General features: G+C 66.7%; 47 protein-coding genes and 1 pseudogene (1 of these 48 running past the window's edge). 34 read left to right on the forward strand and 14 right to left on the reverse strand.

The window, feature by feature from the left end; all coding sequences use genetic code 11:
- Window positions 1–15: 15 nt before the first annotated feature.
- On the forward strand, window positions 16–3,411 hold the full coding sequence (locus AC1DKQ_RS12400; protein ID WP_476919133.1) for a pyruvate carboxylase: 3,396 nt from the start codon (window positions 16–18) through the stop codon (window positions 3,409–3,411).
- Between the two features lie 115 nt (window positions 3,412–3,526).
- Here the strand turns inward: AC1DKQ_RS12400 and AC1DKQ_RS12405 are convergent, their stop codons facing one another.
- On the reverse strand, window positions 3,527–5,350 hold the full coding sequence (locus AC1DKQ_RS12405; RefSeq protein WP_476919134.1) for an AMP-dependent synthetase/ligase: 1,824 nt from the start codon (window positions 5,348–5,350) through the stop codon (window positions 3,527–3,529).
- Between the two features lie 222 nt (window positions 5,351–5,572).
- On the opposite strand from AC1DKQ_RS12405, the gene AC1DKQ_RS12410 reads away from it, so the two are divergent.
- Window positions 5,573–6,664 (forward strand): ROK family glucokinase, encoded by a 1,092-nt coding sequence (locus AC1DKQ_RS12410; protein ID WP_476919135.1) that lies wholly within the window; start codon window positions 5,573–5,575, stop codon window positions 6,662–6,664.
- A gap of 92 nt (window positions 6,665–6,756) precedes the next feature.
- Here the strand turns inward: AC1DKQ_RS12410 and AC1DKQ_RS12415 are convergent, their stop codons facing one another.
- From AC1DKQ_RS12415 to AC1DKQ_RS12425, 3 genes are read right to left on the reverse strand one after another with little or no spacing between them, the layout of a single operon-like run.
- Window positions 6,757–7,458 (reverse strand): hypothetical protein, encoded by a 702-nt coding sequence (locus tag AC1DKQ_RS12415; RefSeq protein WP_476919136.1) that lies wholly within the window; start codon window positions 7,456–7,458, stop codon window positions 6,757–6,759.
- The gene (locus AC1DKQ_RS12420; protein WP_476919137.1) at window positions 7,451–8,254 is read right to left on the reverse strand and encodes an alpha/beta hydrolase; all 804 of its coding nucleotides are present in this window, start codon (window positions 8,252–8,254) and stop codon (window positions 7,451–7,453) included. Before AC1DKQ_RS12420 ends, AC1DKQ_RS12415 begins: the two co-directional genes overlap by 8 nt.
- The gene (locus tag AC1DKQ_RS12425) at window positions 8,251–9,066 is read right to left on the reverse strand and encodes an alpha/beta hydrolase (RefSeq protein ID WP_476919138.1); all 816 of its coding nucleotides are present in this window, start codon (window positions 9,064–9,066) and stop codon (window positions 8,251–8,253) included. The genes AC1DKQ_RS12420 and AC1DKQ_RS12425 overlap by 4 nt, the downstream gene beginning before the upstream one ends.
- Window positions 9,067–9,179: 113 nt before the next feature.
- Here AC1DKQ_RS12425 and AC1DKQ_RS12430 point away from each other — a divergent pair, with 113 nt between their 5' ends.
- Complete coding sequence (locus tag AC1DKQ_RS12430) at window positions 9,180–10,067, forward strand: lysophospholipid acyltransferase family protein (protein WP_476919139.1); 888 nt, start codon at window positions 9,180–9,182, stop codon at window positions 10,065–10,067.
- 88 nt (window positions 10,068–10,155) lie between these two features.
- The gene (locus AC1DKQ_RS12435) at window positions 10,156–11,547 is read left to right on the forward strand and encodes a class II 3-deoxy-7-phosphoheptulonate synthase (RefSeq protein WP_476919140.1); all 1,392 of its coding nucleotides are present in this window, start codon (window positions 10,156–10,158) and stop codon (window positions 11,545–11,547) included.
- A gap of 122 nt (window positions 11,548–11,669) precedes the next feature.
- Here AC1DKQ_RS12435 and AC1DKQ_RS12440 read toward each other — a convergent pair whose 3' ends face one another.
- Complete coding sequence (locus tag AC1DKQ_RS12440) at window positions 11,670–13,838, reverse strand: Stk1 family PASTA domain-containing Ser/Thr kinase (protein WP_476919141.1); 2,169 nt, start codon at window positions 13,836–13,838, stop codon at window positions 11,670–11,672.
- A 103-nt stretch (window positions 13,839–13,941) separates the two neighbouring features.
- Window positions 13,942–15,354, reverse strand: coding sequence for a LysM peptidoglycan-binding domain-containing protein (locus AC1DKQ_RS12445; RefSeq protein ID WP_476919142.1), 1,413 nt, complete (start codon window positions 15,352–15,354; stop codon window positions 13,942–13,944).
- Window positions 15,355–15,661: 307 nt separating this feature from the next.
- On the opposite strand from AC1DKQ_RS12445, the gene AC1DKQ_RS12450 reads away from it, so the two are divergent.
- The gene (locus tag AC1DKQ_RS12450) at window positions 15,662–16,015 is read left to right on the forward strand and encodes an Rv2175c family DNA-binding protein (RefSeq protein ID WP_026538795.1); all 354 of its coding nucleotides are present in this window, start codon (window positions 15,662–15,664) and stop codon (window positions 16,013–16,015) included.
- Between the two features lie 125 nt (window positions 16,016–16,140).
- On the opposite strand, the gene AC1DKQ_RS12455 is transcribed toward AC1DKQ_RS12450, so the two are convergent.
- Together AC1DKQ_RS12455 and AC1DKQ_RS12460 are read right to left on the reverse strand one after the other, a co-directional pair.
- Complete coding sequence (locus tag AC1DKQ_RS12455; RefSeq protein WP_476884890.1) at window positions 16,141–17,235, reverse strand: polyprenyl synthetase family protein; 1,095 nt, start codon at window positions 17,233–17,235, stop codon at window positions 16,141–16,143.
- Entirely contained in the window at window positions 17,232–17,759 is a 528-nt protein-coding gene (locus AC1DKQ_RS12460) for a hypothetical protein (protein WP_476884889.1), read from the reverse strand. Before AC1DKQ_RS12460 ends, AC1DKQ_RS12455 begins: the two co-directional genes overlap by 4 nt.
- 115 nt (window positions 17,760–17,874) lie before the next feature.
- Between AC1DKQ_RS12460 and dinB the strand changes: the two genes are divergently transcribed.
- The 23 genes and pseudogenes from dinB (at window position 17,875) to dnaE (ending at window position 46,172) form a co-directional block, all read left to right on the forward strand.
- Entirely contained in the window at window positions 17,875–19,131 is a 1,257-nt protein-coding gene (gene dinB / locus AC1DKQ_RS12465) for a DNA polymerase IV (protein WP_476919143.1), read from the forward strand.
- Window positions 19,132–19,435: 304 nt separating this feature from the next.
- Window positions 19,436–19,801: a DUF3040 domain-containing protein gene (locus tag AC1DKQ_RS12470; protein ID WP_476884887.1), complete on the forward strand. Its 366-nt coding sequence runs from the start codon at window positions 19,436–19,438 to the stop codon at window positions 19,799–19,801.
- Between the two features lie 401 nt (window positions 19,802–20,202).
- Entirely contained in the window at window positions 20,203–20,631 is a 429-nt protein-coding gene (gene mraZ, locus AC1DKQ_RS12475) for a division/cell wall cluster transcriptional repressor MraZ (protein WP_476884886.1), read from the forward strand.
- A 194-nt stretch (window positions 20,632–20,825) separates the two neighbouring features.
- On the forward strand, window positions 20,826–21,824 hold the full coding sequence (gene rsmH / locus AC1DKQ_RS12480; protein ID WP_476919144.1) for a 16S rRNA (cytosine(1402)-N(4))-methyltransferase RsmH: 999 nt from the start codon (window positions 20,826–20,828) through the stop codon (window positions 21,822–21,824).
- On the forward strand, window positions 21,821–22,501 hold the full coding sequence (gene ftsL / locus AC1DKQ_RS12485) for a cell division protein FtsL (protein WP_476884884.1): 681 nt from the start codon (window positions 21,821–21,823) through the stop codon (window positions 22,499–22,501). Before rsmH ends, ftsL begins: the two co-directional genes overlap by 4 nt.
- Before the next feature lie 41 nt (window positions 22,502–22,542).
- The gene (locus AC1DKQ_RS12490) at window positions 22,543–24,345 is read left to right on the forward strand and encodes a peptidoglycan D,D-transpeptidase FtsI family protein (protein WP_476884883.1); all 1,803 of its coding nucleotides are present in this window, start codon (window positions 22,543–22,545) and stop codon (window positions 24,343–24,345) included.
- Window positions 24,346–24,493: 148 nt separating this feature from the next.
- A complete protein-coding gene (locus tag AC1DKQ_RS12495) occupies window positions 24,494–26,167 on the forward strand; it encodes a UDP-N-acetylmuramoyl-L-alanyl-D-glutamate--2,6-diaminopimelate ligase (RefSeq protein WP_476919145.1) in 1,674 nt (557 codons plus the stop codon).
- Window positions 26,168–26,173: 6 nt separating this feature from the next.
- Entirely contained in the window at window positions 26,174–27,769 is a 1,596-nt protein-coding gene (locus AC1DKQ_RS12500; protein WP_476919146.1) for a UDP-N-acetylmuramoyl-tripeptide--D-alanyl-D-alanine ligase, read from the forward strand.
- Window positions 27,766–28,875, forward strand: a complete 1,110-nt coding sequence (mraY, locus tag AC1DKQ_RS12505) for a phospho-N-acetylmuramoyl-pentapeptide-transferase (RefSeq protein ID WP_476884880.1) — start codon at window positions 27,766–27,768, stop codon at window positions 28,873–28,875. The genes AC1DKQ_RS12500 and mraY overlap by 4 nt, the downstream gene beginning before the upstream one ends.
- Window positions 28,857–30,458, forward strand: a complete 1,602-nt coding sequence (gene murD / locus AC1DKQ_RS12510) for a UDP-N-acetylmuramoyl-L-alanine--D-glutamate ligase (RefSeq protein ID WP_476919147.1) — start codon at window positions 28,857–28,859, stop codon at window positions 30,456–30,458. The genes mraY and murD overlap by 19 nt, the downstream gene beginning before the upstream one ends.
- A gap of 2 nt (window positions 30,459–30,460) precedes the next feature.
- Window positions 30,461–31,819: pseudogene (gene ftsW / locus AC1DKQ_RS12515) on the forward strand (putative lipid II flippase FtsW); the annotation flags it as partial.
- Window positions 31,820–32,120: 301 nt separating this feature from the next.
- Complete coding sequence (murG, locus tag AC1DKQ_RS12520; protein WP_476884878.1) at window positions 32,121–33,275, forward strand: undecaprenyldiphospho-muramoylpentapeptide beta-N-acetylglucosaminyltransferase; 1,155 nt, start codon at window positions 32,121–32,123, stop codon at window positions 33,273–33,275.
- A 4-nt stretch (window positions 33,276–33,279) separates the two neighbouring features.
- Window positions 33,280–34,680: a UDP-N-acetylmuramate--L-alanine ligase gene (murC, locus tag AC1DKQ_RS12525; protein ID WP_476919148.1), complete on the forward strand. Its 1,401-nt coding sequence runs from the start codon at window positions 33,280–33,282 to the stop codon at window positions 34,678–34,680.
- Window positions 34,673–35,575, forward strand: coding sequence for a cell division protein FtsQ/DivIB (locus tag AC1DKQ_RS12530; protein ID WP_476919149.1), 903 nt, complete (start codon window positions 34,673–34,675; stop codon window positions 35,573–35,575). Before murC ends, AC1DKQ_RS12530 begins: the two co-directional genes overlap by 8 nt.
- A 231-nt stretch (window positions 35,576–35,806) precedes the next feature.
- Window positions 35,807–37,024 carry a cell division protein FtsZ gene (gene ftsZ, locus AC1DKQ_RS12535; protein ID WP_277526893.1) on the forward strand — a complete coding sequence of 406 codons (1,218 nt, stop codon included), beginning with the start codon at window positions 35,807–35,809 and terminating at the stop codon, window positions 37,022–37,024.
- A gap of 114 nt (window positions 37,025–37,138) precedes the next feature.
- Complete coding sequence (locus AC1DKQ_RS12540) at window positions 37,139–37,918, forward strand: purine nucleoside phosphorylase YfiH/LACC1 family protein (protein WP_476919150.1); 780 nt, start codon at window positions 37,139–37,141, stop codon at window positions 37,916–37,918.
- Window positions 37,911–38,705 (forward strand): YggS family pyridoxal phosphate-dependent enzyme, encoded by a 795-nt coding sequence (locus tag AC1DKQ_RS12545; protein WP_476919151.1) that lies wholly within the window; start codon window positions 37,911–37,913, stop codon window positions 38,703–38,705. Before AC1DKQ_RS12540 ends, AC1DKQ_RS12545 begins: the two co-directional genes overlap by 8 nt.
- 87 nt (window positions 38,706–38,792) lie before the next feature.
- Window positions 38,793–39,323: a cell division protein SepF gene (locus AC1DKQ_RS12550; protein ID WP_476884873.1), complete on the forward strand. Its 531-nt coding sequence runs from the start codon at window positions 38,793–38,795 to the stop codon at window positions 39,321–39,323.
- 136 nt (window positions 39,324–39,459) lie between these two features.
- Window positions 39,460–39,768, forward strand: coding sequence for a YggT family protein (locus tag AC1DKQ_RS12555; RefSeq protein WP_476884872.1), 309 nt, complete (start codon window positions 39,460–39,462; stop codon window positions 39,766–39,768).
- A 162-nt stretch (window positions 39,769–39,930) separates the two neighbouring features.
- Window positions 39,931–40,629 carry a DivIVA domain-containing protein gene (locus AC1DKQ_RS12560; RefSeq protein ID WP_476919152.1) on the forward strand — a complete coding sequence of 233 codons (699 nt, stop codon included), beginning with the start codon at window positions 39,931–39,933 and terminating at the stop codon, window positions 40,627–40,629.
- Between the two features lie 179 nt (window positions 40,630–40,808).
- Window positions 40,809–41,387, forward strand: coding sequence for a signal peptidase II (gene lspA, locus AC1DKQ_RS12565; RefSeq protein ID WP_476919153.1), 579 nt, complete (start codon window positions 40,809–40,811; stop codon window positions 41,385–41,387).
- On the forward strand, window positions 41,380–42,468 hold the full coding sequence (locus AC1DKQ_RS12570) for an RluA family pseudouridine synthase (protein ID WP_476919154.1): 1,089 nt from the start codon (window positions 41,380–41,382) through the stop codon (window positions 42,466–42,468). The genes lspA and AC1DKQ_RS12570 overlap by 8 nt, the downstream gene beginning before the upstream one ends.
- 146 nt (window positions 42,469–42,614) lie before the next feature.
- Complete coding sequence (dnaE, locus tag AC1DKQ_RS12575; RefSeq protein ID WP_476884868.1) at window positions 42,615–46,172, forward strand: DNA polymerase III subunit alpha; 3,558 nt, start codon at window positions 42,615–42,617, stop codon at window positions 46,170–46,172.
- A 37-nt stretch (window positions 46,173–46,209) separates the two neighbouring features.
- On the opposite strand, the gene AC1DKQ_RS12580 is transcribed toward dnaE, so the two are convergent.
- Entirely contained in the window at window positions 46,210–46,668 is a 459-nt protein-coding gene (locus AC1DKQ_RS12580; RefSeq protein WP_476884945.1) for a flavin reductase family protein, read from the reverse strand.
- 197 nt (window positions 46,669–46,865) lie between these two features.
- On the opposite strand from AC1DKQ_RS12580, the gene AC1DKQ_RS12585 reads away from it, so the two are divergent.
- The 3 genes from AC1DKQ_RS12585 to nrdR all read left to right on the forward strand — a co-directional run bounded on the left by AC1DKQ_RS12585 (window position 46,866) and on the right by nrdR (window position 49,546).
- A complete protein-coding gene (locus AC1DKQ_RS12585) occupies window positions 46,866–47,429 on the forward strand; it encodes a hypothetical protein (protein ID WP_476884867.1) in 564 nt (187 codons plus the stop codon).
- Between the two features lie 76 nt (window positions 47,430–47,505).
- On the forward strand, window positions 47,506–48,864 hold the full coding sequence (hisD, locus tag AC1DKQ_RS12590) for a histidinol dehydrogenase (protein ID WP_476919179.1): 1,359 nt from the start codon (window positions 47,506–47,508) through the stop codon (window positions 48,862–48,864).
- Between the two features lie 178 nt (window positions 48,865–49,042).
- Window positions 49,043–49,546 carry a transcriptional regulator NrdR gene (gene nrdR, locus AC1DKQ_RS12595; RefSeq protein WP_277526903.1) on the forward strand — a complete coding sequence of 168 codons (504 nt, stop codon included), beginning with the start codon at window positions 49,043–49,045 and terminating at the stop codon, window positions 49,544–49,546.
- Between the two features lie 196 nt (window positions 49,547–49,742).
- On the opposite strand, the gene ppgK is transcribed toward nrdR, so the two are convergent.
- Together ppgK and map are read right to left on the reverse strand one after the other, a co-directional pair.
- Entirely contained in the window at window positions 49,743–50,546 is an 804-nt protein-coding gene (ppgK, locus tag AC1DKQ_RS12600; protein ID WP_277526904.1) for a polyphosphate--glucose phosphotransferase, read from the reverse strand.
- 97 nt (window positions 50,547–50,643) lie between these two features.
- Window positions 50,644–51,522 carry a type I methionyl aminopeptidase gene (gene map, locus AC1DKQ_RS12605; protein ID WP_476884865.1) on the reverse strand — a complete coding sequence of 293 codons (879 nt, stop codon included), beginning with the start codon at window positions 51,520–51,522 and terminating at the stop codon, window positions 50,644–50,646.
- A gap of 143 nt (window positions 51,523–51,665) precedes the next feature.
- Here map and AC1DKQ_RS12610 point away from each other — a divergent pair, with 143 nt between their 5' ends.
- A complete protein-coding gene (locus AC1DKQ_RS12610; RefSeq protein ID WP_476884864.1) occupies window positions 51,666–51,830 on the forward strand; it encodes an SPOR domain-containing protein in 165 nt (54 codons plus the stop codon).
- 142 nt (window positions 51,831–51,972) lie between these two features.
- The gene (locus AC1DKQ_RS12615; RefSeq protein WP_476919155.1) at window positions 51,973–54,021 is read left to right on the forward strand and encodes an alkaline phosphatase family protein; all 2,049 of its coding nucleotides are present in this window, start codon (window positions 51,973–51,975) and stop codon (window positions 54,019–54,021) included.
- A 57-nt stretch (window positions 54,022–54,078) separates the two neighbouring features.
- Here the strand turns inward: AC1DKQ_RS12615 and AC1DKQ_RS12620 are convergent, their stop codons facing one another.
- The 3 genes from AC1DKQ_RS12620 to panB all read right to left on the reverse strand — a co-directional run bounded on the left by AC1DKQ_RS12620 (window position 54,079) and on the right by panB (window position 56,409).
- A complete protein-coding gene (locus AC1DKQ_RS12620; protein ID WP_476919156.1) occupies window positions 54,079–54,837 on the reverse strand; it encodes an MBL fold metallo-hydrolase in 759 nt (252 codons plus the stop codon).
- Between the two features lie 30 nt (window positions 54,838–54,867).
- Entirely contained in the window at window positions 54,868–55,257 is a 390-nt protein-coding gene (locus AC1DKQ_RS12625) for a PLDc N-terminal domain-containing protein (protein WP_476919157.1), read from the reverse strand.
- A gap of 213 nt (window positions 55,258–55,470) precedes the next feature.
- The gene (gene panB / locus AC1DKQ_RS12630) at window positions 55,471–56,409 is read right to left on the reverse strand and encodes a 3-methyl-2-oxobutanoate hydroxymethyltransferase (RefSeq protein ID WP_476919158.1); all 939 of its coding nucleotides are present in this window, start codon (window positions 56,407–56,409) and stop codon (window positions 55,471–55,473) included.
- Between the two features lie 262 nt (window positions 56,410–56,671).
- Between panB and glnA the strand changes: the two genes are divergently transcribed.
- Window positions 56,672–57,671: the 5' portion of a type I glutamate--ammonia ligase gene (gene glnA, locus AC1DKQ_RS12635; protein WP_277526911.1), read on the forward strand. Its footprint extends 341 nt past the window's final position; the window shows 1,000 of its 1,341 coding nt (coding positions 1–1,000); the start codon lies at window positions 56,672–56,674; its stop codon lies off the right edge, out of view.

A 57,671-nucleotide genomic window follows, 5' to 3' on the forward strand; every position in this document is an offset into this window, starting at 1 on the left:
TGAAGCAGGAGAAGCATGTTTTCAAAGATTCTGGTGGCCAACCGCGGCGAAATCGCGATTCGCGCTTTCCGCGCGAGCTACGAGCTGGGTGCCAAGACTGTCGCTGTGTTTCCCCACGAGGACCGCAACTCTATTCACCGCCAGAAGGCCGATGAGGCGTATCTGATCGGCGAGGAGGGACACCCCGTCCGGGCGTACCTCGACGTAGACGAGGTGGTGCGCGTAGCCAAGGAGTCCGGGGCGGACGCCATCTACCCCGGCTACGGCTTCCTTTCCGAGAACCCTCGCCTGGCGCGCGCCGCGAAGGAGGCCGGCATTACGTTCGTCGGCCCGCCGGCTGCGGTCCTGGAGCTGGCAGGCAACAAGGTTGCCGCGCTCGAGGCCGCCCGCAAGGCCGGTGTCCCGGTGCTCAAGTCCAGCCAGCCGTCGAAGGACCTCGACGAGCTGATAGCGGCCGCGGATGAGATCGGCTTCCCGATCTTCGCCAAGGCCGTCGCCGGCGGCGGTGGCCGCGGCATGCGCCGCGTGGACACCCGCGAAGCACTCCCGGAGGCCCTGCAGGCTGCCATGCGCGAAGCCGACGCTGCGTTCGGGGATCCCACCATGTTCCTGGAGCAGGCCGTCTTGCGCCCGCGCCACATCGAAGTCCAGATCCTGGCCGACGCCGAGGGCAACGTCATGCACCTCTTCGAGCGGGACTGTTCCATCCAGCGCCGCCACCAGAAAGTCATCGAGATCGCGCCCGCACCGAATCTCGATGAGGGCATCCGGCAGGCGCTGTACCGCGACGCCGTCAAATTCGCGAAGGCGCTGAACTACGTCAACGCCGGCACGGTTGAATTCCTTGTCGACACGGTGGGGGAGCGCGCCGGCCAGCACGTGTTCATCGAAATGAACCCGCGCATCCAGGTCGAGCACACCGTTACCGAGGAAGTCACGGACGTCGACCTCGTCCAGGCGCAGCTGCGTATCGCCGCCGGTGAGACCCTCGCGGACCTGGGCTTGTCGCAGGAGAGCGTCCAGCTCAAGGGCGCTGCCCTGCAGTGCCGTATCACCACGGAGGACCCGGCGAACGGCTTCCGGCCCGACGTCGGCAAGATCACCGGTTACCGCTCGGCCGGCGGCGCCGGTGTCCGGCTCGACGGCGGCACCGTCTACTCGGGCGCGGAGATCAGCCCGCACTTCGACTCCATGCTGGTCAAACTGACCTGCCGCGGCCGGGACTATCCGGCGGCCGTCGCGCGGGCCCGCCGCGCCCTCGCCGAGTTCCGCATCCGCGGCGTGTCCACCAACATCTCCTTCCTGCAGGCCGTCCTGGACGATGCCGACTTCGTGGCCGGGAATGTAGCCACCTCATTCATTGACGAACGGCCCCAGCTGCTGAAGGCGCGGGTCTCTGCGGACCGCGGCACCAAGTTGCTGACCTGGCTTGCCGAGGTCACTGTCAACAAGCCCAACGGCGAACTCAAGGTCCACACGGACCCGGCGGACAAGCTTCCGGCCCTTGATGACAAAGAGGCCCGGCCGGGATCCCGCCAGCGGCTCCTGGAGCTCGGTCCGGAAGGCTTTGCACGGGCCCTGCGCGCCCAGAATGCCGTGGCCGTCACGGACACCACCTTCCGCGACGCGCACCAGTCCCTGCTCGCCACCCGTGTGCGCACCCGCGACCTCGTGGCGGCCGGGCCGGCCGAGTCCAAGCTGCTCCCGGAGCTGCTGTCGGTTGAGGCCTGGGGCGGGGCCACCTACGACGTCGCCCTGCGCTTCCTCGGCGAAGACCCGTGGGACCGGCTTGCCGCCCTGCGCAAGGCAATGCCGAACCTGTGCCTGCAGATGCTGCTCCGCGGCCGCAACACCGTCGGCTACACGCCGTACCCGGAAGAGGTCACGGTGGCGTTCGTCAACGAGGCCGCCGCTACGGGCATCGACATCTTCCGCATCTTCGATGCCCTCAACGACGTCAACCAGATGGCCCCGGCCATCCGGGCCGTCCGCGAGACAGGTACCGCCGTCGCCGAGGTCGCACTTTGCTACACCGCGGACATGCTGGATCCGGAGGAAACCCTCTACACCCTGGACTACTACTTGGAGCTGGCGCAGAAGATCGTCGACGCCGGGGCGCATATCCTCGCGATCAAGGACATGGCCGGGCTGCTGCGTCCGGCTGCCGCGGCACGCCTCGTCTCGGCGCTGCGGGAGCGGTTTGACCTCCCGGTCCACCTGCACACCCACGACACCGCTGGCGGCCAGCTGGCCACGCTCCTCGCGGCCGTGGACGCCGGCGTGGACGCCGTGGACGTGGCTTCGGCCTCGCTGGCCGGCACCACCAGTCAGCCCTCGGCCTCCGCCCTCGTCGCCGCGCTGGCCCACACGCCGCGCGACACCGGCCTCAGCCTCGCGAACGTCTGCGCCCTTGAGCCCTACTGGGAAGCCGTCCGCCGGGTCTACGCGCCGTTCGAGTCCGGACTGCCGGGGCCCACGGGCCGGGTCTACCAGCACGAGATTCCGGGCGGGCAGCTGTCCAACCTGCGCCAGCAGGCGATAGCACTGGGCCTGGGCGAGCGTTTTGAAGCGATCGAGGACATGTACACCGCGGCGGACCGGATCCTCGGCCGCCTGGTGAAGGTGACGCCGTCGTCCAAGGTGGTGGGCGACCTCGCCCTGCACCTGGTGGGCCTCAACGCCGATCCCGCGGACTTCAACGAGAACCCGGACAAGTACGACGTCCCGGATTCCGTGATCGGCTTCCTCTCCGGCGAACTGGGCGACCCGCCCGGCGGCTGGCCCGAGCCCTTCCGGACCAAGGCGCTGCAAGGCCGCAAGGTCAAAGTCCGCGACGTCGAGCTCAGCCCCGAGGACAGCGCCGCGCTCAACGGCGACTCCAAGACCCGCCGGAGCACGCTCAACCGCCTGCTCTTCGCCGGTCCCACCAAGGACTACCTGAAGAGCGTTGAGTCCTACGGCAACCTCTCGGTGCTGGACACCCGCGACTACCTCTTCGGGCTGCAGCGCGGCGTGGAGCACGAGATCGAGCTCGAGAAGGGCGTCCACCTGATCGCTTCGCTCGAAGCCGTCTCCGAGCCGGACGAGAAGGGCATGCGCACAGTCATGTGCACGCTCAACGGCCAGTCCCGGCCCGTGGTGGTCCGCGACCGTTCAGTGGTGAGCAACGTCAAGGCCGCCGAACGCGCCGACGCCTCCCAGCCGGGCCAGGTGGCTTCGCCGTTCGCCGGTGCCGTCACGCTGACGGTCAAGGCCGGCGATACGGTCAAGGCCGGCGACACGGTGGCCACGATTGAGGCCATGAAGATGGAAGCGTCGATCACGACGCCGGTGGCCGGCACCGTGGCGCGCCTCGCCGTCGGTGCGATCGAGCAGGTCCAGGGCGGGGACCTGTTGCTCGTCATCGAATAGCAAAGCGCAACAACCCGTAACACCAACAAAAGCAACGCGGGGTCAGATACGGCCCATCACAGGGCACTGGATGGGCGGTATCTGACCCCGCGTTGGGGTGGTGCGGGGGATTGTCCTATGCCAGGGTGGCGCGCCTGGCGTTGTACATTTCCTCGATCACGGTCTCGAAGTCCTTGAGCACCTGCGCCCGCTTGACCTTCATGGAGGGGGTCAGGTGGCCGGAGGCCTCGGTGAAGTCGGCCGGCACGATCCGGAAGGACTTGATTGCCTCGGCCTGGGACACCGACTGGTTGGCGCGGTTGATGAGCTCCTGGACGGCGGCCTTGACTGTCGGATGCTCGGCAGCCTCGGTGAGCGGGGTCGAGGCCGGGAGTCCGTGGCGGCCCAGCCAGCCGGGGAGGGCCTCTTCGTCCAGGGTCACGAGGGCTCCGATGAACGGGCGGTTGTCGCCCACCACCAGCACCTGCGAGACGAGTGCGTCCGCCCGGATCTGGTCTTCCAGCAGGGCCGGGACCACGTTCTTGCCGCCGGCCGTGACGATGATTTCCTTCTTGCGCCCGGTGATGGTCAGGAACCCCGCGTCGTCCAGCTGGCCGATGTCTCCGGTGCGGAACCAGCCGTCGTCGTCGAAGGTCGCGGCGGACAGGTCATCGCGCTTGTAGTAGCCGCGCATGACGCACACGCCCTTGGCGAGGATCTCGCCATCGTCCGCGATCCTGAGCGAGTTGCCGGGAATCGGGGCGCCCACGGTGCCGATCCTGATCAGCTGGGGTGTGTTCACCGTGACGGGGGCCGTGGTTTCAGTCAGTCCGTAGCCTTCCAGGATCTGCATGCCGATGCCTTGGAAGAAGTGGCCCAGCCGTTCACCGAGCGGGCCGCCGCCGGACACGGCATGGGCGACGTGTCCGCCCATGGCGGCCCGGAGCTTGCTGTACACGAGTTTGTCGAACAAGGAGTGCTTGAGCCGGAGGCCGAGGCCCACCTTGCCGGCCTGCCGTGCCCGGGAATAGGCGATGGCGGTGTCCGCGGCGCGGTGGAAGATGGCGCCCTTGCCGCCGTCCTCGGCCTTGGTCAGGGCGGAGTTGTAGACCTTTTCGAAGACACGCGGGACCGCGAGGATGAAGGTCGGCTGGTAGCTCTGCAGGTCCGGCAGCAGGTTCTTGATATCCGGGGTGTGCGCCACCGTGACGCCGGCGGCCACCGCCAGCACGGAGATGAAGCGCGCGAAGACGTGGGCCAGGGGCAGGAACATGATGGTCTTGGCGTGCTCGTGCACCACCGTACCCAGCGAGGTGGCCAGCACATTCTCGGAGAGTTCCACGAAGTTGCCGTGGGTCAGCTCGCAGCCTTTGGGCCGGCCGGTGGTCCCGGAGGTGTAGATGATCGTGGCGACATCGTTCAGGGAGGCCGTGCCACGCCGCGCTTCGAGCTCGGCGTCGCTGATGCCGACTCCGGCCGCACGGACCTCGTCCAGACTGTTGCCCTCGAGCTGCCAGACATGCCGCAGGGCGGTGAGGCCCTCGGAGGTGGCGGCCTGCCGGATGATGTCCTCGTGGTGCTCGGATTCGCCGAACGCGGCCACGGCGCCGGAGTCGCCAAGGTTCCAAGCCACCTGGGAAGGGGAGGAGGTCTCATAGATCGGGACCGAGACGGCCCCCGCGAACCAGATGGCGAAGTCGATCAGGGCCCATTCATACCGGGTGCGTGACATGATGCCCACACGGTCACCGGCGGCCACACCGCTGGCCATCAAGCCCTTGGCGAGGGCCGAGACGTCGGCCAGGAAATCCGTGGCACGGACGTCCTGCCATTGGCCCGCCGCGTCGAGCCGCGAGAACAGCGCAGGGTTGGAGGCCTTGGCCGCCTGGCGTACCACGAGATCGGTGACGTTGGTGTCCGGATCGACATTCACCAGGGGCGGGACAATGATTTCTCGCACGACAGCTCCTTAGGTATCCATAGGCCCGCAGGGGGTACCGCTAAGCCTAGTATGCGGTCCCACTAAGGTGTGTCCTGCGACACCTACTGGCCAGTAACTTTACGGTCAGGCCCGCCGTTCCGCCAGTCGGGGATGCTGCGGAGACGCCGCTGCGTCATCCCGGCGCGTCATGCTGCCGGGCCTTCGCGGCTGCGGCGGCCCCGGCGAATAGAATGAGGCACCATGCAGACACCAACACCCGGCCGGCAGCCCGGCCTGCGCGGCCGGACCGCGGCCTGGCGGAGCAGGACCCTGGGCGGAGCGGCGGCCGCCACCGCAGGGCACGACATCCGCTCACACCTGCGGCTGGGCCGCAAAGGCCTGGCCATCGGCGTCGATATCGGGGGAACAAAGGTTGCCGCCGGGGTGGTCGATGCCGAGGGCCGGATCCTCAGCCAGGCGAAGCGCTCCACGCCGGGCAATGATCCGCGGGCCGTGGAGCAGGTCATCGTCGAACTGGTCAACGAACTCGGTGCTGGGCACCGGATCTGGTCGGTCGGAATCGGTGCCGCCGGCTGGATGGACCTCGACGGCGGCACGGTGCTCTTCAGCCCGCACCTGGCCTGGCGCAATGAACCGCTGCGGGAGAACCTGCAAAGGCTGCTGCGCCGCCCCGTCCTGCTGACCAACGACGCCGACGCCGCCGCTTGGGCGGAATGGCGCTTCGGCGCCGGGCAGGGACAGAACCGTCTGGTCTGCATTACCCTGGGCACCGGGATCGGCGGAGCCATGGTGATGGACGGACGCGTGGAACGCGGCCGCTTCGGAGTGGCGGGGGAGTTCGGCCACCAGATCATCATGCCGGGCGGGCACCGCTGCGAGTGCGGCAACCGCGGCTGCTGGGAACAGTACGCCTCAGGCAACGCGCTCGGCCGAGAGGCCCGGGAACTGGCCGCCGCGAATTCTCCGGTTGCCCAGGAACTGCTCAAGGCCGTGGACGGAGACGTAGGACGCATCACGGGCGTGATTGTGACCGAGCTGGCCAAGGCAGGGGACCAGACCTCCCGCGAACTCCTCGAGGACGTCGGGGAATGGCTGGGCCTTGGCCTGGCCAACCTCGCAGCAGCCCTGGACCCCGGAAAGTTCGTGATTGGCGGCGGCCTGTGCGATGCCGGCGAGTTGCTGGTCGCGCCGGCCCGGAAGGCCTTCGCGCGGAACCTCACCGGCCGCGGGTTCCGGCCGGCAGCGGAGATCGAACTCGCTGCCCTGGGACCCAACGCCGGACTGATCGGCGCCGCCGACCTCTCCCGGGTCAGCAGCCGCATGCACACGTAGCAGCACGATCCTGCGAACCCTGCAAAAACCAGCCCTGAATACCCGCCCTGAAATACCCAGCGGAATAGCCCGTGGACTGATGACCGGGCGGACTAGATGCGGGCCCCGTCGTCGTGCTCGTCCTTCTCGCCCGGCAGCTTCATGATCAGGAAGACCACCGCGGCCGCGAACGCGCCCACCATGCCGAGGATCGCCACCAGCGGGGCCGACCGCCAAAACATTGTCGAGAGCACCAGGGCAATCGGGCCGCCCACCGCGCCAATCCAGGCAAGGACGGTCATCGGATCTGCCCCGGCCAGACTCGGCGGCTCCTCCGGGACGAACGCGCCGTCGTCGTCGTCGGTCTCGTAGTCGCGGGGCCCGGTTGCTGTGTCGGGGATCTCGTTGCTGCCCGCAGCCGGCTGCCCCGGGGCGGGGGCGAGCCGCTCCTTGGCGGAGAGCTCGATCGGCGCCGCGCCGGAGAGGCCCAGCGGGTCAAAATCGCGGAACGTCTTTGCTGTTGGGGAGTTGGCAACAAAGCCGGCGCCGGCGCCGGTGCTGCCGGCGGGGCCGCCAGTTTCCTCGTCCCCGGCAGCCCAGACCCCTTCAAGCCTGGCGACAAGATCGAGCCAGACGGCGTCGTCGTCGGACGGCACGTCCGCAGCGGGAGAGCCCTGGGGCTCTTGGGGCTGGGATTCTTGGGGCGTTGTGGTGCCCGAGTGCTCGGCAGCAGCATCAGAGGCGGGGGGCCCGGCGACAGCGGGATCCTGGTCCGGGGTCTCGGGGTCCGGGAGGTTAGGGTCTGGTTTAGTCATTGGCCGTGTCCTTCCGGCTGGCGCGGGCGGCGCCCGGACCGGCTGCGGATGCAACGGACCGGACAAATTCTGCCGTGCCACGGAAGATCTCGGGCGCGTCGTTGTCCATGGTAGCCACGTGGTAGCTGTTTTCCAGCCGGATCACCTCCAGCGGGGCGTTGGTCAGCCCGTGGCGCAGGGCCACCATGCTGGATTCGGACACCACATGGTCCACTGCGGAACGGTATACCCGGACGGGTGCGGTTACGCGGGGCAGCAGCCGCACGGTGTCCTTGAACATCTTGTTGAGTTCGTGCGCGGCGGCCACCGGCGTGCGCGGGTAGGCGCCCTCATCCATGTCCGGTTTGAGGATGTCATTGGCGATCGCGGGGGTGCTCTTGAGGACAAACTTCAGGATGCCGGCCAGCGGGGCGCGGGGATCGTCGATGACCAGGCCCGGGTTGACCACCACAACCCCCGCCACGGGACGGGTGGCCGCAATCCGCAAGGCCAGGGCACCACCCATGGACAGCCCGGCCATCACCACGACGTCGCATTCTTCCGCAAGCTCCAGGTAGGCAGCATCCAGGGCCGCATGCCAGTCCTGCCAGCGGGTTTTGGCCAGCTCCTGCCAGCTTGTTCCGTGGCCCGGCAGCAGGGGCAGCCGGACGGCGAACCCGGCACCGGCCAGGGACGACGCCCAGTCCCGGACACCGTGCGGGCTGCCCGTGAAGCCGTGGGACACCACCACGCCGGTCCGGAGACCGGTACCCGAGAACGGGCTACTGAACGGCGAGTGGTCCGGGAGGATGCTCATGGGGTCTCCGAGGGGGCGGCGGGCCGCATGGTGGACCCTGTGTGGGTGGCGTGGGCGTGCTGAAGGAAGAAACGGACTGATTCTTCAAAGAGTAGCGGCGCATCGGCGTCCATAGTGGCAACGTGCCCGCTATGCGGCAGCGGGATCACCGTTAGGTCCCGGGATCCGAGCCGCCTGCGCAACAGCGCCAGGGACGACGGCGGAACCACGGCGTCGGTGCCGGACTTGAAGACCAGGGCCGGAGCCTGGACTGACGGCAGCTCCCGCAGGGTCGCGGAGAACAGCCGGCGCAACTGGTGGACGGCGGCCAGCGGCGTCATGGAGTAGTCGCCGTCGTCCGTGGTGACTGCCGTGGAATTCTCCTCCTGAATCGGCGTGGTGGTGCGTTGGAAGTATTTGAGCAGTCCCACGATCCTGACCCTGCGGTCATAGAAGCTCAGGCCGGGGTTGACTGCGGCCACACCGGCCACGCTGTGGCGGGCCGCGGTGCGCAATGCAATGGTGCCGCCCATGGACAGCCCCGCGACGTAGCAGTCATTGGTCCGGGCCGCCAGTTCCAGGTATGCGGTTTCAAAGCTCGCGTACCAGTCCTGCCAGCGCTGCCGGGCGAGGTCGCGCCAGTGGGTGCCGTGCCCGGGCAGGAGTGGCACCGATACCGCGAAGCCCTGGTCGGCGAGGTGGCGTGCCCACGGCATTACGCTGTGCGGGCTGCCCGTGAAGCCGTGGCAGATGGCCACGCCGGTCCGGGCATTGGGGCCGTGGCCGGGGTAGCTGAAAGCGGCGGGCGCCGGGAGATTGCTGCTTTCAGTCATGAGCCCATCGTGTCACCCTTGGCGGCAAAACTCACTAGAGTAAGGTGTCCATTGAAGTCCTGGCCGGACCCGATTTGGACGGCCGGCCAGACGCCTTCCGGAGAGGTCGCCGAGTGTTTTATTGGTTCATGAAGACGTTTGTCCTGGGACCGGTGGTGAAGCTGTTGTTCCGGCCCTGGGTCAAGGGTCTCGACAACGTCCCGGCCGAGGGCGCCGCGATCCTGGCCTCGAACCACCTCTCCTTCTCGGATTCGATCTTTATGCCGCTCATGGTGCCGCGGCCGGTCGTCTTCCTGGCGAAATCCGAATACTTCACCGGGACGGGAATCAAAGGCAGGCTGACCGCGGCCTTCTTCCGGCTCACCAACCAGCTCCCCATGGACAGGTCCGGGGGAGCCGCGTCCGCCCAGTCCCTGAACGCTGGCATGGAGGTGCTCAGGAACGGCTCGCTCATGGGCATCTATCCCGAGGGGACTCGCAGCCCCGACACACGCCTGTACCGCGGCAAGGTGGGCGTCGCCCGCTTGGCGCTGCAGGCCCGCGTCCCTGTCATTCCGGTGGCGATGATCGGAACGGACAAAGTCCAGCCGATCGGCAAGCGCGTTCCCAACATCCGTCGCATCGGCATGATCTTTGGCGAACCGCTCGACTTCAGCCGCTACTACGGGATGGAGGATGACCGAATGGTCCAGCGTTCCGTGACCGACGAGATCATGTATGAACTCATGCGGCTGTCCGGTCAGGAATACGTGGACGAGTACGCCGCCGTCGTGAAGCTCCGTCTGGCAGGCAAAGCGCAGGAAGCATCACCGGTAACAGCATCCGCGAATCCGGACGCGCGTCAGGAACCGGCCGCCGACAAGACACGCGGCACAACTCCCGACCGGACACCCGGCACAACGCCGGACAAAACACCCCACACAACCGACGAAAACTCTCGCAATCCCGGCGCGCCGGCGACGCCCGCGGATGACGGCCCCGAGCTTCCCGGGACCGCCTGACTGGCGCCATGGGTGCCATTTGACGGCAACGGAGCTGTCAATGACAGGCCGGGCCGCCGAACGTCGATGGGGCAACTATCCTTAGAGAGTGACCGAGCTATCTGAGAAACCAGTTTCCCCGCTGACCAGCACCGCCCAGAGCGGAGCCGCCAACTATCCCGGACTGGACAACTGGCGGGAGATCCCGGCCTCGCAGCAGCCCACATGGTCGGACCCGGCTGTGTTCGAGGCGTCCGTCAAGGAACTTTCCGTCCTCCCGCCCCTCGTGTTCGCCGGCGAAGTGGACATCCTTCGCGAGCGGCTCGCCGCCGCCGCACAGGGCAAAGCGTTCCTGCTCCAGGGCGGCGACTGCGCCGAGACCTTCGAAGCGGCGACGGCGGACAAGATCAGCGCCCGCGTCCGGACCATCCTGCAGATGGCCGTCGTCCTGACCTACGGTGCGGCCATGCCCGTGATCAAGATGGGCCGCATGGCTGGCCAGTTCGCCAAGCCCCGATCCTCCAACGATGAAACGCGCGATGGCGTCACCTTGCCGGCCTACCGCGGCGACATCGTCAACGGCTACGACTTCACGCCTGTTTCCCGCGCCCATGATGCCGGCCGGATGTTGAAGGCGTACCACACCTCCGCCTCGACCCTGAACCTGATCCGTGCCTTCACCCAGGGCGGCTTCGCGGACCTGCGCCTGGTGCACCAGTGGAACAAGGGGTTCACCGAAAACCCGGCCCACGCCCGCTACGAGTCCCTGGCACGGGACATCGACCGCGCCATCAAGTTCATGTCCTCCTGCGGCGCCGACTTCGAGGCGCTCAAGCGCGTGGAGTTCTACGCCAGCCACGAGGCCCTGCTGCTGGACTACGAGCGCGCCCTGACCCGCATCGACTCGCGCACCGGGCTGCCCTACGACACCTCGGCGCACTTCCTGTGGATAGGGGAGCGCACCCGCGAGCTGGACCATGCTCACGTGGACTTCCTCTCCCGCGTCCGCAACCCGATCGGCGTGAAGCTCGGCCCGTCGACGAGCGGCGACGACGCCCTGCGCCTGATCGACAAGCTGGATCCGGACCGGGAGCCCGGCCGGCTCACCTTCATCACCCGGATGGGCGCCAGCAATATCCGCGAGAAGCTGCCGGCGATCGTCGAGCGCGTCACCGCCTCCGGGGCCCAGGTCCTGTGGGTCACCGACCCCATGCACGGGAACACGGTCACCTCGCCCAACGGCTACAAGACCCGCAATTTCGACGACGTCATCGACGAAGTGCGCGGATTCTTCGAAGTCCACCACTCGCTGGGCACCGTTCCCGGCGGACTGCACGTGGAAATGACGGGCGACGACGTGGCCGAGTGCCTCGGCGGAGCCGACCCGATCGACCAGGAAGCGTTCCTCGACCGCTACGAATCGGTCTGCGATCCGCGCCTGAACCACATGCAGTCGCTCGAAATGGCGTTCCTCGTGGCCGGTGCCCTCGCCAAGCGCTGACCCGCAACAAAGCTCACAAATAGAGTAGCTCTGACAGAAAAGCTCCGCCCGGCTGATGCAGCCGGGCGGAGCTTTTCTGTGGAGTGGGTCGGCCGCGGGCAGCGTCCGGTCAGAGGGTACTGTCAGACCACCTTCAGGGTGATAAGCGAGCCTTCGGGGACGCTCGTGTCCACGGGGAACTGGTCACGGACTGTTCCGAAGAATCCTCCCAGGATCTCATCGACCTGGACCTTGAAGCCGAGCTGTTCGAGGGCGTCCTGGGCGTCCGTGGCCTGTTTACCGATGAAATTGGGTACTTCGACGAGCTTCGGGCCCTTCGAGATGGTCAGGGTGACGGTACCGCCCTTGGTCAGGTTGCCGGAGGCGGGGTCCTGCGCCACCACGGCGCCCTTGGGTACAGTCTTGTCGTTGACCTGTTCCGGGGCGACTACGGCCTTCAGCCCGGCGCCTTGGAGCGCGTCCACGGCGGCACGCTGCTCCTGGCCCCGGACATCCGGGACCGGGATGGGCTGCGGGCCCTTCGAGACAGTGAGGCCCACGGGCGTCCCGTGCCGCACCGGGTTGCCGCTGCGCGGCGCCATGGCAAGGACAGTCCCGGCAGGCGCCTTCTCATCGAACGTCTCGGTAATTGGTCCCAGGGCCATCTGGGCGCCGTTGAGGGCTGCCTTGGCCTCGTCCAGGGTCTTGCCGGTCAGATCCGGCAATGGGAACAGCTGCGGGCCCTTGGAAACGGCCAGGGACACGGGTTGGAACTTTCGGATGACCTCGCCGGCTTTCGGCTCCGAACCGACCACCAGGCCCGGGGAGACGTTGTCGTCGTAGACGTCCTTGACGATCGACTGGAACCCGGCCGTGCGGAGCAGGTCCTGGGCCTGGGCAACGGTCTTGTTCGCCACCGGGGGGATGGTTCCTGGCGAGCCCGGACCCATGCCGAAGAACCAGCCGGCGACGGCGGCGAGCAGCGCCGCGACCACGAGGAGGACAATCCATAGCAGCCCGCGGCGTCGCGGGTTCCCCTCGTGCAGGGTCTTGGTGGGCGTGGCCGCGGCGCGCTGGCGCGCCTTCTCCTCGTCCTTGTCCAGCCTGCGCTGGGCGCGTTTGCTGGGGGCTGCCGCGACTTGCGCCGGATCGCCGTCGTACCCGGCGGCGCCGTAAGCCGCCTCGTCCGGAGTGGACAACGGTCCGTAGGCCGGACGCCGCGGGGCGCGGGACATCACGGTGGTCGGGTTGCCGCTGGCGCGGGAGATCGTCTCGGTGGGCTGGACGAGGCTGCCGTACATTTCCGTGGGCATTTCGGTGGGCGCCGGCACGTAGGCTGTATTCTGTGCGTCCCGCACGGTCTGCTCGTCCGACGGCGGGCCGGTACCGCCGGGCGGCCGGCTTGGCGGGGCGGCCACGGCCGGCAGCGGGCTGCGAACGGCCGCCGGCGGCTGGAGGTCGAGTTCGGCGTCGCTGAGGTTGGTCCTGATGTGCCGGAGTTCGGACAACAGTGCGCTCCCGTCGACGGGGCGTTTGTCCGGGTCCCGGTCAGTGCACCACTGGACGAGTTCGTCGATCTCCGTGGCGAGCCCGGGCACCTCCAAGGATGGAGCCTCCACGGTGGAATTGACGTGCTGGTAGGCCACCTGGATGGGAACGTCGCCGTCGAACGGCTGCCGGCCAGTGATCATTTCGTACAGCATGATTCCGACCGAATAAATGTCGCTGCGGGCGTCTGCCTGTTTGCCCAGGACAAGTTCGGGGGAGATGTAGGCGACAGTCCCGATCAGGGCGCCGGTGCTCGTGGACGAGGAGATAGCGCGGGCCAAGCCGAAGTCGCCGAGCTTGATCCGCCCGTCGTCGGCGATCAGGACGTTTTCCGGCTTGATGTCCCGGTGGATCATTCCGGCGGCGTGCGCGGCGCCGAGTCCTTCGACCACAGGGTCGATCAGCGCCAGGGCCAGCCGCGGCGACAGGGCGCCCTTGTCATTGAGGACGTCCCGGAGCGTGTGGCCCTTGATGAATTCCATGACCAGGTAGGCGATCCGGCCGTCTTCGCCCTGGTCCAGGACGCCCACCACATGGGGATGGGAAAGGCGCGCGGCGGCCTTGGCCTCGCGCCCCAGCCGGTCGAGGAACTGCGGGTCATCGGCCAGATGGGGATGCAGCACCTTCAGCGCGACATCGCGCTCAAGGCGCTGGTCAGTGGCGAGGTACACGGTTGACATCCCGCCGCGGGCAAGCCTGGATTGAACCTGGTAGCGGTTGTCCACCAGGTTCCCTACGAGAGCGTCCTGCACGTAATCTTGCACCTTACAATCGTAGTCGCTGGACAGAAACGGGCCCGAATCAACATGCGATCCGGGCCCGTAGCGTCAATCTCCGTTGTAAAAGAGCTTGTGCTGGAGTCTTTATTTAGCCGAACAGGCGCTGGTTGGCCTTGATGGCGGCGACGTACCCCTTGGTGTCCTCGAACATGCCATTCTGGCTCACCGAGTACTGACCCTGGTAGTAGCCGGCGATCGCATTCTCGAGATCAGGGCTCGTGCGGACCAGTTGGCGGATGATCGCGACGCCTGCCGTGGCGTTGTCGTACGGATCCAGGAGGTTCAGCTTGCGGCCCACGAGATCGGAGGCCCACTGGCCCGAAGACGGGATGACCTGCATGGTGCCGATCGCATTGGCCGGTGACACCGCACGCTGGTCGAAGCCCGACTCCTGGTAGGCAAAGGCCAAGGCGAGGCTGGCGTCCACGCCCATGCGCCGTGCCGTGTCCGCCACGATGGACTTCATCTGCGTACGGCTGGGCACCGGCGAGGCGTTGAGCAGCGCCTTGTTCTGGTTGGCCGAGCTGACCACGGCGGCCGGGTAGCTGAAGCCGAGGAACGTGCTGGGCACGAGAGGCGTAGTGGCAGCAGGCTTGCTCGAGGCCGGTGCGATCGTCGACGCGCCGGGGATGACGAGCTTCTGGCCCGGGTAGATGATGCTCGACATCGTCAGCCGGTTGGCCGACAGGACGTCCGAGAGCCTGACGCCGTTGCGGGCCGCGATGCCGGAAAGGGTGTCGCCGGCCTTGATGGTGTACGAGCCCGAGCTGGCCGGCGCGGGCGCCGACGACGCGGGCTTTGTCGCCGGCTTTGTCGCGGTGGGAGCCGGGGTGCTGGAACCGCCGCCGACCTTCACCTTCTGGCCGGGATAGATCACGGAGCTCATGCCGAGCCCGTTCCACTTGAAGACCTCGGAAAGTCCGACGCCGTGGCGCGCGGCGATTCCGCCCAGCGTGTCGCCTGCTTTCACAACGTAGACGCGGCCGGCGCCTGAGGCGGAAGTAACAGAGGCAGACGCAACGGTGGCTGACGTTGACTTGGCCGGGGTGGCCGGCTTGGCTGCCGGGGCCGGCGTCGATCCCGTGAGCTTGATCTTCTGCCCCGGGTAGATGATGGTGTTCGCCTGCAGGTTGTTCAACTTCAACACGGCGAAAGTGTCCAGGCCGTAGCGGCCAGCAACGGCGCTGATGGTGTCGCCGCGGGCGATCGTGTAGACAGCGGGAACCGCAGACTTCGCGGGCCGCATGGCGCTTGGCAGCGATGCCGGGACGGAGGCGGAGGGGATCAGTGCCGCTTTGAGGGACGTCGCCGCGTCCGTCTTTGCCTGGGCACGCATGGCGGCCGCGAGGGTTGCCGGGACCGAACGCACACGCGGTTCGGCAGCGGCAGGCTGGGCAATCGCCAAGGAGGAAAGCATGACGGCGGGTAGCGCCGCCGTAGAAGCCGCTATTAGCGGCAGGCTGCGCCCCGGACGGAGCTGTGGCGAACGTGAGGTTGTCATTGGAAAGATCCTCTTCTCAGCGGCAACGCTGCGGTCAGGCCTGTAGAACTGGTGTTACCAGTGTGACAAAAGTTATTTCTGTTACAAATGTGATCTATGTGAATCTCTCATGAATTGGCAATTAGCACAAGAACTGTTTGACATTCTGCAAACCAGTCTCCGACGGAGTGTCGGCCAAATGGCGTCCATGCGTGGTCCCGCGCGGACCCGGGCGGCATCCGGGCGCACGGGACCGGCCATGGCCGCGGCCGTCATTTCTGCGGCTGCCGACTAGGCGGGGGGGCACCCGCCGTGGCAATCTTTATCCGTGAGTAATGTAGAAAGCCTCGTGGGCGAATGGCTGCCCCTGCCCGATGTCGCACAGCTTCTGAACGTATCTATTACCAAGGTCCATGCACTCCTGGACGAACGTGCGCTGGCGGCCGTGAGAATCGGCGACCGGCGCATCCGCTCCGTGCCTGCAGCTTTCATCCAGGACGGGCACGCAGTGGAGAGCCTGAAGGGCACCATTGTTGTCCTCTCGGACGCCGGATACTCCGATGAGGAACTGATCAACTGGCTCTTTACCCCGGACGAGTCCCTCCGCGGCCGGCCGATCGACGCCCTTCGGGAAGGGCGCAAGACCGAAATCCGCCGCCGGGCGCAGTCACTGGCCTGGTAGGAGCACGCCGGCAGCCTAGTGAGCCGGCAGCAGCATTAACAACGTGCCATGACGGGCCGTGTACAGCGCAAGCCGCTGTGCACGGCCCCACCGCTTTCCAGGCACCTTGGCCTGGCAGGGCCGGGCTAGGCGGCTCGGGAGACCGTGGCCTCTGCCAGCCTGCGGAGCGCGGTCTTGGGCAGCTCCTGAAGCGGCAGGAGGTCCAGGGCAGCGAAGGCCGCCTTGCCGAACTCCTCGATGAGTACTTCGGTAGCCTGGAGCGCACCGCAGTCCACGATGATCCGCCGGATCTCCTCGATGTCCGCGTCGCTGAGATCGGGACTGCCCAGTTTGGCGTCGATAAACTCTGATTCGGGCGCCGAGGCCTGGTCCAGGGCGAAAGCCACCAAGACCGTGCGCTTGCCCTCACGGAGATCGTCCCCGGCAGGTTTGCCCGTGGTGACGGGGTCGCCGAAAACGCCAAGGACATCGTCCCGCAGCTGGAATGCCTCACCGAGCGGCAGGGCGAAGGCGGAATAGCCGCGCAGCAGCTCATCACCGGCGCCGGCCAGGGCACCGCCCAGAGCGAGCGGGTGTTCGGTGGAGTACTTGGCCGACTTGAACCGGATGATGGACTGGGCCCGGCTGACTGCTCCGGCGCGGTCCCGCCTGGGCCCGGCGACCTCTTCCAGGATGTCCAGGTACTGCCCGGCCATCACTTCGGCCCGCATAAGGTTGAAGATCAGCCGTGCCGGGCTGCCGGAGGCGGCGCGGTGCCCGATTTCCGTGAACGATTCCTCACTGAAGGACAGGCAGAGATCCCCGGTCAGGATTGCTGCCGCGTGGCCGAACCGCTCGCTGTCCAGCGCCCAGCCCTGGGCCTCGTGCAGTTCGATGAACCGGCGGTGAACGCTCGGGCCGCCACGGCGGGTATCCGAGCGGTCAATAATGTCATCGTGAATCAGGGCCGCAGCCTGGAACAGCTCCAGGGCCGAGCCGGCCGTGACCACCTCGGCCGCGCCGGCCTCCCCGCCCGCGCCACGCCAGCCCCAGTAGCACATGAGCGCCCGCAGGCGCTTTCCGCCCGTGACCAGGTTTGAGATCGAGCCCATGAGCGGATCGATGTCCTGGGAGATCGAGGACATGACGGCCTGGCGGCTGGTCAGGAACTCCGTAAGCTTGCCGGCGACGGCGGCCACGTAGTCCGTCTGCTCGAGCCTCAGCTGTTCCGCGAGACTCACTTGACGGACTCGGCAGCGACGTTCGCACCGATCGTGAACGTGGACACACCAGTTGTCTGCATGACGGAGATGTTCACGGTTTCGTTGTCCCCGCGCAGGAAGTCCTTGGAGGGCAGGGCGCCCACGGTTTCACCGGGTACGGGCTTGAAGCCCTGTGCCTGCAGGGCCTTGGTGTAATAGGCCAGGGCATCGGCAGCGGGGGCAGTGATACTGCCGACCAGTGCCACGGTTGCCGGCACGGTGGTCTTATCCAAGCTGCTGGACACCACTTTGGCTCCGGGCATGAGCGGCAGGAGCTTCTGCGGGAAGCCGGGAACCAGGGCGCCGACCGTCGCCGATGTGCCGGGCTCCGCGGACGGACTGGGGGGAGCCGTAGTGGAGGACTGCGCAGATGCGGCCGGGTTTGCCGCCGACGACGTCGCCAGGCTCTCGGAGCTGGCAGGCGTGCATGCGGCCAAGGCCAAGAGCGTGCCCGCCGCCGCGATGGCCACTGTGGCACGTTTGCGCTGTCCAAATACCTTCACAGAGACTTTCCTCCTGGTGTTGAAGCGGAATCAGCCTCCAGTTTAGTCAGTCCCCGGGCATAGGATTGAAGACGTGGGGCCGGACGCAGACAATCAGCAGCGAGTGCAGAGGAATATGCACCCTCCGGGGCCGCCGAATGCGCAGCCCCATATCCAGCCTTCCGGCCGCCTGAGCGGGGAATCCCTGCTGGACCTTCGGCGCAGCAGCATCATGCACGTGGACATGGACGCGTTCTTTGTCTCGGTGGAGCTGCGCAGCCGTCCCGAGCTGAAGGGAAAGCCTGTGATTGTGGGCTACCCGGCCGACCGGTCCGTGGTGCTCTCGGCGTCCTACGAGGCCCGGGCATTTGGCGTCAGGTCAGCGATGCCCATGGTGGTGGCGGCACGAATGTGCCCTTCGGCTGCCATCATCGAACCTCGCCACAAGCTCTACTACGAAGTCTCCAGCCAGATCATGGAAATCTTTGGTTCGATCACGGACCTCGTCGAGCCGCTCAGCGTGGACGAGGCCTTCCTCGACGTCGGAGGAGCCATCCGCAGGCTTGGTCCGCCCCGTGAGATTGGGGAACTGATCCGGGCCCGCGTCTTCCGGGAATTGGGCATCACGGCGTCGGTGGGCATTGCCGCGAGCAAGTTTGTGGCCAAGATCGCATCCACCCGGTGCAAGCCAAACGGGCTGCTGCTGATCAAGCCTGAGGAAACGCTCACGTACCTGCACAGCCTTCCTGTCAGCGCGCTCTGGGGCGTCGGCGGCAAGACCGTCGAAGTGCTGGCCCGCATGGGCGTCCGGACGGTAGCGGACGTCGCCGCGTCGCCGCTGCCCTCGCTGCGGAAGCTGCTGGGCGCCTCGGGGGAACACGTCTACCGGCTCTCCTGGGGCATCGATCCCCGGCCCGTGACGCCGGTCCGGCTGGAAAAGAGCATTGGAGCCGAAGAGACGTTTGCTACTGACACCGCAGATGAGGCCCTGTTGCACCGGGAGTTGCTGCGGCTTTCGCATAGGACGGCGGAGCGCCTCCGCGGCGCCGGCATGCACGCACGCACCGTGGCGCTCAAGCTGCGCTACGCGGACTTTTCGACCATTACCCGCAGCCGCACCGTCAGCACACCGATCGACAGCGCCCAACTCCTTTACGCCGTGGCCGTGCAACTCCTGGAATCCGTGGGCGAGAGGCCCATGACAGTCCGGTTGGTTGGCATCCGGGCCGAACAGTTGGAAGAGGCAGCCCACGCCCCGCTGCAGCTCAGCCTGGATCGCCGGGACGACAACTGGCGGGCTGCCGAACAAGCCCTCGATGCTGTCACCCGGAAATTCGGCAATAAGTCGGTTCTACCGGCGCGGCTCTTGGATCCCGGGGGTCCCCTCGAATGAGGCTGGCCCAGGGATTTGCGGTGTCGTCACAGCAGGGGTTTCGGACAAGCGGTTCCGGGCACGTGACAGGGCCTTAAGACTGTCTTTCAGAACAGGCCGCAACAATCTATCCTTATTAGTACCTAGGTTTAGGACTACTGGATCGACCGTTCGGGCGACCTGGGCAGCTCAGACCGGCGCGGGACTTTGAATGGCCCCGTTCACCAAAGGCGGTGAACGGGAACCACTTCGCAATCCCGGGCGTTAGGGGATAAGGGCAATGGCCACGTCACGCCCGGACGTTGGCAGACATGAGGAGGTCGTGATGCCGCTCTCGGAGCACGAACAGAAGTTGCTGGAGCAACTTGAGAAGCAGCTGCATGAGGACGACCCAAAGTTTGCAAGCCAGATGGGTTCGGTCCCCGGACGATCCTGGTCCACGCGCCATCTGGTGATGGGCGTGCTCGCGACTCTCGCGGGCGTGCTGCTGTTATTGGTTGGAGTGTCGACGCAAATCATCATCGTCGGAGTCGTGGGCTTTGTAGTCATGGGCGCCGGCGTCTATTTCGCAACCATGCGCAGTTCGGCCGTCGGCAAGGCCCGGGCAGCCGGCCGCAAAGGCAAACCCAGGAGTTCGTTCATGAGCAATCTTGAGCAGCGCTGGGACGAACGCCACGGGGGCGAATCCTGAGCCAATCCGTGACGGCCCCTTAGGCCCTCCACTTCCCGCCACCGGTACACCGGGGACGGCGCGAGACCCGCTTCGGCGGGTCTTTCGCCATTTAAAGCAGAAATGTTGCTGCGACCGGGACACAAAAGGGTGTCACCGTCGAATTGTTTCCACGCTGGGGCCGGTCCGCGCCCCGAATCGCGACGGCGGATGAGGCAAGCAGGCAAAATCGCTCCACTTTCCCCCACCAATCCTGTTTCCCTGCAAATGCTGGGAAGAAAGGGGATAAACATCCGCAAATTTGTCTAAACATCCCGGGCGTGTCGTTGACTGTGGAGCGATGTGGAGTAATGTGGAGGGCGTAAGAGGGTAGTGGCAACACAGGGGACGTTGGACTTTCTAGAACAGACGGGCGGTGGGCCGTGTTTCTCGGCACACATTCGCCGCGTCTGGACGAAAAAGGTCGAATTATCCTCCCCGCGAAGTTCCGCGAGGAACTTGCCAGCGGGCTGGTTCTCACAAGGGGCCAGGAGCGTTGCATCTACGTCTTTAGTGAGGCTGAATTCGGTCGGGTTCACGAGCAGATGCGGGAGGCTCCAATTTCCTCCAAGCAGGCACGTGACTACATCCGTGTTTTCCTCTCTGGAGCCTCGGACGAGGTACCTGACAAGCAGGGGCGCGTGACCATTCCGTCGGCGCTCCGGGAGTACGCAGGTCTAGGCCGGGAACTCGCCGTCATTGGCGCAGGATCCCGCGCGGAGATCTGGGACGCCCAGGCTTGGAACGAGTACCTGGCCGAAAAGGAAACCGCCTTCTCGGAGACTGACGACGCTATTCCGGGGATTCTCTGAACCCCACTGATCCACAAGCAAACAACGTTCCTTGATCGAGATCTCCAGCCGCCCATCCGGTTGTTGTCCTGGCTCACTTCCCCGGAGCCAGGCCGGCGCAGGGTAGGCGCGGATGGGGATCTGGACCAAGGAACGTTGCGTAAGAGCCCCAACCACCCGCAGCCGACAAACTCCCGCAACGAAAGGACGACGGCGTGACTGATCCCGACCAGGCGAAGCCTACGTCCGAACGCCATGTACCGGTCCTCAAGGACCGGTGCATCAATTTGTTGGCCCCTGGCTTCGAGGCGGCGCGGAGCCGCGGTGAGACCCCCGTGGTGATCGACGCGACGCTCGGCATGGGCGGACACTCCGAGGCCCTTCTCCAGCGCTTTCCCGACCTCCACCTGATCGGCATCGACCGCGACGAGGAAGCCCTGGCGCTGGCGGGGGCGCGGCTGGCCCGCTTCGCGAACCGGACCGACCTCGTTCACGCCGTCTACGACGAAATCCCGGACGTCCTCGCGGACCTGGGCTTCACCGAGGTCCACGGTGTGCTGATGGACCTCGGCGTCTCGTCCCTCCAGCTGGACGAGCGGGAGCGCGGCTTCGCCTACTCCTTCGACGCGCCCCTGGACATGCGGATGGACACCAGCCGCGGCCAGACTGCCGCCGACGTCGTCAACAACTACAGCGAAGAAGAACTCGTCCGGATCATCCGGAAATGGGGCGAAGAGAAGTTCGCCGGCCGCATCGCGAACAGGATCGTGGCCGCGCGCGCCGAAAAGCCCTTCACCACCACCGGAGAACTCGTCGAACAGATCCGGTCCGTGGTGCCCGCCGGCGCCGCCAAGTCCGGCGGCCACCCCGCGAAACGCACTTTCCAGGCACTCCGGATCGAGGTCAACGAGGAACTGGACGTCCTGGAACGCGCCATCCCGGCAGCCATCGCGGCCATCGCCCTCGGTGGCCGCGTGGTGGTCATGTCCTACCACTCGTTGGAAGACAAGATCGTCAAGGGCTTCTTCCAGGCCGGGTCGAAGTCCTCGGCCCCGCTCGGCTTCCCGGTAGAGCTCGAAGAGCACAAAGCCCAACTCAAAACCCTGACGAAGGGCACTGAGGTACCTACCGCCGCTGAAATCGCCGAAAACCCCCGCGCAGCTTCCGCCCGGCTGCGCGCCGTCGAACGCATCAAAGCCAGGAGAGCAGCATGAGCAACGCCGCCGTCAACAGCTACCCCGTTGCCCAGGGCGCCACCGCCCGTGCCCTGCCAGGCCGCCCCGGCGTAGATCAGCCCCGGAAGGCGCGCACTCCGCTTTCCGTAGTCCGCTCGGTGCCCCGCAAACGCCGCGCACCATTCGTGGTCCTCTGCTTCGGCCTCCTGGCGATTGCCCTCATGGCCGTGCTGGTCCTGAACATCTCCGTCTCCTCGGCCCAGTACCAACTGGTCGAACTCCGCAGTGAGCAGACCACCCTGACTAAGCAGAACCAGGACCTCACTCAGCAGGTCCAGAACTTCGACGCCCCCCAGAACCTCGCGGCCAAGGCCACGGAACTGGGCATGGTGGCTTCCCTTGCCAAGGGCCAGATCGATCTGTCTACCCTCAAAGTCACCGGCAAGGCGAAGCCGGCCGTCAAGGGCGACGCCCCGGGCGCCGTCATCGCCGCGCCGGCCCTCGCCGGAGCGCTCAATGTCGTCCCGCCGGCCACGGAGAATGAACCGCTCGCCCAGCGCAAAACGACACAAACAGACGCCAAGCCGTCCGACACCAAACCGGCTGATGCCAAGCCGGCGCCGGCGCCTGCCGCCCCCGCGCCGCCCGCAGCCCCCGCCGTCGAGCTCCACGGCGGATCGGTTCCCGCCCCAGCACAGAAGACCCCCGGGCAGTAACGTTCACTGACCACCAGCAAGGCAAGCAGCAAGGACTCACCGTGGCGAAGAACTCCGGCAAGGCAAACAAGGCGAAAGCCCCAAACGCCACCCGGCGGCTCCGCTGGGGACTCGGCATCATGCTGGCGCTCCTGCTGGTGGTCGGCGGCAAGCTGTTCATGGTCCAGGGCCTGGACATCGGGGGCATGGCCGAGGCCGCCCTCAATAACCGGCTCACGCCCATTGTGCTGCCCGCAGAGCGCGGCAGTATTCTCGATTCCTCCGGCACCGTCCTGGCCAGCAGCGTCATCCGCTACAACATCGTGGTGGACCAGACCGTCAACACCAAGACCGAATCCTTCCGCCGGCTCGAAACCATCAAGGGCAAAGACGAACTCGTCAAAGTCACCCGCGACCAGGGCATCTCCGAACTGGCCGGAGTGCTCGGCATGGACCGCGACGCCCTGCGCGATGCCCTGACCGGAACCCAGCGCTACTACATCGTGGCCAAGGACTTGAAACCGGACGTCGAGGACCAGGTCTCCAAGCTGTCAATTCCGGGCATTGTCACTGTAGGCACCAGCAAGCGGGTATATCCCAACGGCTCCGTGGCCGGTGGGATTGTAGGGTTTCTCAAGGACGGCACCACGGGGCAGGCCGGGCTCGAACAGACCCAGGACGAGATCCTCAAAGGAACCCCCGGCAAGCGCGTGTTCGAAATCGGCGCCGACGGGCTGCGGATCCCCGTGGGCGTGGACGAGTTGACGCCGGCGATCAACGGCAAGGACATCAAGCTCACGCTGAATTCGGACCTGCAGTACTTTGCCCAACAGGCGATCCAAAGCCAGAAGGACAAGCTCAGCGCCGAGTGGGGTGTGATCGTGGTCTCCGACATCAAGACCGGCAACATCATCGCTATGGCGGACACCGACTCCCCGGATCCCAACGACCCCGGCAAGGTTCCTGCCGAGGACCGCGGAGTGCGGGCCGTCACCGCCTCCTATGAGCCCGGCTCGGTGGAGAAGATGATTACGGCCGCCGCCGCGATCCAGGAAGGCAAGTCCAGCCCGCTGGACACCTTCACCGTTCCGCCGGCCTACACCGTGGACGGGCAGACCTTCAACGACGCGTTCGAACACGGCACCGAACACCGGACGCTGGCCGGAATCGTGGGCTATTCCATGAATACCGGCACGGTCATGGTGGGCCAGCGCCTGAGCAAGGACCAGCGCCATGACTGGCTGCAGAAGTTCGGGATCGGCCAGGCCCCCGACATTGGGCTCCCCGCCGAATCCAAGGGCATCCTGACCCCGGCCGACCAGTGGGATGGCCGCCAGCAGTACACCGTCCTCTTTGGCCAGGGCGTCGCGCAATCCACTCTCCAGACCGTCCGGGCATACCAGAGCATCGCCAACGACGGCGTGATGCTCCAGCCGCGGTTGATCGACAGCTACATCAACCCGGACGGATCCGAGGACAAAGTCCCGGCCAAGACGCCGCAGCAGATCGTCTCCAAGGAGACCGCCAAGCAGGTGCGCGACATCCTGGAGAGTGCGGTGACCGAGGGCGAAATCAAAGAGGCCGCGATCGACGGGTACCGCGTGGGCGCCAAGACGGGCACCTCCGAATCGCCGTGCGACGACGGCAAATCCGGCTTCTGCGGCTACACCGCTTCGATCATCGGGATGGCGCCCATGGACAATCCGCGGTTTATTGTTGAGGTGGTCCTGCAACGGCCCAAGGGGTCTATCTTCGGAATCACCAACGGACCTGTGTTCCGTTCGGTGATGAGCCAGACGCTGCGCACATTCAACGTCCAGCCCTCCACCGGTGAACCCGTGCGGCTGCCGCAGTACGCCAAGTAGCGCCCGTTCCACCTGGCACCCGGAAGGTATCAGCGGGCGCCACTGCCCAGTGCCTGCGCGCCGGAGCATGTTTGCGTGCCAGCGTCAGATTCATGCAGTGCCAGATCCATGTATTGCCCGAACCACTAGCACCACAACGGAGATCCACTTGTCAGAGCTCACCGACCCCGATGCTTCCGCGCCGTCCGGCCATGACTCCACCCTTGGCTTCCGGCCAACTGCGGTTGCCGCAGTGCCGCTGGCAGCCATCGGTGCGGCGATCGGCGTCGCCGTTCCCGGGGCCTCCAGCTCCATCCCGGTCACCGGGATCTCCCTGAACTCCCGCTCGGTCCGCCCGGGGGACCTCTACGTGGCGTTGCCGGGCGCCGCACGGCACGGGGCCGACTTCGTGTCCCAGGCCGTCGACGCCGGCGCTGTGGCTGTCCTGACGGACGACGCCGGCGCGCGTCTGCTGGCACTGGCCAATGACATCCCCGTCCCGGTGCTGCTGGCCGACGAGCCGCGCAGCGTGGTGGGCAGGCTGTCCGCACTCATTTACCAGAGCCGGCCCGACGGTGCCGGGGCACCGGCCCTCTTCGGCGTGACGGGCACCAACGGCAAGACCACCACCACCTACTTCATCAACGCCCTCCTTCGGGCGCTGGGCAAACGGACCGGGCTGATCGGGACGATCGAGATCCTGGCCGGCGGCGAGCCGATCCCGAGCCTGCTGACCACGCCCGAATCCACGGATGTGCACGCGCTGCTGGCGCTCATGCGCGAACGCGGGCTCGATGCCGCCTCCATGGAGGTTTCCTCGCACGCCGTGTCCTTCCACCGCGTGGACGCCGTGGTGTTCGACGTCGCCGGGTTCACCAACCTCACCCAGGACCACCTGGACCTGCACGGGACCATGGAGGAATACTTCCAGACCAAGGCCCAGCTGTTCACGCCGGAACGCGCCCGCGCCGCCGTCGTGACTATCGATGATGCGTGGGGCCGGAAGCTTGCGGACGCGGCCCAAATCCCGGTGACGACCCTCGCCACGGCCGGGACCACCGGCAGCGGGGATGTTGACGAGGACCGGACTTTGGCCCGGACTGCGGACTGGTCTGTGGCGGAGACTGCCCCGCGGGGCCTCGGCTCCGACTTCGTACTCCGGCACCGCGACGGCGCCGAACTGCGCGTCCACACCGGCCTGCCCGGAGGATTCAACGTCGCCAACGCGGCGCTGGCCACGGTGATGGTACTCGCCGGCGGCCACGAGCCCGCCGAAGTGCAGGCCGCCCTCGACGCCGCGGACCCCTTCACCGTCGCCGTGCCCGGCCGGATGCAGCTCGTGTCCACGGCCCCGGCGGCCGTGGTGGACTTCGCGCACAACCCCGACGCCCTGGAACGTGCCCTCGAGGCCGTCCGGTCCCCGGAACCCGGATCCAAGGTGATCATCGTGTTCGGCGCCACCGGGCAGCGGGACCAGAGCAAGCGCCCAGCCATGGGAGCCATCGCGGCCCGGCTGGCGGACACTGTCATTGTCAGCGACGACGATCCCCACGACGAGGACGCGGCGGCCATCCGCGCGGACGTCCTCGCCGGGGCCCTGGCGGCCAAGGACGACGAGGGCCTGGACTGCAAGGTCCTGGAGGTTTTCCCGCGCGACGCAGCGATCCTGAAGGCCGTGGAGCTCGCCGGAGCCGGGGACACCATCCTCGTGGCCGGGCGCGGCCACGAGGTGTGGCAGGAAGTCAAGGGAGTCAACCTGGCACTCGATGACCGGGTGGAGCTTCGGAACGCCTTGACAGCACGGGGATTCACCGTTCTCGAAGACCACCGGATAGAGTCCTAAACCGAGATGATTGCACTTACAGCGGCGGAAATCGCCGACATAACCAACGGCCGGCTCGCTGCGGAACCGGGAATTACCCCCGCATCCGTGGTGACCGACTCCCGCGAGGCCACGGCGGGTTCCCTCTATGTGGCCAAACCGGGGGAGAACGCCGACGGGCACGACTTCGTGGGCGCCGCCTTCGACCGGGGCGCCGTCCTGGCACTCGTCGAGCGCGAAGTCGCCGACGCGGCCGGCACGAACTTTCCCGCCGTCGTCGTTGAGGACGCTGTCCTCGCCATGGGCGCGCTGGCCGCTGAATCGGTCCGCCGGATCCGCGCCAGCCGCGCGGCCGCCGGCGCCGCGTTCACCGTGATCGGCATCACCGGTTCCGCCGGCAAGACCACCACGAAAGACCTGCTCGCCGGGATCTTCGCGGCTGCCGGCGCCGAAGGCACCACCGTCGCGCCGCAGGGATCCTACAACGGCGAGATCGGCGTCCCGCTCACGGTCTTCAAAGCAGATCTCGACACCCGCTACCTCGTCATCGAAATGGGCGCCACGGGCATCGGCCACATCCAGTACCTCGCGGACATGGTCCGGCCGGAGATCGGCGTCGTCCTCGGCGTCGGCTCCGCCCATGCCGGCGAATTCGGCGGCGTCGAGAACATCGCGGTCGCCAAGGGCGAACTCGTTGAAGCGCTCCCGGCCAACGGCACCGCTGTGCTGAACCTGGACGACTCCCGCGTCGCCGCGATGGCCGCCCGGACCAGGGCCCGCGTGCTCGGATATACCTCCCGCGCGGCCGGCATGGGCCAGGGCGACGGCGTCCAGGCGGAGGTGGCCCAGGCGGACGTGGCCCAAGCCAATATGGTCAGGGCCGAGGGTGTGGAACTGAACGCCGAAGGCCATCCCGAATTTGAGCTTTACCTCCCCGCCGACGGGGCCCCGCACGGGGAAACCCCGCAAGGATCAACCCGGTATCACGTTGCCGCCAAGCTGATCGGCGCCCATCACATGGCCAACCTCCTCGCGGCTGCTGCTGCGGCGCACGCGGCCGGCATCCCCGGCGCGCAGATCGCGGCCTCGCTCAGCGAGCAGGCTGCCGCCAGCCGCTGGCGGATGGAACGCACTGAGCGTCCTGACGGCGTGACCGTCATCAACGATGCCTACAATGCCAACCCGGAGTCCATGCGGGCGGCACTGCGGACGCTGGCCGAGTTGGGCCAGGGCCGGCGCACCTGGGCGGTCCTGGGCGCCATGCTGGAACTTGGACCGGATTCGATCCGTGAGCACATCGCAGTCGGCACCCAGGTGGTGCGGCTCAATATCTCCCGTCTCGTCGTGGTGGGCCGGGAAGCCCGGTCGCTGTATGTCTCGGCCGTCAACGAGGGCTCCTGGGGCGATGAATGCGTTTTCGCCGAGACTGCGGACGAGGCCTACGAGCTTCTTCAAGCCGAGCTCCAGCCCGGCGACCTGGTCCTGTTCAAGTCCTCGAACGGCATCGGGCTGCGCCACTTGGGGGATCGGATAGCATTACCCCCACATGCCACCAAAGACTCTCCCGAGCGATCTGCTGAGGGAACTGCCGCAACCGCCACCGAAGGGAGTGCACAGCTGTGATTGCACTGCTGATGGGCGCCGGAATGGCGCTGTTCCTCGCGTTTGTGGGCACCCCGCTGTTCATCCGTTTCCTGGTCCGCAAGGGCTACGGACAATTTATTAGGGACGACGGACCCACGTCCCACCACACGAAGCGCGGTACACCCACCATGGGTGGCGCCGTGGTGGTCTTGGCCGTACTGGTCAGCTACGGGCTCACGCACCTGTTCATGTGGATGATGAACCCGCACTCCCCGGGACCTAGCGCCTCCGGTATGCTCCTGCTGTTCCTGATGGTGGGCATGGGGCTGGTCGGTTTCCTGGACGACTTCATCAAGATCTCGAAGCAGCGCAGCCTGGGGCTGGATACCAAGGCCAAGCTGATCCTCCAGGGCGCCGTTGGCATCGTTTTCGCCGTGCTGGCGCTGAACTTCCCCAACGCTGCCGGCCTGACGCCGGCTTCTACCCAGATCTCGCTGGTGCGCGATATTCCGTGGCTTAACCTGGCCTTCGCCGGGACGGTGCTTGGAGCGATCCTGTTTGTGCTGTGGTCCAACCTGATCGTCACGGCCGCGACCAACGGTGTGAACCTCACCGACGGCCTTGACGGCCTCGCGGCCGGCGCTTCGGTCATGGTGTTCGGGGCGTACACGCTCATGGGCATCTGGCAAAGCAACCAGGCGTGCGGGTCCCCGCGGCAGGCCGGCGGTGGCTGCTACTCGGTCCGCGACCCCCTGGACCTGGCCCTGTTGGCTGCCATCCTGAGCGCGGCGATGGTCGGATTCCTGTGGTGGAACACCTCGCCCGCGAAGATCTTCATGGGCGACACAGGCTCCCTGGCCATCGGCGGCGCTGTTGCAGCGTTCGCCATCCTGTCCCGCACCGAGCTGCTGCTGGCGTTCATCGGCGGACTCTTCGTCCTCATCACGCTCTCGGTCATCATCCAGGTGGGCTACTTCAAACTCACCAAGGGCAAACGGTTCTTCAAGATGGCACCGCTGCAGCACCACTTTGAACTCAAGGGCTGGGCCGAAGTCACGGTGGTGGTCCGGTTCTGGATCCTGTCCGGGTTGTTTGTCGCCGCTGGCCTGGGCATCTTCTACGCCGAATGGGTGGTGCTGCTGTGACCGGACCGATCCCCGCCCCGCTCACCACCTCACCCCGGCTGCAGGGACTCACCACCTGGGACTCCGACTGGTCCGGCCTGCGCGTCGTGGTTACCGGCATCGGCGTCTCGGGTTTCGCCGCCGCCGATACCCTGATTGAACTCGGTGCCCGGGTGGTGGTGGTGGACGCCGCCACCAGCGCCAAGGCGCTGGCCCAGGCCGACACGCTCCGGATCGTCGGCGCCACTGACGTCCTGCTGGGCGAAGAAGCAGTGGAGTCCGTTCCTAAGATCGACGGGCACAAGCCTGACCTGGTCGTAACGTCCCCGGGCTGGCGCCCGGACCAGGCCATGCTCGCCGCTGCCGCGCGGGCGCACATTCCGGTGTGGGGCGACGTCGAACTCGCGTGGCGGCTCCGCGAACGCAAGGGCCGCAAGACCGCCGACTGGCTGACCATTACAGGCACCAACGGCAAGACCACCACGGTCGGTCTGACCGAGTCCATGCTCCAGGCCGCCGGGCTCAAGGCGATCGCCGTCGGCAACGTCGGGACCCCGATCCTGGACGCCCTGCGCGACCCGGTGGCCTACGACGCCTTCGCGGTGGAACTCTCCAGTTTCCAGCTGCACTGGAGCCACTCGGTGTCCCCGGTGGCCAGCGTGTGCCTCAACGTCGCCGAAGACCACGTGGACTGGCATGGCTCCTACGCCTCCTACCTGGCCGACAAGGCCAAGGTCTACACAAACACGCAGAAGGCCTGCATCTACAACGCCGAGCAGATCGAGACCGAACGCATGGTCGAGGACGCGGACGTAGTGGAAGGCTGCCGGGCCGTGGGCTTTACCACACTGACGCCGGCCATCAGCATGCTCGGCGTCGTGGAGGGGCTGTTAGTGGACCGCGCCTTCATCGCCGAACGCAAGGACAGCGCCGCCGAACTCGCCTCCATTGCTGACTTGGGGTCGGCAGCACCGCGCCACATGGTGGCGAACGCGCTGGCAGCGGCCGCGCTGGTCCGGGCTTACGGCGTGGAGCCGTCGGCAGTCCGCCAGGGCCTGCTGAACTACCTCCCGGGCGACCACAGGATCCAGCCCGTGGCCCGCCATGGGGGCGTGCTCTGGGTCAACGACTCCAAAGCCACCAACCCGCACGCCGCCGCCGCCGCTTTGTCCGCGTTCCAGAACGTGGTGTGGATCGCCGGAGGATTGTCCAAGGGCGTGAACTATGACTCCCTGATCCAGGAACAGGGCAACCGGCTCAAAGCCGTGGTCCTGATCGGCATGGACACCACCGATCTGCAGGCCGCGCTGAAGCGACACGCGCCCGATGTCCCCGTGATCTTGCCGGCCAAGGGTGAGACTGAAGACGTGCAGACTGCCGGAACGGCCAAAGCCGCCGCAGGCCCTTCGCCGATTTTCAGCGAGACTGTGATGGCCCAGGCCGTTGCCTCGGCGGCGCAGCTGGCCGCTTCCGGGGACACTGTGCTCCTGGCCCCGGCGGCTGCTTCCATGGACCAGTTCTCTTCCTATGCTCACCGTGGCGATGCCTTCATCGAAGCTGTCCGCGAGCTCGTGGAAGGGCAGGCTCAGACCAGCGAGGAGTAACAATGGTCAGCACGCCCACACGTACGACGGCGGCACCAGCCGCCGCAGGCCGGGCCACCAGTGGCGGTGCCAGTGGCAAGCCCGCCGGCAGCAGCACGTCCGGCACCGGGAGCGCCGGTGCCCGAAGCGCCGGTGCGGCATCAACGCCCGGCAGGCCCGCTGTGACTCCGGCAGCCCGGGTGCTTGCCTGGAACCGCGGCTTCTGGTCGGCGCTCGAAGGCACCGGCAAGTCCCGCAACGGGTCCACGTACTACCTCATTCTTGGCTCTACCCTGGCGCTGACTGCGATCGGCATCATGATGGTCCTCTCCGCCTCCAGTGTGGAAGCCATCGCGGCAGGGGAGTCGCCGTACTCCGCCGCCCTCAAACAGGGCGGATTCGCCGCGCTTGGCGTTTTCGCGATGTTTGTCCTCTCACGCGTCAACGTCGTCTGGCTCAGGCGCGTCGCTTGGTGGCTCATGCTCCTGGCCGTTGCGCTGCTGGGACTGGTCCTTCTCGTGGGACGCAGCGCCCTGGGTAACCAGAACTGGATCGACGTCGGCCCCTTCACCTTCCAGCCCTCCGAAGCCGCCAAGCTTGCCCTCGCGCTCTGGATGGCCACAGTGCTTGACCGCAAAGCGAAGCTTCTCCAGGAATGGCGCCACGCGCTCATTCCCGTCGTGTTCCCGGGTGCTGTTGTGGTCCTGGTCCTCATTCTCGCCGGAAACGACCTCGGCACGGCCATGATTGTGATGATCATCGTGGCTGCCGCACTGTTCTTCGCCGGCGTCCGGCTCTCCTTCTTCGCCATTTCCGGGGCGCTACTGGCCATTGGCGCGACCGTCCTCGCCGTCACGAGCCCGAACCGGATGTGCCGCATCCTGTCCTGGACGGGCCAGACCTGCGCCGATGGCTCAGACCTGAACTACCAGTCCACCAACGGCCTGTACGGGCTCGCGTCCGGCGGGTGGTTCGGCGTCGGACTAGGCCAGAGCCGGCAGAAGTACAGCTGGATCCCGGAAGCGCACAACGACTTCATCTTCGCGATCATCGGCGAGGAGCTCGGTCTGGTGGGGACAATCGTCGTCCTGGTCCTCTTCGCCATCCTCGGCACCGCCATCTACCGCGTCGTCGTCGCACAGCACGATGTCTTCCACCGCGTCCTGGCCGGCGCGATCATGGTCTGGCTACTGGGGCAGGCCAGCGTCAACATGGCCGTGGTCACCGGGCTGGCACCGGTGATCGGCGTCCCGTTGCCCTTCATTTCCTACGGCGGCTCGGCCCTGCTGATGTCGCTGTGCGCAATCGGCGTCGTCCTGTCCCTGGCCCGGGCCCAGATGGACCCGGGCATGCAGCCGAAGAAGATGCTCAGGTTCGGCCCGGCCGCCTTCGCCAATTCCGTGCGGCGCGCCCGCGCTGCCCGGGCCGCCGGCCGGTCCGCCGCCAGCACTGCGGCCAGCCGGTCCGCCGCCCGACCCGCCGCCAAGTCAGCCGGCCGCCCCGCTGGCAACCCCGTCGCCAAGGGCGCCGCCAATGGCGCCGCCAAGGGCGCCGGGAACAGCTCCGGGAACGCGGCCAACAAGTCATCGGCCCAGATCTCCACCGGCAAAAACACTGCCGGCAAAATCCCCACCATCAAGAACTCCGCCTCCACAAACCGTACGAAAGCGTAAACAGCCCTTCATGAACACCGAGACGCCCTTGTCCGTGGTCCTTGCCGGCGGCGGAACCGCCGGCCACATCAGCCCGCTGCTGGCCATCGCCGGGGCCCTCCGGCAGTCCCGCCCCGGAGTGCAGCTCCTGGCTGTGGGGACCCCCGGCGGGATGGAGGCGCGGCTGGTCCCGGCGGCCGGGCTGGACCTCGCCACCATCAGCAAGGTCCCGCTCCCGCGCAAGCCGTCCGCGGACCTGCTCCGGCTGCCGGGCCGGATGGCCGGTGCGGTGAAGCAGGCGGGTTCCATCCTGGATGAGGCAGGCGCCGACGTCCTGGTGGGAGTCGGGGGCTATGTGTGCACGCCTATGTACGTCGCGGCCCGGCGCCGGAAGATCCCGATTGTGGTCCACGAGGCCAACACCCGCCCCGGCCTGGCCAACCGTGTCGGTGCACGCCTCGGCGCCCACGTGGCCGTCGCTTTCGCCGCGACCAAACTGGGCCGTGCACGGCACGTCGGCATGCCGATGCGACCCGAAATTTCCGGCCTCGACCGCGCTGCCGCCCAGGCCGGTGCCCGGCAGGCTCTCGGGCTGGACGCGGACAAACCGACGCTCATTGTCACGGGCGGCTCGTCAGGGGCCCAGAGCATCAACCGGTCCCTCGCCGCGGCCGTGGGAGCCCTCGCCGACGCCGGCGTGCAGACTCTGCACATCACCGGCCGCGGCAAGTCCGTGCACGACGCCGACGGCCGGCCGCTCGCCGCGCCGGGATACCGGCAGATGGAATACGTGGACGGCATGGAAACCGTCTACGCCGCGGCGGATCTGCTGCTGGCCCGTGCCGGAGCCGCAACCGTCTGCGAGGTGGCCGCGGTGGGCGTCCCCGCCGTCTTCGTCCCCCTGCCCATTGGCAACGGCGAACAGGCGCTGAACGCTGCGGGCCTCGTCGCCGCGGGCGGCGCCTTGATCGTCGATGACAAGGCCTTCTCCGTGGACTGGATCCGCGAAAACCTCATTCCGCTGCTGCGGGACCCGGACAAGCTGGCCCGGATGGCCGCCAGCTCCGAACAGCTCGGCATCCGGAACGCAGACCGGCGCATGGCCGATCTCATCCTCGAAGTAGCGTCCTCAAGCACGCTCAGCAGAAACCAGCAGCGCCCGACACAGCACGGCAGGAAGCAGTAGAGCAATGACCCAGCCCCAACACGGAACGCGTTCCCTCGAATCCCTCGGCCGCGTTCACTTCATCGGCATCGGCGGCGTCGGCATGTCCGCCGTTGCCCGCATCATGGTGGCGCGAGGCATCCCGGTGAGCGGCTCCGACGCCAAGTCGCTGCCCGTCATGGGAGACCTCGCAGCCGCCGGGGCACGGATCGCCGTCGGTTATGCTCCCGGCAACCTCGGCGACGCCCAGACGGTGGTCGCCGGCTCGGCGATCCGGCCCGAGAACCCCGAGCTCGCAGCGGCGCGCGCCGCCGGGCTTCCGGTGCTGCACCGCTCCGAGGCGCTGGCCGCCACCATGGCGGATGACACCGTGGTGGCAGTCGCCGGAACGCACGGCAAGTCCACCACGACCTCCATGATCACGGTGCTGCTGCAGGGCGCCGGACTGGACCCGTCGTTCGCCATCGGCGCCAACGTCCCGGCGCTCGGCGTCAACGCGGCCCACGGCACCGCGGGGATCTTCGTGGCGGAGGCCGACGAGTCAGACGGCTCCTTCCTGAACTACCGCCCCATGATCTCCGTAGTAACCAACGTCGAGCCGGACCACCTGGACTTCTACGGCACCGCCGAGGCCGTCTACGCCTCTTTCGACAGCTTCACGGCCTTGCTCCCGGCCGACGGAGTCCTGGTTGCCTGCGCGGACGACCCCGGGGCAAGGGCCCTGGCCGAGCGCACCCTGGCCCGCGGCAACACCCGCGTGGTCCTTTACGGGACGGCGGCCGACGCCTCCATCCGGCTGCACGACGCCGAACCGGGCCAGGTGGAGATCTCGACGACGGCCGGCACCTTCGGCGTCGAACTCCAGGTTCCGGGCCGACACAACGCGCTCAACGCTGCGGCCGCCTTCGCCGTGGCGATTGAACTCGGCGTCGCGCCAGAGACCGCGGCGGCGGCACTGGCCCACTTCTCCGGCGCCTCGCGCCGCTTCGAGTTCAAGGGGGAGGGGCGCGGCGTCCGCGTCTACGACGACTACGCCCACCACCCCACGGAAGTCCGGGCCGCCCTGTCCGCGGCGCGGGCCGTCGCCGGGCAGCACAAGGTGCACGTACTCTTCCAGCCCCACCTGTTTTCCCGGACCCGCGAATTTGCGCGCGACTTCGCCGAAGCCCTCAACACGGCGGACACTGCCCTGGTCCTGGACATCTACCCAGCCCGCGAGGATCCCATTCCCGGTGTCACCAGCGGGCTGATCGCCGAGCACCTGGGCTCCGGCGGCCGCCTCATCGGACCGGGCGGGGAGGCTGTGCAGGCACTTCTGGCCGACGCCGGCCCCGGGGACATCGTGCTGACTGCCGGCGCCGGCGACGTCACGGCCTACGGGCCCCTGATTGTCGATGCCCTGACGATCGAGGCCGCCGGTGCCTAGCACCAGGCGGCCCACCTACCGGGGCGGATCCAACGCCTCCGGAACCGGCTCCCGGCCGCCGTCCGGCGGAACGGGCACGGATGTCATTTCTGCATCCAAGAACGCCGCAGACGCCGGGAGCGGCCACTCGAAGAACACTCAGCACCCGCAGGGCACAGCGGATATCGGTTCGGGCAAGGTGCTGTCCTTCCCTGAGCCCAGGGGCAAACGCCGCCGGCGCATCCTGCTCAGCACCATCGCCATCGTGGCCGTGCTGATGGCCGGGATCGTCGCGGCCGCGGTCTACTCGCCGGTGCTCGCCTTGCGGACGATCACGGTGGAGGGCACGAAGATGCTGAAGCCCGATCAGGTTAAGGCCGCCCTGGCGCCCCTTCAGGGCAAGCCACTGCCTCAGATCAGCGAGGAGGAGGTCACAGCCCTGCTCAAGCCGCTGGTCCAGGTCAAAGCCGTCACCGCGAAGGCGCTGCCGCCCGCCACCTTGCAGGTGCACGTCACCGAGCGCATTCCCGTGGCCCTGGTCAAGCAGGGCAAGACATTCCAGTTGGTGGACGTCGACGGTGTCCAACTCAGCACCACCGCGGATGCCGCCTCGGTATCGCTCCCCGTGATCGACGGCGGCAGCGGGACGCTTCCGAAGGACCTGTTCCAGGCCATCACAGCGGTGCTCGGGGCTCTGCCGGCCGACGTGCTGGCGCGGCTCTCCAACGCCTCCGCCTCCTCCGCCGACGCCGTCGAACTCAAACTCGACGACGGGCAGAGAATAGTTTGGGGCAACGCGGGGGAGAAGGAACTGAAGGCGCGGGTCCTTTCCGCCCTCCTGAAGGTCCCGGCCGACCCGAAAAACCCCGTCAACGTTTACGATGTCAGCGTGCCGCGGCACCCCGTCACGCGGTAGCTGCGACGCCGAGGGACGTCCAGCTGCGCTCGGGAGCACATACAGGGCCTATTTGCCCGGTATTCCCGCGACACGCGGCGGCGGTTATTGAATGTCCCCGGCATAGGAAATACCGTCACAGACATGAGTTACTTGACATAACTATAACCTTCAAGTCGAAGGTTAAGGTTAAAAGGTTCAAGCTGGACTCGACCAGTTTTCGCATTAGTACACGAACAAGGGACACGTAACGTGGCAGCTCCGCAGAATTACTTGGCCGTCATCAAGGTCGTCGGCATCGGCGGCGGTGGCGTGAACGCAGTCAACCGCATGATCGAGGTCGGTCTTCGCGGCGTCGAATTCATCGCCATAAACACCGATGCCCAGGCATTGTTGATGAGCGATGCCGACGTCAAACTCGACGTCGGGCGTGAGCTGACCCGTGGTCTCGGTGCTGGCGCGAACCCCGAGGTCGGCCGCCAGGCTGCCGAGGACCACGCCGATGAAATCGAAGAGGTCATCCGCGGCGCAGACATGGTCTTCGTCACCGCCGGCGAAGGTGGCGGAACCGGTACCGGCGGCGCCCCCGTCGTCGCCCGGATCGCCCGTTCCCTTGGCGCCCTGACCATCGGCGTCGTGACGCGTCCCTTCACCTTCGAAGGCCGCCGCCGCGCCGGCTCCGCCGAGGCCGGCATCGACGCCCTGCGCGACGAGGTCGACACCCTGATCGTGATCCCGAACGACCGACTGCTCTCCATCAGCGACCGCAACGTCTCGGTCCTGGATGCATTCCGCTCGGCCGACCAGGTGCTGCTCTCCGGCGTCCAGGGCATCACGGACCTCATCACCACCCCGGGCCTGATCAACCTCGACTTCGCTGACGTCAAGTCCGTGATGCAGGGTGCCGGTTCCGCGCTGATGGGCATTGGTTCTGCCCGCGGCGAAGACCGTGCCGTCAAGGCCGCGGAGCTGGCCATCGCCTCCCCGCTGCTGGAAGCATCGATCGACGGCGCCCACGGCGTCCTGCTGTCCATCCAGGGCGGCTCGGACCTGGGCCTCTTCGAAATCAACGAGGCAGCCCGCCTGGTCCAGGAAGTCGCCCACCCGGAAGCCAACATCATCTTCGGCGCCGTGATCGACGACGCCCTCGGCGACGAGGCACGCGTCACCGTCATCGCCGCCGGCTTCGACGACGTCAAGGCCACCTCGCCGTCCATGGACCAGTCCCTGCCGGCCGCGCCGCAACGGCCCACGTCCGCCGCCCCCGCTCCGGCGCAGGCACCCGCAGCCGCCCCGGTCCAGCCGCTGCACGCCACTGTCGGTGCCTCGGGCTACGGCGGCTGGGGCCAGCAGCGCCCCTCCGCGGTACCGGCCGACTCGGGCTTCGACGTCGACCTCCCGGCCGTCGTGGAGCCGGACCTGTCCGGCCGGCACTCCGATGACCTGGATGTACCGGACTTCCTCAAGTAAATCGTTCCGCTTCAGCATGGCACCGCCGTCCGGCGGTGCCATGCTGCTTTGCGGCGGGATACGGTGGATTGTATGAACGCAGATATTCCGGACATGTCGATGGCGGTGTTGTGATTGTTTTACTGGCGGGCTGAAGTCCGGCCGGGCGTGTGGGTGGCCTTCACCGACGCCCGAGCCGGAAACCTTGCACTGCATGTTGGCGATGACCCCGCGGCGGTCCGCCGCAGGCGTGCGGAGCTCGAAGCGGCCTCCGGGCTCGGCGGCCGCTCCTTCCGATACATGAACCAGGTCCACGGCAACGACGTCGCCACGATCGTGGGCGCAACGGCGACGACGGGCGCGGCGACGACAGCGGCGACGGCCGATGCCACCGTCCACGTGCCGGCCGCACCCACAGCCGATGCCCAGGTCTCACTGACCGAACCGCTGGCTGTCCTGGTGGCGGACTGTGTGCCCGTCGTACTGGTCGGCGAGGACGCGGCCGGTGAACCTGTCCTCGGCGTCGTCCACGCCGGACGGCCCGGCGTAGCCGCCGAAGTGGTGCCCGCCGCCGTGGCCCGCTTGCGGGAGCTCGGCGCTGACAGCATCAGCGCCTGGGTTGGGCCCTCGGTCTGCGGCCGCTGCTATGAGGTCCCGGAGGACCTGCGCGCGGACGTTGCCGCTGCCGTACCTGCCACCTGGTGCACCACGTCCACCGGCGCCCCCGGCCTGGACCTGCCGGCAGGTGTCCGGAGCCAGCTGGAGGCAGCGAGCGTCGCGGTCGAATACTCCGGGGGCTGCACCCTCGAGGACGACACCCTCTTCTCCTACCGCCGCGACAGCCGCACCGGCCGCTTCGCCGGGCTGGTGTGGACGAACGGTGCGCACGGGATTACGGCGCATGGCCATGACTGAACCGGTTGACGTACCGGACACAAGCGCGTTCAAACCCGGGAACGTGCCGGGGGAGAGCCTGGAGGACGCGCTGCTAGGCCCGCGGCTTGCCCAGCTGGGGGCGAACCTCGAGACCGTCCGCCGCAGGATCGACGCCGCCGTGGCAGCCGCCGGTCGCACGACGCCGCCACGCCTGATCGTCGTCACCAAATTCCATCCGGCCCAGGACGTCCGGCGGCTGGCGTCGCTGGGTGTCACCGACGTCGGGGAAAACCGGGACCAGGAGGCCGCGGAGAAAGCGGCGCAGCTCGAAGACCTCGGCCTGAGCTGGCACTTCATCGGCCAGCTCCAAAGCAAGAAGGCCAAATCCGTGGTGAAATACGCCGCGTCGGTGCATTCCGTGGACCGGGAGGCGCTGGCTTCCGCACTCGCCAAGGCGATGGCCGCCGAAAGCGACCGCACCGGGCGCGCGCCCATGGAGTGTTTCATCCAGGTCAACCTGGACCAGGACGCCGGGGCGCACCGCGGCGGCGCGGGCCCCGACGAGGTCCCCGCACTGGCCGAACAGCTGGCCGGCGCTGCCGGACTGAGGCTCGCCGGCGTCATGGCCGTAGCCCCGCTCGGGGCGGATCCCGCGGCTGCCTTCGAGAAATTGGCAGGCATTTCCGGCCGGCTGGCTGAACAATATCCGGGCGCCACGGGAATATCCGCCGGAATGAGCCAGGACCTCGAAGAGGCGGTCCGATTCGGGGCGACACACCTGCGCATAGGCTCCGATATTCTCGGTCCGCGTCCGGCCCTGCGGTAAGTTCGACGTATTGGAAGGTAATGGCGGGGATTCCAAGGCTGTCTAGTCACTAAGCGGCCCGCTTACGGACAAGATTAGGAGTCGACCATGGCTGGCGCTCTGCGCAAGACAATGATCTATCTTGGGCTCGCCGACGGCGACGAACACTACGAGTCTGAGCACCCCACACCGCACAAGGATGAGGACGAATCCATGGAGCAGGACCGCGAGGAACGACGTGCTCCGGCGCCCGTCCGCGAGGTCCCCCGGGAAGAGCCCCACGCCGCTGAAGAGGAATATCGCGCACCTGTGACACCCATCAAGCGTGCGGCATCGAGCCGCGAAGAGACCACCGGACTCCGGCAAATCACTACCATCCATCCGCGGTCGTACAACGACGCCAAGCTCATTGGTGAAAGCTTCCGCGAAGGCATCCCCGTCATCATGAACGTCACCGACATGGGCGAAGCTGACGCCAAGCGCCTCGTGGACTTCTCCGCCGGACTCGTCTTCGGCCTCCGCGGCAGCATCGAACGGGTGACGAATAAGGTGTTCCTGCTCTCGCCGTCGTACATCGAGGTCATTGGCGATGACAAGAAGGTCAGCGAGACCCAGGCAAGTTTCTTCAACCAAAGTTAGGCCCAAATATCGTTACGGATGCCAGGTGGGGACACCCGCCTGGCATCCGTGCGGAATTATCCGTGTTGAAATAGAAGTGACACTTTCCTTAGGACACTGCGGTATCCGGAATGAACATGGAGATATGAGTTAGCTCATGGGAATTGTTTTCGGACTCGTCTATATCGCTCTGTTGCTCTTCTTCGTGGCATTGATCATCCGCCTGGTCTACGACTGGGTGCAGATGTTTGCCCCGAGCTGGCGGCCCCGCGGCATGGCACTCGTGACGGCCCATGCCGTGTATTCGGTCACGGACAAGCCCCTCAAGCTGCTCCGCCGGCTCATCCCGCCGCTGCGGTTGGGCGGGATTTCACTGGACATCGGCTTCCTGCTCCTGTTCGTGGCCGTGAGCGTGGCGATGTGGATCGTCAAGGGCCTGGTGTACGCCCAGCCGATCGCAGCATGAGCCGCCGGGGCCGGGGAGGCGACTTGCCCGGGCCCAGGCCACACCGAATGAAACTCCGGTTTGACACTGCGGTGTTGAATTAGAGGAACCAGACCATATTTAGGTACCGTAGTTTTGACGGCCGGAAGGCCTACTGACTAACTAGACCAACGAGGTGACCAGATGGCTTTGACGCCAGAAGACGTTGTCAACAAGCGCTTTCAGCCGACCAAGTTCCGCGAAGGCTACGACCAGGATGAAGTTGATGACTTCCTGGACGAGATCGTCGTCGAACTTCGGCGCCTGAACCAGGAGAACGACGAGCTCCGCAAGAAGCTCGCGGAATCCGGCGCCGGCACGCCTGCCAGCTCCGCAGCCGCCGCACCCGTGGTGGAAAAGGTCCCGGCGCCCGTCAAGGCCGAGAAGGAAGACACCGCCAAGGCCGAGGCCGAAGCCAAGGCAAAGGCGGCCGCAGAAGCTGCCAAGAAGAAGGAAGCCGAGCAGGCTGCTGCCAAGGCAGCCCAGGCAGTCGAACCGGCGCGTACCGCTGCCACCCCGGCTTCCGAGTCCGCCGCCGGCCTGCTGGCCATGGCGCAGCAGATGCACGACAAGCACGTCGCCGACGGCGAGCAGCAGCGGGACAAAATCATCGCTGAAGCCCAGATCGAGGCCAGCAGCCTCGTCAACGATGCGCAGGAAAAGTCCCGCAAGATCCTTGGTGCCCTCGAGCAGCAGCGCTCCGTGCTGGAACGCAAGGTCGAGCAGCTTCGCGGCTTCGAGCGCGACTACCGCTCACGCCTGAAGGCCTACATCGAAGGCCAGCTCCGTGACCTCGATGCCCGCGGCTCCGTTGCGGCCCCTGAGGTCGAAGCCAATAGCTAGGCAAAAGCAAAGTATTCTGAAAGTCGGTGGCTGAGGTTTCCTCGGCCGCCGGCTTTTCACTTTCCCGCACGGTATTTTCCGGCACTGTAATTTTCCCGCACTGTGCCGCCACCGGTCCGGTGCCCGCTTGCCGGGCACCTGGCTACCAGTCTCCGCACTGGCTCCCGAACGAAAGCCCTATGACTGACGCACCATCACCAGACGCCATGCAGCCGCTCGAGGCGGCACAGCCTGTGCACCCCCGGCCGCGCCGGGCAAAGCTGTTTGCCTTGTTCGCTGCCTTCGCGGTGTTCGCCTACGTGTTCGACCAGCTGACCAAGCTCTGGGTCACCAGCACCATGACCGAGGGCGAGCGGATTCCCGTTTTGCCGCCGCTGTTGCACTGGTTCTACATCCGTAACTCCGGCGCCGCGTTCTCGATCGGCGAGAACGTCACGTGGGTGTTCACGATCATCATGGCGGCCGTGTCCGTCGCGATCTTGCTGCAGTTGCGCAAGCTCGGCTCGCTTCGGTGGGCGTTGGCGCTGGGGCTGCTCCTCGGCGGCGCACTCGGCAATCTCACCGACAGGCTGTTCCGCGAGCCGTCTTTCGCAATGGGCCACGTGGTGGACTTCATCCAGCTCCCAAACTTCGCGATCTTCAACATCGCAGACTCGGCCGTGGTCTCCGCCGTCGTGATTATCTGCCTGCTCACCCTCCGCGGGATCTCCCTGGACGGCTCACGCCACACGAAGGATACGGTGGCCAAAGATGTCTGAAACTACCTCAGGAAACGCCGCAGGACGCGCCGCGGAGGACAGGCCGCAGGATCTGGCGCCGGACGTCGCCGACAGCCTGGCAGATGACCTGGCAGACGACGCATCTGACGACGTTGCGGCGGATGCTGCCGGCAAAGCCGGTGCTGCAACTGCCGGGCACCGGCAGTTCACCGTCCCGGAGGACCTCGCCGGCTCCCGCGTGGACGCCGGCCTGGCCAGGCTGATGGACATCTCCCGCTCCCAGGCGGCCACGCTCATCGCCGAGGGCAACGTCACCAGCAATGCCAAGCGGGTCGGGAAGTCGCTCAAGCTCGCCCTGGGTACCGTGCTGGACGTCGTAGTACCGGACCGCAGGGATCCCCTGGAAATCGTGGAGGAAGTTGTGGACGACCTGTTGATCCTGCTGGACGATGACGAATTTGTTGTCATCGACAAACCGGTGGGCGTGGCAGCGCACCCCTCGCCCGGCTGGGTGGGGCCCACAGTGGTGGGTGGCCTCGCCGGTCTCGGTTACCGGATCTCGACGTCGGGCGCTTCAGAGCGCACCGGCATCGTCCACCGGCTCGACGTCGGGACCTCCGGCGTCATGGTGGTCGCCAAGACCGAAAACGCCTACACCGTGCTCAAACGGGCCTTCAAGGAACGCACCGTGGACAAGGTCTACCACGCCGTGGTCCAGGGCCTTCCCGATCCGCTGGCGGGCACCATCGACGCACCCATCGGCCGCCACCCCGGCCATGACTGGCGGTTCGCCGTGATTGAGGACGGCCGTGATTCGGTGACGCACTACGAGGTCCTGGAAGCTTTCGGGAAGGCCTCCCTGGTGGAGGTGCACCTCGAAACCGGCCGGACCCACCAGATCCGTGTGCACTTTGCGGCCCTGCGCCACCCCTGCGCCGGTGACCTCACCTACGGCGCGGACCCGCGGCTGGCCGCCACCCTCGGGCTGACCCGGCAGTGGCTGCACGCCCGGGAACTCTCCTTCGATCACCCGCGGACAGGGGAGCGGGTCACCGTGGCCAGCGAGTACCCGCAGGATCTGAAGTATGCGCTCACGGTCCTGGAGTCCGGAGACGCCTGAGCCGCCCGGGCCGGGCGGCCTGATCCGGTCCGGCCCTCGGTCTTGCTCATGGTTTCGGCCGGCGGATCCGGCGGTCTGTACGGCAGGGTCCGGTCCCGCCGTCGTGGTTGCACGCCGGCGTCGTGGGTCGGCACTAGAATGGTGCGGTGACTTCCAGCAACGACTCGTTTGTCCATCTCCACAACCACACCGAGTACTCGATGCTGGACGGTGCCGCCCGGCTCGGTGAGCTGTTCGACGAAACCGAGCGGCTCGGCATGCCGGCCCTCGCCACGACGGACCACGGCTACCTGTTCGGCGCCTTCGACTTCTGGAAGCGGGCAACCGACCAGGGCATCAGGCCCATCATCGGCGTCGAAGCCTATGTGACTCCCGGGACCGCGCGCACGGACAAGACCCGTGTGCGGTGGGGCGAGGAGCACCAGCGCAAGGATGACATTTCCGGCGGTGGCTCCTACACGCACATGACCCTGCTCAGCTACAACAACGTGGGCATGCGGAACCTTTTCCGGGCCTCCTCGATCGCCTCATTGGACTCGGTCTTCGGCAAATGGCCCCGGTTGGACCGTGAGCTGCTGAACACGTACTCGGAAGGGCTCATCGCCACCACCGGCTGCCCGTCCGGTGAAGTCCAGACCCGGCTGCGCCTGGGCCAGTACCGCGAAGCGGTTGAGGCCGCGGCCGAGTTCCGCGACATCTTTGGTGCGGAGAACTACTTCTGCGAGCTCATGGACCACGGCCTGGACATCGAGCGGCGCGTCACCGGTGACCTTCTGCGCCTGGCCAAGGACCTGAACCTGCCGCTCGTGGCCACCAACGACCTGCACTACACGCACGAGCACGACGCGAAGGCGCATGAGGCCCTCCTGGCCATCCAGTCCGGCTCCACCCTCCTGGAGCCGACTTACGACAACGGCGGCTCACGCTTTGCCTTCTCCGGCAGCGGCTACTACCTGAAGTCACCGCAGGAAATGCGGGAGCTGTTCCGCGACCACCCGGAGGCGTGCGACAACACGCTCCTGATCGCCGAGCGCTGCGAGGTCTCGTTCAACACCGGCGCCAACTACATGCCCCGGTTTCCCTGCCCGGAGGGGGAGGACGAAACGTCCTGGCTGGTCAAGGAAGTCGACAAGGGACTCCAGTACCGCTATCCCCAGGGCATCCCGGACAAGGTCCGCAAGCAGGCCGACTATGAGCTGGAAGTCATCACTTCCATGGGCTTCCCGGGCTACTTCCTCGTGGTGGCCGACTTCATCAACTGGGCCAAGAACAACGGCATCCGCGTCGGTCCCGGGCGTGGTTCCGGTGCCGGCTCCATGGTGGCGTACGCCATGCGCATCACGGACCTTGACCCGCTGCACCACGGCCTGATCTTCGAGCGCTTCCTCAACCCGGACCGCGTCTCCATGCCTGACTTCGACGTCGACTTCGATGACCGGCGCCGCTCCGAAGTAATCGACTACGTCACGCGCAAGTACGGCGACGAACGCGTGGCGATGATCGTCACCTACGGCACCATCAAGACCAAACAGGCCCTCAAGGACTCCTCGCGCGTGCTGGGCTACCCGTTCAGCATGGGCGAGACGCTGACCAAGGCGCTGCCCCCGGCCGTGATGGCCAAGGACATTCCGCTGGCCGACATCCAGAACCCCCAGTCCAAGCGCTACAGCGAGGCCGGGGACTTCCGCCAGCTGATCAGCACTGACCCGGAGGCTGCCAAGGTCTTCGAGACGGCGCTGGGCATTGAGGGGCTGAAGCGGCAGTGGGGCGTGCACGCCGCCGGCGTCATCATGTCCTCGGACCCCATCATCGACGTGATTCCGATCATGCGCCGGTTCCAGGACGGCCAGGTCATTACCCAGTTCGACTATCCGACGTCTGAGGGCCTCGGCCTGATCAAGATGGATTTCCTCGGGCTTCGAAACCTGACGATCATTTCCGATGCCCTGGAAAACATCAAGATGAACCGCGGCGTCGACCTCGACCTTGAAACCCTCGAGTTGGATGACACGGCGTCCTACGAGCTGCTGGCCCGGGGGGACACTCTGGGTGTCTTCCAGCTCGACGGCGGGCCCATGCGCTCCCTGCTCAAGCTGATGAAGCCTGACAACTTCGAAGACATCTCCGCCGTGCTGGCCCTCTACCGGCCCGGACCCATGGGCGCCAACGCGCACACCGACTACGCGCTGCGCAAGAACAAGATCCAAGATGTCATCCCGATCCACCCGGAGCTCGAGGAGCCGCTCTCCGAAATCCTCGGCGGGACGTACGGGCTGATCGTGTACCAGGAGCAGGTCATGGCCGTGGCGCAGAAACTCGCCGGCTATACCCTGGGGCAGGCCGACATCCTGCGCCGCGCCATGGGCAAGAAGAAGAAGTCCGAGCTGGACAAGCAGTTCGCCGGTTTCTCCCAGGGCATGCAGGACAACGGCTATTCCATGGCCGCGGTCAAGACCCTCTGGGACATCCTGCTGCCGTTCTCCGACTACGCCTTCAACAAGGCGCACTCGGCCGCCTACGGCGTGATCTCCTACTGGACCGCATACCTTAAGGCGCACTATGCGCCGGAATACATGGCTGCTCTGCTGACCTCGGTGGGCGACGACAAGGACAAGTCGGCCATCTACCTCAACGAATGCCGGCGGATGGGCATCACGGTACTGCCGCCTGACGTCAATGAGTCAGCCCTCAACTTCACCCCTGTTGGCACCGACATCCGCTTTGGCATGGGCGCCATCCGCAACGTCGGCGTGAACGCCGTCGAAGCCATGGTGGCGGCGCGCGAAAAAGAAGGCGCCTACACCTCCTTCAAGGACTACCTCCTGAAAGTCCCGGCGGTGGTCTGCAACAAGCGGACCATCGAATCCCTGATCAAGGCCGGCGCCTTCGACTCGCTCGGCCATCCGCGGCGGGCCCTGGCCATGATCCACGAAGAGGCAATCGATTCCGTCATCACCCTCAAGCGCAACGAAGCGATCGGCCAGTTCGACCTCTTCGCCGGCTTTGAGGACCAGGAGCCCGAGGCCTCGCTCAGCACGGAAATCCCGGACCTGCCGGAATGGGAGAAGAAGGACAAGCTGGCGTTCGAGCGTGACATGCTCGGTCTGTACGTCTCCGACCACCCGCTGCAGGGGCTGGAAGGGCTGCTGAGCCAGCACGCCGACCGGTCGATCACCTCGATCATCGCCGAGGACGGCCCGCCGGACGGCTCGATCGTGACCATCGCGGGCATGATCACCTCCCTCAGCCGAAGGATCGCCAAGGCAAGCGGCAACGCCTACGCCCGCGCCGAGATCGAGGACCTCGCCGGTTCCATGGAGGTCATGTTCTTCGGCCAGGTCTACGGCCCCATCGCCTCGGTGCTCGCGGAGGACCTGATCGTGGTGGTCAAGGGACGCCTGCAACGGCGCGACGACGGGGCCGTGACCTTGAACTGCATGGAACTTTCCGTGCCGGACCTCAGCGACAGCCAGAACGGGCCCGTGGTGATCACCATGGCCACGCATAAGGCCACCGAGGCCGTGGTCACGGAGCTGGGCGACGTGCTGCGGACCCACCGCGGAAACTCCGAGGTCCGGCTGCACCTGCAGGGCGACACCCGGGTGGAGGTCATGGGCCTGCCGGTGCACTTGCGCGTCAACCCGAGCCCGTCCCTGTTTGGCGACTTGAAGGTGCTGCTCGGCCCGACCTGCTTGGACAACTAGCTCGGGGGAGTAGTCCCGGGCCCCCAGGTCTCGGCGCTCAAATTTCGTAGTCGAGCGGAACGGGCTGGCTGTAGGCCCCGGAGTGGTAGAGCAGGGGAGTGCCGTCTTCGCCGACCTGGCCCTCCACCACTTCAACTACCACAACAGCGTTGTTCTCGAAGGAGAGCCGCATCTGGACTTTGCCGATCAGCCAGCCGCTGACTCCCTTGAGCACGGGCACCTCGTGGGGTCCGAGCTCCCAGTGGTCGCCGTCGAACCGGTTGCCGGCCCGGGCGAAACGGTCGGCGAGTTCCTGGTTCTCCAGCCCGAGCATGTGCACGCCAATGTAAGTCGTGTTCGCCACTGCCGGCCACGAGCTGGAGGTCCTGGCCATATTGAACGTGAAGCGCGGCGGTTTGGCGGACAGCGAGGCCACTGAGGTTGCCGTGAATCCGAACGGCACGCCGTTGTGGTTGGCCGTGATGATGGCCACGCCCGCCGCGTGCCGGCGGAACATTTCCTTGAACGTTCCCTCGAAGATTCCTTCATCTGTGGCCACTGCGATCCAACTCCCTGCTGCACGTGCGTGTGGTACTTCCTACTCTGCCAGCGTATTGCGCCGGTGATCGAGGTAGGGCATTTTGTTTACTTCCGCCGTCATGTGCTGCCGGGGCTTCGCCATGCGCCGGCAGAATCCTTGTTACGGTTTGTTGCATGACACAGCCCGCAGTAGACGGCCCCGTCCACCACTCCGGGGAGCCCGCGCAGCCGGTCCCGCCCGAGAATCCCGAGCAGCACCGCGGACCCGGCGGGACCCCATGGCGGAAGGCCGCGGTCATCGCGGCCGCCGGCGTCCCGGTGGGATTGCTCTGGTGGCTGCTGGCGCCGTCGGGCCTGAATCTCCTGACGGGCAACCCGGACCTCGCCGCCGGCAGCAACACCGCCACCTGGCTGCCCAGGGACCTGGTGCTGGCAGGGCTGTGCCTGCTCGCCGGGTGCATCGCCGGGTCCTTCGTGGCCGGCAACAAGCACCACCAGCCCGGCGCCGGCACCGTCATCCTGGTGGTCCTCGCCGGCGCGGCCGGGGCGCTCCTAGCGTGGGGAACCGGCGTGCTGAGCGCCCAGTGGTGGGGAGCGCCGGCAGATACCTCGGCCAGCACCAGCGTCGCCTTCTCACTGCGCTCCTATGCGGTCCTCGTCATCTGGCCCGCGGCGATTGCCCTGGCCATCTTCCTGAACAGCCTCTTCCCTGGCTCCGGCGGCAAACCCCGCCGCTGACGCCAGTGCCAGACCGCCGCGGCGGGACACGTAAAATGATCGGGTGAGCCTAACTCCTGACAGCCCCGTCACCCCGATGACCGCCCTCAACTTCCGCACGGTGGACGTGCGCGGTGCGCAACTGTCCCTCGCCGGACTCCGCGCTGCGGTGCCCCGGGCACAGTCCGGCACCATGGCCGACGCCGAGGGCAAGGTCCTGGACATCATCTCCGCCGTCCGAACTCGGGGCTTCGGCGCACTCCGGGAGCTGGCACTGGCCTTCGACGGCGTCGAGCAGGCGCACCCCCGGGTCCCGGCCGAGGCCCTGCGTGCGGCCCTTGAGGGCCTGGATCCCGCCGTGCGCGCGGCACTCGAGGAGTCCATCAAGCGGGCGCGCGCCTTCGCCGACGCCCAGCGCCCGGCGAACATCGACGTCGAACTGGGCGTTGGTGCCGTCGTCAGCCAAAACTGGGTGCCGGTGGCCCGTGTGGGGCTCTACGTCCCCGGCGGCCTGGCTGTCTACCCGTCCTCGGTGATCATGAACGTGGTCCCGGCCTTGGCCGCCGGCGTCGAATCGATTGCCCTGGCTTCACCGCCGCAAAAGGATTTCGGCGGCCTCCCGCACCCCACGATCCTGGCCGCGGCCTGTCTGCTGGGCATTGAAGAGGTCTACGCGATCGGCGGGGCGCAGGCCATCGCGGCGTTTGCCTACGGCATCCCGGCGGATGCGTCCGACGCGTCCGACGCCGGCAAGCTCCCCGGGATCGACCCCGTGGATGTCGTGACCGGCCCGGGCAATATCTTCGTGGCGACCGCCAAGCGGCTGGTCAAGGGCGTTGTCGGGATCGATTCCGAGGCCGGCACCACGGAAATTGCGATCCTCGCGGACTCCACCGCCAATCCCGCCCTCGTGGCCGCGGACCTCATCAGCCAGGCAGAGCACGACCCCAAGGCCGCATCGGTGCTGTTCACGGATTCCGAGGCCCTCGCTGCCGACGTCCGCGTGGAACTTGAACTTCAGGCCGCAGCCACCAAGCACTCCAGCCGGGTCCTCGAGGCACTCTCGGGCCCGCAGTCCGGCGTCGTGCTGGTCGAGGACCTGGAGCAGGGCATCGCCGCCTGTGACGCATACGCCGCTGAACACCTTGAAATCATGACCGCCGATGCCGCCGGCGTGGCCGGCCGGATCCGCAGCGCCGGCGCGATCTTCGTGGGGGACTACAGCCCCGTGAGCCTGGGCGACTATTGCGCCGGCTCCAACCACGTGCTGCCCACCAGCGGCACGGCGGCCTTCTCCTCCGGACTGAACGTCACAACGTTCCTGCGGGCCATCCAGGTCATCAACTACACCCGCTCCGCGTTGGAGCAGGTCAGCGGCCACATCGTCAGCCTCTCCGGCGCGGAGGACCTTCCCGCCCACGGCGAGGCCGTCACAGCGCGGTTCGCCGCCCGGTAGCCAGGGCCCAGACCACTACATGTAGTAATTACAGGCTTGTTATTCAGCTACATGTAGTCGTAAACTGGGGACACAGGGCAGCGCTGACTGCCGCGGTTTCCGCGGCAGTGGACCTGCACTGTTTCAGCACTGACTGATACAGCACTGACTGCGGATTGCGACAGGGGAGGGAACCGACATGTATTGCCCGTTCTGCCGAAACCCCGATTCGCGCGTTGTGGACAGCCGGATCGCCGACGACGGCTCCGCCATCCGCCGCCGCCGTCAGTGCCCCGAATGCGGCCGTCGGTTCACCACCGTGGAAACCACCAGCCTGACCGTCATCAAGCGCTCCGGCGTCGGCGAGCCCTTCAGCCGCAGCAAGGTCATCAACGGCGTCCGCAAGGCCTGCCAGGGCCGTCCGGTCACCGAAGACGATCTGGCCCTGCTGGCGCAGGAAGTCGAGGAAACGATCCGGGGCTCAGGCGCCGCCGAGATCGACGCCCACGAAGTCGGGCTGGCAATCCTGGAGCCGCTGCAGCGCCTGGACGAGGTCGCCTACCTGCGGTTCGCGAGCGTCTACCAGGCCTTCGAATCGCTGGAGGACTTCGAATCGGCGATTTCCCTGCTTCGCCACGAGGCCGAGACCAAGGGCCGGGACGGCAAGAGCCCGGACAAACGCCCGCTTCAGGCGCCGTCCTAATTCATTTGATTCATCTGACCTAGTGACTGTTTCGTGACTAGATCCTAGGATCCACCACAGACTCCGGTGGTGGCAGCGGAGGGGAAGCCGCGGCCACCACCGGCTCCAAAAAAATTGAGCTATCACTCCGGGTCGTTCCCAGCGTTCAGAACGACCCGGAGTGATAGCTCATTTGGCTTTTACAGCCCATGGGGCCTTATTTGGCCAGCTTGTGCTTCAGCGCAATCTCGATGGCCGCGCCCACGATCCCGGCGTCGTTCTTCAGCTCGGCCGGGACGATCGGAGTGCGGAGCTTCATATGCGGCAGGTACTCGTTGGCGCGCTTGGAGATGCCGCCGCCCACGATGAAGAGTTCGGGGGAGAACAGGAACTCCACGTGGGAGAAGTAGCGCTGCAGCAGCACGCTGTACTGTTCCCAGCTGAGGCCGTCGCGCTCACGTGCCACGGCCGAGGCCTTGGTCTCGGCGTCGAAGCCGTCGATCTCCAGGTGGCCGAGCTCGGCGTTGGGGACCAGCTTGCCGTCGAAGATGAAGGCCGAACCGATGCCGGTGCCAAGGGTGATGACCAGGACGGTGCCGTCGATCCCCTCGCCGGCGCCGAAGCGGGCCTCGGCGAGGCCGGCGGCGTCGGCGTCGTTGATGACCTCCACGGGGCGGCCCAGACGTGCCGTGAGCATGCCATCGATGTCGGCTTCCAGCCAGGACTTGTCCACGTTCGCAGCCGAGTGGACCACGCCGTGCTGAATGATGCCGGGGAAGGTGACTCCCACGGGGCTGCTGGCATCGGGGGCGTCAGGACGTGCCGTGAGCTCAGCGACAACCAGTGCGACGACTTCGGCCACTGACTCGGGGGTGGAGGGCTGCGGCGTGGGGAAGCGCACGCGGTCACCGATCAGCTTCCCCTTCTTCAGGTCCACGATCCCGCCCTTGATACCGGTCCCGCCGATGTCAATGCCGATCAGGGGTGCGTGCTTCTTCGACTTTTCGTCCTTCTTGGCCAATGTCGTTCCGTTCGTGGCAGGGGCGGGCTGTGGTGACCGGGCGGGCCGGCAGGTGAAAGAGCGGGAGGTTCAGGGAAACAGCGTGTGGAGCGGGCGGTCAGGGCAGCGTGAGGACCTCGGCCCCGGACTCCGTGACGAGCAGGGTGTGCTCGAACTGGGCAGTGCGCTTGCGGTCGCGGGTCACCACGGTCCATTCATCGGCCCACATGTCCCAGTCAACGGTGCCCAGGGTCAGCATTGGCTCGATCGTGAACACCATACCGGTTTCTATGGTGGTGTTGTATGCGGGCGCGGCGTCGTAGTGCGGAATGATCAGCCCGGTGTGGAAAGCTTCGCCGACGCCGTGGCCGGTAAAGTCACGGACCACGCCATAGCCGAAGCGTTTTGCGTAGGACTCGATGGTCCGGCCGATCACGTTGATCTCGCGTCCCGGAGCTACGGCCCGGACGGCGCGGTTCAGCGATTCCCGGGTGCGCTCGACGAGGAGGCGGGATTCCTCGTCCACCTCGCCGACCAGGAAGGTGTAGTTGGTGTCGCCGTGAACGCCGCCGACGAAGGCCGTGATGTCGATGTTGAGGATGTCGCCGTCCTGGACCACCGTGCTGTCCGGGATCCCGTGGCAGATGACCTCGTTGAGGGACGAACACAGGGATTTCGGAAAGCCCCGGTAGCCGAGGGTGGACGGGTACGCGTTGTGGTCCAGCAGGAACTCGTGGCCCACCCGGTCCAGGACGTCGGTGGTGACACCGGGTTCGATGTGCTTGCCGACCTCAACGATTGCCTGGGCAGCTATTTTGGAGGCGATCCGGATCTTTTCAATGATCTCTGCTGACTTGACCTCTGAGCCGGTGAACTTTGCCGGCGCCGGCTTGCCCACGTATTCCGGACGCGGGATGGACGGCGGTACGGGAAGTTGCGGGCTCACTGTCCCCGGGACAAGCGTGCCGATGGGTGCAGTTGAGGCTAGAGAAGGCATAGATTGATCATATAAGCCCCCGGGCTTTGCCCGGAAAACAGAGCCCGGAAAACAGAGCCCGGAAAATACGGGCCGGAAATTACCATCGGAAACAGCAGGAATATCCGCAGGTAATCAGCGGGACGAACAGTGAAGGAACCCCGATGCCCGAATACTGGTACAACGTCAACACTCATGAGATTGAGGAAGACGCGATGTCCGACTGGAGTCAGCTGATCGGACCGTACAAGACCCGTGAGGAAGCCGAACACGCGCTGGAAAAGGTTAAGGCGCGTAACGAGGCGTGGGACAAGGACGACGACGACTAGCCCGCTCCGCCTCTCGGGTCAGTGAGGGCATCCCGGGCAGTCGCGGACCGGACACCGGGCACAAGGACGGATTTTTCTCCGCCCGTCATTCTCACCCTGTGAGGGTGAGTGCCAGCCGGTTGCGGCCAGCCATACTGGGAAAATGCCGACGAGCGTTCTGCGCACCCGCGGCGCCCGAGTCACCGACCTGGCCAGGCTGGCCGTTGCCTGGGCTGCCTCGACGCTAGCCCTTATTATCACCGGCGCGCTGCTGCCGGGCTTCTCGGCAACCAGCTGGTGGGCTTACGCCGCCGTCGCCGCAGTGGCCGGCGTCGTCGGTTTGATCCTCCGCCCCGCGCTGGTGGAGGTCTCCGCCAGGGTGGGCTGGCTGGCGGTGCTTCTGATTGCTTTCATAGGGCAGGCCCTGATCATGTACGTCGCCATCAGACTGGTGCCCGGCATCGAGTCAACGGCATGGACCGCTTTTGCCGCAACCTGGGTCAGTGCCGTTGTGGGCACGCTGATCTCGTGGGCCACCACGGCCGGAACTGATGACGGGCTCATCACCTCACTGGCCGGAAGGGCACGCCGGCACGAAACGGTGAGTGATCCAGAGATTGACGGCATCCTGTTCGTGCAGCTCGACGGTGTTCCCTTCCCGGTGTTGCAATGGGCGGTCCAGTCCGGGGCAGTGCCCCATATCCGGCGGTGGCTGACGTCGGGGGATTACCAGTTCCGTGAATGGACTCCGCAGCTGCCCTGCACCACGCCAGCCAGCCAGCTGGGCATTCTGCACGGCACCGTAGACGGGATCCCCGCCTTCCGCTGGTATGACCGTGAGCTCAAACGGGTCCTGGTGGCCAACCGTCCGGCGGACGCCCGGGTGATCGAGGAACGGCACAGCACCGGCCAAGGCCTGCTCTGCGACGACGGCGTCTCCATTTCCAACTTATTCACCGGTGACGCCCCCCGATCGCTCTTGACGATGAGCCGGGTGGAGGCCCGGCGCGGCTCCACCGAAACCCGCCGAGCGTTCGCCTGGTTTTTCGCTTCGCCGAATGGATTCATGCGCAGCTTCACACGGACAGTCGGGGAGATCCTCAAAGAGCGCTGGCAGGCCCGGAGGCAGGTTAAACGGGACCTCAACCCGCGGGTGCATCGAGACTGGACCTTCGCCCTGCTCCGAGCAGTCACCAACGGCCTGCTGCGGGACCTAAACACGGCTTTGGTGGCGGAGGAACTGCGTCGCGGCACGAAGAGCATCTATGTCGACTACGTCGACTACGACGAGATCGCCCACCACGCCGGCATGTTCCGGCCCGAATCGCTCGCAGCCCTGGATGGCCTGGACCGCACGCTCGGATCCCTGGCCGAGCTCGCCGGGACCGCGCCCCGCCGGTATCGGCTGGTGGTGCTCTCGGACCACGGCCAGTCCCAGGGCACCCCGTTCGCCGACCGGTACGGCCAGGCGCTCGGCGAGCTGTGCGCGGAACTCATGAACGAACACGTTCAGAACGTGGACGCGTCCGTCGAAGGGCTCGGCCGCGCGGACTCCATCGCCGGTGACATCGCGGCCGGCGGGGTGACCGGGAAGCTGGCCGGCCGTGCCGACGAGGTGCTGACCAAGGCACAGGAGACGGCAGCAGGGCCGACCTCTGGCTCAGGCGGCGACGGCGAGGATCCTGTGGTCGTGTTGGGCTCCGGCAACCTGGGCCTGGTCTACGTGCGGGGCGACCGGCGCCTGACTCTCCAAGCCCTCGAGAGCCAGTGGCCAGCCCTGATCCCCGGCCTGGCGGGCCATCCCGGCGTCGGCTTTGTCGCGGGCATCGATGAAGACGGACGGGCGTGGGCGATCGGAAGCGGCGGGCGCCTCGACATCGCCAGTGGCGCGGTCGAAGGCACCGATCCGTTGGCCGGCTTCGGGTCCCACGCGGCGCGAGTGCTCGGCCGCGCGCTGCTGCACCCCGAGGCACCGGATCTGTACGTCAACAGCACGGTCGATCCCGTGACCGACGACGTCTCAGCGTTCGAAGGCCTCGTCGGATCCCACGGGGGCCTCGGCGGTTGGCAGGACCGCGCCGTGCTGATCGGCCCGGCCGATCTCATGGTGGGGCTGCCCGAGCGGATCGAAGGCGCCGGAGAGCTCCACCGGGTGCTGGTGACGATGCTCGAGTCCTGCGGCCAGCGCACCACGACGGCGTCCCGGGGTTAAATGACTGGGTTGAATTAGCGGGATTGCCTGACTGGGCTGAATGACCGGTTCAGTGGCTCACGCGGGCGTCACCCAGGACTGGCCGGGAGCGAGGACCACCGCCGTGCAGCCAGGAGCCTGCTCCGCTATCGCGTCCGCAAACCGCTGTCCGGGCTGCTCGAGCCAGCCCCGGGCAAAGTGTGTGAAGAACGGAGGGTGCAGCGTTCCCCAGTGCACCGGGAGGGCGAATCGCGCGCCGCTCATCGCGACAGCCCGGACGGCGCTCTCCGGCGACAGGTGCCCCTTCGAGAGCCGCGGTCCCCACCCCCAGACCGGTACCAGGGCGACATCGATCGGCCCTCCCGCCATGGCAGGAATCGCAGCCATCTCCGGATACAGCCCCGTGTCCCCGGCGATCCAGACGATGCCCGATGGGCCCCGCACGAGCTGGCCATTGGCGTCGTTGGGGCGGTGTGGCATGGGGCGGCTGCGATGCTTGGCCGGGACCTGGCGAATCTGGACCCCGCTGCCCACCGGGGTCCAGTCGTCGCCCAGCGGAACCGTGTGCGTCAGCTTTCGGCGGCGCAGCCAAGCCACGTTGGCCGGAGCGCTCATCAGCGCCGCCCCGCGCAGCATGCGCAGGGAGCGCAACTCGGCGTGGTCGTGGTGCAGGTGGGAGAGGAGCACCACGTCCGGCCGGCTCCACGACGCCGGCTCCGGCCGCGGTGCCAGGCGACGCAGCAGCCCGGCATGGGGACGAAGCAGCGGATCGGTCAGGACCCGCACCCCGTCGAGATCCAGAACCACCGTGGAGTGACCAAGCCAGGTGATTCTCATGCCGGGCGTTACCGTCGCATCAAGCCAGCGTCAGGCCAAGGCCTTGGCCTTAAGGGAATCAAACTCGGTCTGGTCGATGGCTCCGGAATCGAGCAACGCCTTGGCGTCGGCGATCTGGCCGGCCGGGCTGGCCGACGTGCCGGCGGCCTGCTTGATGTACTCCTGCTGGGCGGCCTGCTGCTGGGCCAGTGCCTTCATCTGCCGGTCGGCCATGCTGCGGCCCCGGGCGATCAGGTAGATAAGGGCACCGAGCCAGGGCACGAAGATCAGCAATATCACCCAGCCGGCCTTGCCCCAGCCGCTGAGCTCATGGTCGCTGAACAAGTCCATCAGGCAGCGGAACCACACCATCAATGCGGCGATCCAGATAAAGAACCAGAAACTCCACAGCAGGACGTCCCAGAAGCTATTCGTGTCCATCGCTACTCCTCCAATCGTGTCCGCCGGAGCCAGACCAGCGCATCGCGCATGAAACCGTCCGGGCCGGCGGAGCATCTGCTGAGGCCCTGAAGCAGACCTTAAGGTCAGCCTGACCTCAGCGGACGCGCAACACATCGTCCGTAAAGGATGAGGTGTGGGCTCCGGCGGCGGGCTGATTCCCGGAGCCGGGGGGACCGAGGCCCGCAGGTGCCGCTAGAAGGAGTGCTCCGGGCCGGGGAACTGGCCGGAACGGACGTCCTCGCCGTATGCCTTCGCCGCGTCACTGAGCGAGGCCCGCAGGTCCGCGTACTGCTTCACGAATTTCGCCATCTTTCCGCCGCGCAGGCCCGCCATGTCCTGCCACACCAGGACCTGTCCGGTGGTGGCGCTGCCGGCGCCGATGCCGACGGTGGGAACCTCGACGGCGGCATCCACGGCGGCCGCCGTGGCGGCCGGGACCATTTCCATCAATACGCAGAAGGCGCCGGCGTCGGCCAGCGCGACGGCGTCGTCGATCAACCGCTGGGCGTCATCGCCGCGGCCCTGGACGCGGTAACCGCCGAGGGCGTGCTCGCTCTGCGGGGTGAAGCCGATGTGAGCCATGACCGGGATGCCGGCCTGGACCATGGCGCGGACGGTCTCGGCGTAGAACTTACCGCCTTCGATCTTGACCGCGTGGGCCAGCCCCTCCTTGAGGAACCGCACGCCGGTGGCCACCGCCTGCTGGGCGGAGACCTCGTAGCTGCCGAACGGCAGGTCGGCGACCACTAGGGCCCGCCGCGCGGAGCGGGCGACGGCCCGGCACAGCGGTAGGAGCTCGTCCACCGTCACGGGAAGGCTGGTCTCGTTGCCGAAGACGTTATTGGAGGCCGAATCGCCCACCAGCAGCACCTCGATGCCGGCCTGGTCAAAAATCTCGGCGGTGTACTGGTCATAGGCGGTGAGCATGGCGAAGCGCTCACCGCTGACCTTGGCCTGGTGGAGGTGATGCGTGCGGATCCTGGCCGCCGGTTTCCGGGACGCGTCCGCCGATCCCGCACTGGTGCCCGTGGTTCCGGAGGGGACGGCCGCGGAAGCAGCTGCCGGGCCGTTGCCGTAGGGCGCCGCAAGTTCGGCGGGCGTGCTGGAATCAGAGCTGTTGCTGGTGGCCATGCCACGAGCGTAGTGCGATACGGGTCGACACAGCTACCGGGGGACATCCCGGCTGTCAGTGAATCACGTCACAGGCATGGTCCAGGGGGCGGCGCAGCGCCGCCGCACGCAGCGAAATCGGCGGCCGTTGTGTAAACGGTGTGTTACGCGGGGGTCCGGCTTCAGCAATCGTTGGCAATGCTTAGTAAAGTGAACGGTGAGCAGCCGCGGGGCCCATGAATGGCGGGCCTGGGGCGGATGGAAGAACCGGAAAGAGGCCAGTATGGACCGCCAGCAAGAGTTTGTCCTGCGGACGATCGAAGAGCGCGATGTGCGGTTTGTGCGCCTTTGGTTCACCGACGTCGTGGGATCGCTCAAGTCCGTGGCCCTGGCCCCGGCCGAGGTGGAAGGCGCCTTTGAGGAAGGACTCGGATTCGACGGGTCATCGATTGAGGGCCTGGCCCGCGTCTTTGAATCCGACATGCTCGCCCAGCCGGATCCGGCCACGTTCCAGATCCTGCCGTGGCGCGGGGAGACTGAGGCCACCTCCCGGATGTTCTGCGACATCCTGACACCCGACGGCGAACCCTCCGCAGCGGACCCGCGCAACGTCCTCAAGCGCACGCTGGCCAAGGCCGCGGACATGGGCTTCACCTGCTACACCCATCCCGAGATCGAGTTCTACCTGCTCAAGTCCCAGCAGCCGGGCCCCGACGGATCGCCCATCCCTGTGGACGAGGGCGGCTACTTTGACCACGTCCCGGGCGGCGTGGCCCAGGACTTCCGCCGGACCGCCGTGACCATGCTCGAATCCGTCGGCATCTCCGTGGAGTTCAGCCACCACGAGGCCGGGCCGGGCCAGAACGAGATCGACCTGCGCTACGCGGACGCCCTGCAGACCGCGGACAACATCATGACGTTCCGGACGGTCATCAAGGAAGTCGCTCTGCAACAGGGCACGTATGCCACCTTCATGCCCAAGCCCTTCACCGCCCACCCGGGTTCGGGCATGCACACGCACTTCTCGCTCTTTGAAGGGGACACCAACGCCTTCTACGAGGCCGGTGCAGAGTTCCAGCTTTCCGAGACGGCGCGCCAGTTCATTGCCGGCATCCTCAAGCACGCACCCGAATTCACGGCGGTGACCAACCAGTTCGTGAACTCCTATAAGCGGCTCTGGGGCGGGGGAGAGGCGCCGAGCTACCTGAGCTGGGGCCACAACAACCGCTCCGCGCTGGTCCGCGTCCCGCTGTATAAGCCCGGCAAGGGCCAGTCCGCGCGGA

This window comes from Arthrobacter sp. 05L421 (genome assembly GCF_056397785.1).

What these genes read in the sequence shown, in the direction of transcription:
- AC1DKQ_RS12400 (WP_476919133.1), top strand. Translation starts at nt 16, where the DNA reads ATGTTTTCAAAGATTCTGGTGGCCAACCGCGGCGAAATCGCGATTCGC.
- AC1DKQ_RS12410 (WP_476919135.1), top strand. Translation starts at nt 5,573, where the DNA reads ATGCAGACACCAACACCCGGCCGGCAGCCCGGCCTGCGCGGCCGGACC.
- AC1DKQ_RS12415 (WP_476919136.1), bottom strand. Translation starts at nt 7,458, where the DNA reads ATGACTAAACCAGACCCTAACCTCCCGGACCCCGAGACCCCGGACCAG.
- AC1DKQ_RS12420 (WP_476919137.1), bottom strand. Translation starts at nt 8,254, where the DNA reads ATGAGCATCCTCCCGGACCACTCGCCGTTCAGTAGCCCGTTCTCGGGT.
- AC1DKQ_RS12425 (WP_476919138.1), bottom strand. Translation starts at nt 9,066, where the DNA reads ATGACTGAAAGCAGCAATCTCCCGGCGCCCGCCGCTTTCAGCTACCCC.
- AC1DKQ_RS12445 (WP_476919142.1), bottom strand. Translation starts at nt 15,354, where the DNA reads ATGACAACCTCACGTTCGCCACAGCTCCGTCCGGGGCGCAGCCTGCCG.
- dinB (WP_476919143.1), top strand. Translation starts at nt 17,875, where the DNA reads ATGCACCCTCCGGGGCCGCCGAATGCGCAGCCCCATATCCAGCCTTCC.
- AC1DKQ_RS12470 (WP_476884887.1), top strand. Translation starts at nt 19,436, where the DNA reads ATGCCGCTCTCGGAGCACGAACAGAAGTTGCTGGAGCAACTTGAGAAG.
- ftsL (WP_476884884.1), top strand. Translation starts at nt 21,821, where the DNA reads ATGAGCAACGCCGCCGTCAACAGCTACCCCGTTGCCCAGGGCGCCACC.
- AC1DKQ_RS12500 (WP_476919146.1), top strand. Translation starts at nt 26,174, where the DNA reads ATGATTGCACTTACAGCGGCGGAAATCGCCGACATAACCAACGGCCGG.
- murD (WP_476919147.1), top strand. Translation starts at nt 28,857, where the DNA reads ATGGGTGGTGCTGCTGTGACCGGACCGATCCCCGCCCCGCTCACCACC.
- murG (WP_476884878.1), top strand. Translation starts at nt 32,121, where the DNA reads ATGAACACCGAGACGCCCTTGTCCGTGGTCCTTGCCGGCGGCGGAACC.
- murC (WP_476919148.1), top strand. Translation starts at nt 33,280, where the DNA reads ATGACCCAGCCCCAACACGGAACGCGTTCCCTCGAATCCCTCGGCCGC.
- AC1DKQ_RS12545 (WP_476919151.1), top strand. Translation starts at nt 37,911, where the DNA reads ATGACTGAACCGGTTGACGTACCGGACACAAGCGCGTTCAAACCCGGG.
- AC1DKQ_RS12550 (WP_476884873.1), top strand. Translation starts at nt 38,793, where the DNA reads ATGGCTGGCGCTCTGCGCAAGACAATGATCTATCTTGGGCTCGCCGAC.
- AC1DKQ_RS12555 (WP_476884872.1), top strand. Translation starts at nt 39,460, where the DNA reads ATGGGAATTGTTTTCGGACTCGTCTATATCGCTCTGTTGCTCTTCTTC.
- AC1DKQ_RS12560 (WP_476919152.1), top strand. Translation starts at nt 39,931, where the DNA reads ATGGCTTTGACGCCAGAAGACGTTGTCAACAAGCGCTTTCAGCCGACC.
- lspA (WP_476919153.1), top strand. Translation starts at nt 40,809, where the DNA reads ATGACTGACGCACCATCACCAGACGCCATGCAGCCGCTCGAGGCGGCA.
- AC1DKQ_RS12570 (WP_476919154.1), top strand. Translation starts at nt 41,380, where the DNA reads ATGTCTGAAACTACCTCAGGAAACGCCGCAGGACGCGCCGCGGAGGAC.
- AC1DKQ_RS12580 (WP_476884945.1), bottom strand. Translation starts at nt 46,668, where the DNA reads ATGTTCCGCCGGCACGCGGCGGGCGTGGCCATCATCACGGCCAACCAC.
- AC1DKQ_RS12585 (WP_476884867.1), top strand. Translation starts at nt 46,866, where the DNA reads ATGACACAGCCCGCAGTAGACGGCCCCGTCCACCACTCCGGGGAGCCC.
- hisD (WP_476919179.1), top strand. Translation starts at nt 47,506, where the DNA reads ATGACCGCCCTCAACTTCCGCACGGTGGACGTGCGCGGTGCGCAACTG.
- nrdR (WP_277526903.1), top strand. Translation starts at nt 49,043, where the DNA reads ATGTATTGCCCGTTCTGCCGAAACCCCGATTCGCGCGTTGTGGACAGC.
- map (WP_476884865.1), bottom strand. Translation starts at nt 51,522, where the DNA reads ATGCCTTCTCTAGCCTCAACTGCACCCATCGGCACGCTTGTCCCGGGG.
- AC1DKQ_RS12610 (WP_476884864.1), top strand. Translation starts at nt 51,666, where the DNA reads ATGCCCGAATACTGGTACAACGTCAACACTCATGAGATTGAGGAAGAC.
- AC1DKQ_RS12615 (WP_476919155.1), top strand. Translation starts at nt 51,973, where the DNA reads ATGCCGACGAGCGTTCTGCGCACCCGCGGCGCCCGAGTCACCGACCTG.
- AC1DKQ_RS12620 (WP_476919156.1), bottom strand. Translation starts at nt 54,837, where the DNA reads ATGAGAATCACCTGGCTTGGTCACTCCACGGTGGTTCTGGATCTCGAC.
- AC1DKQ_RS12625 (WP_476919157.1), bottom strand. Translation starts at nt 55,257, where the DNA reads ATGGACACGAATAGCTTCTGGGACGTCCTGCTGTGGAGTTTCTGGTTC.
- panB (WP_476919158.1), bottom strand. Translation starts at nt 56,409, where the DNA reads ATGGCCACCAGCAACAGCTCTGATTCCAGCACGCCCGCCGAACTTGCG.